The 51,853-nt window shown below is 50.3% G+C and carries 41 protein-coding genes, 2 tRNA genes and 2 rRNA genes; 16 read left to right on the top strand and 29 right to left on the bottom strand.

From position 1 onward, the window contains the following. The 10 genes from HGA34_05485 to HGA34_05440 form a co-directional block, all read right to left on the bottom strand. The coding region (locus HGA34_05485) for a hypothetical protein (GenBank protein ID NTW22956.1) at nt 1–4,771 on the bottom strand (4,771 nt) is incomplete at its 3' end. A gap of 129 nt (nt 4,772–4,900) precedes the next feature. Next, nucleotides 4,901–5,809 carry a hypothetical protein gene (locus HGA34_05480; GenBank protein ID NTW22955.1) on the bottom strand — a complete coding sequence of 303 codons (909 nt, stop codon included), beginning with the start codon at nt 5,807–5,809 and terminating at the stop codon, nt 4,901–4,903. Next, the gene (locus HGA34_05475) at nt 5,806–7,101 is read right to left on the bottom strand and encodes a hypothetical protein (protein NTW22954.1); all 1,296 of its coding nucleotides are present in this window, start codon (nt 7,099–7,101) and stop codon (nt 5,806–5,808) included. Before HGA34_05475 ends, HGA34_05480 begins: the two co-directional genes overlap by 4 nt. Before the next feature lie 8 nt (nt 7,102–7,109). Next, complete coding sequence (locus HGA34_05470; protein ID NTW22953.1) at nt 7,110–7,457, bottom strand: hypothetical protein; 348 nt, start codon at nt 7,455–7,457, stop codon at nt 7,110–7,112. A 97-nt stretch (nt 7,458–7,554) separates the two neighbouring features. After that, the gene (locus HGA34_05465) at nt 7,555–8,031 is read right to left on the bottom strand and encodes a hypothetical protein (protein NTW22952.1); all 477 of its coding nucleotides are present in this window, start codon (nt 8,029–8,031) and stop codon (nt 7,555–7,557) included. Between the two features lie 136 nt (nt 8,032–8,167). Beyond that, a complete protein-coding gene (hflB, locus tag HGA34_05460; GenBank protein ID NTW22951.1) occupies nt 8,168–9,985 on the bottom strand; it encodes an ATP-dependent zinc metalloprotease FtsH in 1,818 nt (605 codons plus the stop codon). Between the two features lie 79 nt (nt 9,986–10,064). Next, nucleotides 10,065–12,572, bottom strand: a complete 2,508-nt coding sequence (locus HGA34_05455) for a PKD domain-containing protein (GenBank protein NTW22950.1) — start codon at nt 12,570–12,572, stop codon at nt 10,065–10,067. A gap of 47 nt (nt 12,573–12,619) precedes the next feature. Continuing rightward, nucleotides 12,620–13,924, bottom strand: a complete 1,305-nt coding sequence (locus tag HGA34_05450; protein NTW22949.1) for an excinuclease ABC subunit UvrC — start codon at nt 13,922–13,924, stop codon at nt 12,620–12,622. A gap of 89 nt (nt 13,925–14,013) precedes the next feature. Continuing rightward, nucleotides 14,014–15,156, bottom strand: coding sequence for a hypothetical protein (locus tag HGA34_05445; protein NTW22948.1), 1,143 nt, complete (start codon nt 15,154–15,156; stop codon nt 14,014–14,016). 154 nt (nt 15,157–15,310) lie between these two features. Continuing rightward, nucleotides 15,311–15,484 carry a ferredoxin gene (locus tag HGA34_05440; protein NTW22947.1) on the bottom strand — a complete coding sequence of 58 codons (174 nt, stop codon included), beginning with the start codon at nt 15,482–15,484 and terminating at the stop codon, nt 15,311–15,313. 128 nt (nt 15,485–15,612) lie between these two features. On the opposite strand from HGA34_05440, the gene HGA34_05435 reads away from it, so the two are divergent. Then, nucleotides 15,613–15,945 carry a hypothetical protein gene (locus HGA34_05435; protein ID NTW22946.1) on the top strand — a complete coding sequence of 111 codons (333 nt, stop codon included), beginning with the start codon at nt 15,613–15,615 and terminating at the stop codon, nt 15,943–15,945. Between the two features lie 89 nt (nt 15,946–16,034). Here the strand turns inward: HGA34_05435 and HGA34_05430 are convergent, their stop codons facing one another. Then, on the bottom strand, nt 16,035–17,414 hold the full coding sequence (locus HGA34_05430; GenBank protein NTW22945.1) for a glycine--tRNA ligase: 1,380 nt from the start codon (nt 17,412–17,414) through the stop codon (nt 16,035–16,037). A 497-nt stretch (nt 17,415–17,911) separates the two neighbouring features. Between HGA34_05430 and HGA34_05425 the strand changes: the two genes are divergently transcribed. The 4 genes from HGA34_05425 (at nt 17,912) to HGA34_05410 (ending at nt 23,533) form a co-directional block, all read left to right on the top strand. Next, entirely contained in the window at nt 17,912–21,097 is a 3,186-nt protein-coding gene (locus HGA34_05425; protein ID NTW22944.1) for a hypothetical protein, read from the top strand. Nucleotides 21,098–21,195: 98 nt separating this feature from the next. Further along, nucleotides 21,196–21,876, top strand: a complete 681-nt coding sequence (locus HGA34_05420) for a fibronectin type III domain-containing protein (GenBank protein NTW22943.1) — start codon at nt 21,196–21,198, stop codon at nt 21,874–21,876. An 18-nt stretch (nt 21,877–21,894) separates the two neighbouring features. Then, nucleotides 21,895–22,578: a fibronectin type III domain-containing protein gene (locus HGA34_05415; GenBank protein NTW22942.1), complete on the top strand. Its 684-nt coding sequence runs from the start codon at nt 21,895–21,897 to the stop codon at nt 22,576–22,578. Between the two features lie 22 nt (nt 22,579–22,600). After that, nucleotides 22,601–23,533: a hypothetical protein gene (locus HGA34_05410; GenBank protein NTW22941.1), complete on the top strand. Its 933-nt coding sequence runs from the start codon at nt 22,601–22,603 to the stop codon at nt 23,531–23,533. A gap of 65 nt (nt 23,534–23,598) precedes the next feature. Here the strand turns inward: HGA34_05410 and HGA34_05405 are convergent, their stop codons facing one another. The 6 genes from HGA34_05405 to nagB all read right to left on the bottom strand — a co-directional run bounded on the left by HGA34_05405 (nt 23,599) and on the right by nagB (nt 29,096). Then, nucleotides 23,599–23,829 (bottom strand): hypothetical protein, encoded by a 231-nt coding sequence (locus tag HGA34_05405; protein ID NTW22940.1) that lies wholly within the window; start codon nt 23,827–23,829, stop codon nt 23,599–23,601. A gap of 27 nt (nt 23,830–23,856) precedes the next feature. After that, nucleotides 23,857–25,581 (bottom strand): arginine--tRNA ligase, encoded by a 1,725-nt coding sequence (gene argS, locus HGA34_05400; protein ID NTW22939.1) that lies wholly within the window; start codon nt 25,579–25,581, stop codon nt 23,857–23,859. Then, nucleotides 25,578–26,195, bottom strand: coding sequence for a DUF2238 domain-containing protein (locus tag HGA34_05395; GenBank protein NTW22938.1), 618 nt, complete (start codon nt 26,193–26,195; stop codon nt 25,578–25,580). The genes argS and HGA34_05395 overlap by 4 nt, the downstream gene beginning before the upstream one ends. A 1-nt stretch (nt 26,196) precedes the next feature. Then, a complete protein-coding gene (gene murI, locus HGA34_05390) occupies nt 26,197–27,003 on the bottom strand; it encodes a glutamate racemase (protein ID NTW22937.1) in 807 nt (268 codons plus the stop codon). A 1-nt stretch (nt 27,004) separates the two neighbouring features. Beyond that, the gene (locus tag HGA34_05385; GenBank protein NTW22936.1) at nt 27,005–28,219 is read right to left on the bottom strand and encodes a tyrosine--tRNA ligase; all 1,215 of its coding nucleotides are present in this window, start codon (nt 28,217–28,219) and stop codon (nt 27,005–27,007) included. Between the two features lie 148 nt (nt 28,220–28,367). After that, nucleotides 28,368–29,096 carry a glucosamine-6-phosphate deaminase gene (nagB, locus tag HGA34_05380; protein NTW22935.1) on the bottom strand — a complete coding sequence of 243 codons (729 nt, stop codon included), beginning with the start codon at nt 29,094–29,096 and terminating at the stop codon, nt 28,368–28,370. A 127-nt stretch (nt 29,097–29,223) separates the two neighbouring features. Between nagB and HGA34_05375 the strand changes: the two genes are divergently transcribed. The 4 genes from HGA34_05375 to HGA34_05360 all read left to right on the top strand — a co-directional run bounded on the left by HGA34_05375 (nt 29,224) and on the right by HGA34_05360 (nt 31,861). Then, nucleotides 29,224–29,838 carry a PIG-L family deacetylase gene (locus HGA34_05375; GenBank protein ID NTW22934.1) on the top strand — a complete coding sequence of 205 codons (615 nt, stop codon included), beginning with the start codon at nt 29,224–29,226 and terminating at the stop codon, nt 29,836–29,838. A gap of 200 nt (nt 29,839–30,038) precedes the next feature. Further along, on the top strand, nt 30,039–31,184 hold the full coding sequence (locus tag HGA34_05370) for a glycosyltransferase family 4 protein (protein ID NTW22933.1): 1,146 nt from the start codon (nt 30,039–30,041) through the stop codon (nt 31,182–31,184). Nucleotides 31,185–31,308: 124 nt separating this feature from the next. Continuing rightward, a complete protein-coding gene (locus tag HGA34_05365; protein NTW22932.1) occupies nt 31,309–31,506 on the top strand; it encodes a hypothetical protein in 198 nt (65 codons plus the stop codon). 136 nt (nt 31,507–31,642) lie between these two features. Further along, nucleotides 31,643–31,861: a hypothetical protein gene (locus HGA34_05360; GenBank protein NTW22931.1), complete on the top strand. Its 219-nt coding sequence runs from the start codon at nt 31,643–31,645 to the stop codon at nt 31,859–31,861. Nucleotides 31,862–31,928: 67 nt separating this feature from the next. On the opposite strand, the gene HGA34_05355 is transcribed toward HGA34_05360, so the two are convergent. From HGA34_05355 to HGA34_05320, 8 genes are all read right to left on the bottom strand, one after another. Next, nucleotides 31,929–32,378 (bottom strand): hypothetical protein, encoded by a 450-nt coding sequence (locus HGA34_05355; protein NTW22930.1) that lies wholly within the window; start codon nt 32,376–32,378, stop codon nt 31,929–31,931. 53 nt (nt 32,379–32,431) lie between these two features. Next, entirely contained in the window at nt 32,432–33,586 is a 1,155-nt protein-coding gene (locus HGA34_05350; GenBank protein ID NTW22929.1) for a hypothetical protein, read from the bottom strand. 9 nt (nt 33,587–33,595) lie between these two features. Then, nucleotides 33,596–34,174, bottom strand: a complete 579-nt coding sequence (locus tag HGA34_05345) for a class I SAM-dependent methyltransferase (protein ID NTW22928.1) — start codon at nt 34,172–34,174, stop codon at nt 33,596–33,598. Between the two features lie 16 nt (nt 34,175–34,190). Then, entirely contained in the window at nt 34,191–34,622 is a 432-nt protein-coding gene (locus HGA34_05340) for a hypothetical protein (GenBank protein ID NTW22927.1), read from the bottom strand. Between the two features lie 17 nt (nt 34,623–34,639). Continuing rightward, on the bottom strand, nt 34,640–36,898 hold the full coding sequence (locus HGA34_05335; protein NTW22926.1) for a glycosyltransferase: 2,259 nt from the start codon (nt 36,896–36,898) through the stop codon (nt 34,640–34,642). A 238-nt stretch (nt 36,899–37,136) separates the two neighbouring features. Further along, the gene (locus HGA34_05330; protein NTW22925.1) at nt 37,137–38,168 is read right to left on the bottom strand and encodes a pesticidal protein Cry7Aa; all 1,032 of its coding nucleotides are present in this window, start codon (nt 38,166–38,168) and stop codon (nt 37,137–37,139) included. Between the two features lie 67 nt (nt 38,169–38,235). Beyond that, nucleotides 38,236–40,503 carry a tetratricopeptide repeat protein gene (locus HGA34_05325; protein NTW22924.1) on the bottom strand — a complete coding sequence of 756 codons (2,268 nt, stop codon included), beginning with the start codon at nt 40,501–40,503 and terminating at the stop codon, nt 38,236–38,238. 19 nt (nt 40,504–40,522) lie between these two features. Further along, complete coding sequence (locus tag HGA34_05320; protein NTW22923.1) at nt 40,523–43,198, bottom strand: valine--tRNA ligase; 2,676 nt, start codon at nt 43,196–43,198, stop codon at nt 40,523–40,525. Between the two features lie 155 nt (nt 43,199–43,353). Between HGA34_05320 and HGA34_05315 the strand changes: the two genes are divergently transcribed. From HGA34_05315 to HGA34_05285, 7 genes are all read left to right on the top strand, one after another. Then, complete coding sequence (locus HGA34_05315) at nt 43,354–44,505, top strand: hypothetical protein (protein NTW22922.1); 1,152 nt, start codon at nt 43,354–43,356, stop codon at nt 44,503–44,505. Nucleotides 44,506–44,582: 77 nt separating this feature from the next. Next, nucleotides 44,583–44,656, top strand: a tRNA-Val gene (locus tag HGA34_05310). Nucleotides 44,657–44,861: 205 nt separating this feature from the next. Then, nucleotides 44,862–44,934, top strand: a tRNA-Ile gene (locus tag HGA34_05305). 279 nt (nt 44,935–45,213) lie between these two features. Continuing rightward, nucleotides 45,214–45,651 (top strand): Hsp20/alpha crystallin family protein, encoded by a 438-nt coding sequence (locus HGA34_05300; GenBank protein ID NTW22921.1) that lies wholly within the window; start codon nt 45,214–45,216, stop codon nt 45,649–45,651. Nucleotides 45,652–45,653: 2 nt separating this feature from the next. Next, nucleotides 45,654–45,875, top strand: coding sequence for a hypothetical protein (locus HGA34_05295; protein ID NTW22920.1), 222 nt, complete (start codon nt 45,654–45,656; stop codon nt 45,873–45,875). Between the two features lie 2 nt (nt 45,876–45,877). Then, on the top strand, nt 45,878–47,791 hold the full coding sequence (locus HGA34_05290) for a hypothetical protein (GenBank protein NTW22919.1): 1,914 nt from the start codon (nt 45,878–45,880) through the stop codon (nt 47,789–47,791). Between the two features lie 596 nt (nt 47,792–48,387). Then, complete coding sequence (locus HGA34_05285) at nt 48,388–48,621, top strand: histone H1 (GenBank protein ID NTW22918.1); 234 nt, start codon at nt 48,388–48,390, stop codon at nt 48,619–48,621. A 117-nt stretch (nt 48,622–48,738) separates the two neighbouring features. On the opposite strand, the gene HGA34_05280 is transcribed toward HGA34_05285, so the two are convergent. The 4 genes from HGA34_05280 to HGA34_05265 form a co-directional block, all read right to left on the bottom strand. Then, entirely contained in the window at nt 48,739–49,989 is a 1,251-nt protein-coding gene (locus HGA34_05280; GenBank protein NTW22917.1) for a DNA helicase UvrD, read from the bottom strand. Nucleotides 49,990–49,991: 2 nt separating this feature from the next. Next, on the bottom strand, nt 49,992–50,960 hold the full coding sequence (locus HGA34_05275; GenBank protein ID NTW22916.1) for a YvcK family protein: 969 nt from the start codon (nt 50,958–50,960) through the stop codon (nt 49,992–49,994). A 169-nt stretch (nt 50,961–51,129) separates the two neighbouring features. Further along, nucleotides 51,130–51,244 (bottom strand): 5S ribosomal RNA (gene rrf / locus HGA34_05270). A 67-nt stretch (nt 51,245–51,311) separates the two neighbouring features. Beyond that, nucleotides 51,312–51,853, bottom strand: a 23S ribosomal RNA gene (locus tag HGA34_05265); the annotation flags it as partial.

Raw genomic sequence — 51,853 nt, 5'->3', positions numbered from 1 at the left:
CGACGTAGGAGTCGGCCGCCTGGTCGGTGTCCCAGGCGATGTCGATGGTGGTGTTGCCCACGTTGGCGGTCGAGACCGAACCCGGGATGATGGCTGGGCCGGCTTGGGTGGTGAATGAGTAGCCGTCGCTGCCGCTGGTCGAGGTAGAGACGGCGCCTTGGACGTTGATCGATTGGACTATGAAATAATATGTGGTAGCCGGGGTCAAGCCGGAAATGACAACTTGGTGCCGTCCATATGGAGTTGTGGTGGCGCGCAAGGTGGCCACTCCAGTTGAGGTGGCTGAGGAAAAATCACCACCGGTTATTTCCTGGTAATAAACCAGGGAGTCTGCAAGCATATCAGTATCCCAAACGATGCTTGCCTGGGTAGTATAGATGGAACTGGTACCGACACCGGAAATGGTAGCCGGGGTCAGCGCGGCCACCATCCCGCCTCCGCCCTCGCCGGCATCCTGGATGCCGTTAGCTTTGCCGTTAACGGTCTCTGAGACATAAGAAACATTGCCCTTGGCGTCTTCAACCGTGACACGGTAGTAGGTGACCGTGTCAAAGGACATCGTGTTGTCACCGTAATAGTTAGTATCAATATCGTCGATAGTATCCAACAAATTGAAATTGACGTTATCAGTCGAACGCCAGATGCCATAACTTCCGAAACCGACAGCCGGAGCGGCTGGTTTCTGCCAGGCCAAAAAGAGACGGTACTCATCCGGTTCGGCCAGCATATTCGAAGTGTCCTGAACCATGAAGGCTATCGGGGTCGGTGGCAAAACAACGTTGATGATACCCGTAACATTTTGAAAACTATCTTTGAACTGGGTATAAATGCTTGATGGTTTGCCAGCCAGATTGAAGGTTGTCTCAGGAGTGTACGTAGCCCAGGCGCCATCGGCAACATCAGACTGAAGTCCCAGACGCATCATGATGTCATTATCGTCGGTGACGTCCAACGCAACCTGGTTAGTCGTAGTGGCGGCATTAACAATGACCGGGTTGACGCCAAAGGTAGGGGCAGCCGCATCAAGAGCAAAGGCATTAGAGCTGGTGGCAGCCGTGGCATTAGCTGCTTCATGGTCAGAAATAGTCAGCCTGATCCTGGCCTGGGCGGACGAGGTGGACAGATAGCCGGGACTCCAAACCGCAACGTATGGTTGTTGATCGATCGGATTGCCAAAGATGGCGGTACCCGAAGCGATACGCCCTGGATCGATATCCACCGCCTTGGAGGTTGTGGCATCTTCCGGCAAGCCGCTTGAAATGAGCTGCCAGCTGGCCCCATTATCGAGAGAATATTCGAAAGAGGGCCAGACCTTTCCCTGGTTCTCTGCTGAGCCGGAGGTTGTGTCTGGGTCGCGCGGCTTATAGCTGATCGCGACTGTCCCGTCATTGTTCTGTATCGCCTGGACGCCATAGACCGGGTCCAGTTCTGGCGGAGCATTAACGACGTATTGGACTTGGACTTGATCCATGACCGGAGCATAGGCGCCATCCGAGTTTAAAGTCACCTTATACTGGAACCAGCGATCACTGAGCCCGTCCGACAACGAATTTCCTGAAACTGTTTCAAGAGCAGCTGAGGGGCAACTTACGATCAGTCCCGATTTCTCACATCCCTCGGCCTGATTAGCCGGATAGGAAAAATTATACCACTGGGCGGAATCAAGCGAATTGGATGTCGAAGCAGTGCGAATGGACAGGACAATGCTCGTCCCCGTAGCTAATGTGCTCTCTCGCCAAGACAGTGACCCCATGACATTGCCAGCGCTAGTCGTATCATATTTATTCGAAGTCAGCGTGCCCGCTGAAGCATAGCCGCCATAGGCGATATTAATATCCTCAACAGTAGCCGTGCCAGCAATCTGGACCTTCCATCGCAAATCAACACCGGGTCCAGGAAAATAAAATATGACGTCTGGAGTTACCTGATGCCAATCCGTACCCCCGTTATTAGACAAGTAATACGCTACATTGCCGGTTCCTGGCGTGTCGTTCTTGGTCAAAGTCGCCCAACCGATACTAGTTACTGACGAATTTAATTTGAGCGACTGAGCGGTCGTGGTCGCCGGGGTATCTTTGAAAAAACTAGTTAGATTTTTGTCACCGGCGATATACAGTTTGCGACTGACCGTATCGTAAGACAAGTCATAAAACCCCTTGGCGGACCAGGATGGCATCGCATCCAGATAGGAGGTGCGGTATTTGATAACGCCTGCCTGATAATCGACTATGGCATGTAAAGAACCTCCGCCGCCGAAATACAAGTTATTGATATCACCGACAATCCTCGAATAAGAAAAGTTGCCAGTCGTGGGCACACTGGTCGCAGTCGCTCCGCTGACTATGTCGTATTTCTTTATCCCGTTATACCGGTTGCCATAAGCAGAGTAGAGGAAATTACTGGAATCAACCAGCAAGTCGGAAAATTCATCACCCGTAACACCGAATTTCGCTACCAAGTCAGTGGCTATACCATTGTCATAGCTGCCTATTTTGCCGCTCGTGCCAGCGAAATAAACAACGCCGCTATTATCCACTGCCAAAGCCCTGATTTCGCTCCCTGACATCACCGCACTTATCGCCGCCGACAGATCGGTCGTAGTGCCGGCGCCGCCGTAGCTATATTTAACTAAACGGCCCGAGGCGCCACCTAAATAAACTGCCCCCTGCGCCGGAGCGAAAAAAATGGCTCTAATGGGCTCTTGCCCATAACACTCCTGGGGCCAGCCTTCGTCATCGGTGCAATATTCACCCCAAACCGATGAAAAAATGCCGCTAGTAAAAGAGGTCAAATTTGTGACTGTGTTATTACTTACGTTGAATTTAATAAATTTACCGGATTCATCTGCCATATAAATAACATCCGGATTTTCACTTAAAGACATGATCACATAGTAAAAACTAATACTAATCTGACCGGAGAGTACGCTGGTCAAGTCGGTCACCGTATCAGTGGTAAAATTGTACTTGATGAATTTATTTTCAAGCGTGGCTAGATAAATTTCATTGCGTGGCTGATTAAAAAGAGTCCGTTTCACAGTCTGGCTGAAACCGACAATTCCCGCAGCGCCAAGTTTGCTCGCCAAGTTGGTCCCGGTGCCGGCAGCATATTTAAAAAATTTGCCAGCGCCGCCGCCGATATATAACTCACCCGAAGGATTGTTAGCTAAAAAATATGTGGAATTATTATTCCAAAAAGAACTCATCCCCGAACTGACAAAAAGATTTGTCACAACCCCATTCTGATAGCTGCCGAATCCGCTAGGCGTGGCCAAAAACACTGCACCGCCGTCGTAAACCATTGCGCCGAAGTAGCCAGTGCCGAATGCGGCGGCAAAACCTGTAGAGGTCGCTAAATTTTGCACCGTGCCGCTCGCAATCTTTGCAAATCTGGCATTGCCGCCAGCAACGTAAACATCTCCTGCCGGATTGATTTCAATCTCCTTGACTTCATTGTTACTCCAAGAGGCACCGCTGGCCAAAGTTGCTGTCAAATCAACCACGCTGTTGTCTGCCGGCTTATATTTTAAAAATTTTCCGGAAGAACCGCCTATATATAAATAAGCGTCGGTAGGATTATATTCGATTTCAAGAGAATTATTCCCAGTAGTGATTATCGTATTTATGTAAGAAGATAGGTTTGAGATAGTTCCCGGGTTCCCGGCAGTATATTTAGCGAACCGCCCAGGATTCGCTCCAGTCAAATAAACATCCAACCCGACGAAAGCGATGCTATAGATATCGTAAGAACCCCAACCTGTGGTTAAGTTCGTGAAATTGGGCACCGTACCAGCCAGATTGACTGCTGTGCCGCCCTGATATTTGGCAAATCGGCCACCTTTGCCAGCGATATAAAGAACGCCGTCACCATCGAATTTCATGGCTTGGATACTATTATTTCCGCTCGCATTTTCCGGCCAAAAAGATGAAAATCCAGAAGACAAGGAAAGGTTGGTGACCGTATTAGTTATTCGATTATACTTGGCGAACTTGCCGTTAGCGGTTCCGAAAAACAGATCATCACCAGAGGCCACCCCGGCAGTCACTCCATCGTCTTGTCCCGGGAACAGCTCGGCGAATTTCGGAGCCAAATTTTCAATCGTGACAGTCTCGCCCGGCGCCTCGATTCTGCCAGTCGTCGTGCTCCAATTCGAAACGGTATTAACCGAATCCTTATAAACAGTTGAGGTGAAGGTCTCGCTGATAGAGGAAGTGGCAAACGCCAAGCTCAAGCCGGCCCCGCTTATGGAAACACTATTATCAACAGAATAATACTTATCCCAGCCGGCGTTCTGCTGACCGCTTGAGCCGCTATGCTCCAAACTCGTAGTAGTGGCCGCTCCCCCCACCCAACTTTCCTGGAGCCAACCGTAAGTAGCGGCAAAGGTCGGCTGCTTGCCTCCGAATAACAAATTGGTTATCAAGGAGGAGACAACTGCCACGACAACCATGGCAGTTATACCCAGAAGACTGAACATCCTGATTTTGGTTTGTACCCGCTTGTAGCCAGCATAAGAAAAAGGACAGCTCCTAAGCTCCCGCTGTCGGAAAAACAGATTGAAAGACTCGCCCGGATCGACAAAGTTGATGATAAGGAACTTATACAAGTCCATAACCATCTGCCAAAAAACCAGATACAGGTTAAGGCCGATGATGCTGAAATAAAAAATGCTCGAACTATACGGCTGTTCGAGCCGCTGTTCGAGCCTGTTCGCTAATTTGAGTTCAGTGCGATTAACCTCCCCTTGAAGAAGATAAAAAATTCGTAGCATGAAAGAAAATATTTTCTAATCTGTAATTAATATTATAACACAAATAATCTTTTTGTAACAAATAAACAACGCCCTCTTCGAAGGGCGTTGTTTATTTGTTGTTTGGTGATCTAAACTGAATGGGGAAACCTAATCATCTTCGAATTCTTCTTCATCGTCGCCTCCCGCTGGCGCCTGTTGTGCGGCAGTTTGCGCTTGCTGCGCGGCCTGTTCCACAGCTGAGGCCGTAGACTGCTGTCCGACGGTTCCGACATAAAACTTGCCAAGCAATGTCCAGGCATAACTTGAGTGGACATGCCCGCCGTTAGTCCCACTAAAGGCGGCCGTGGCCTCTTTGCCACAATAAGGAGTTATAGCTCTAGCGCCGGCCGGATGCTTATTCAAATAGCTGGAAACGTCGTAAATCTTTCCGGAAACTACCAGCCAACAACTGCTGATGCTGTTGTGCTTTGAAATTTCCGCCGAAGTGAGAGCAACGCCATTGCTGGTGGGGGCGGACGCTTTACTGACTAATGGCGCGGTCTCAACCTTTGCTGCGGCCAAAGGCGCTGCTCCTTGGCCCGAGACCTGTTCCTTGCTCTGAGTTGCTACGACCGAGGAGGCGATTTTTTGGTCAAGACTGCCCACCAGATACTTATTCAAAAGATTCCAGGCAAAATCGGAATGGTTGCTACCCTGATTTCCCTTGCTCGAAAAAGCGGACGTTGCTTCTTTGCCGCAATATGGAATAATCGTTCCGACGCCGCCCGGATGTTGGTTCATATACGAGGTGAAATTGTAAACCTTGCCGTCGACTATCTGCCAACAATCTTTAGGATTGTTATGCTTGGCCACCTCCGAAACCGAGAGTGTGGTCTCAGTCGGCGCAATCTGCCCTGCCGATGCAGTGCCCGTGGCTGACATCAGCCCGTCATTTCCTACGCTAGCGAAACTCGGAGTATCGCACTTCTGTCGGGACACCAGAAATCCGGCAATCAAGATGCCAGTTACTGCTGACACGAAAACAAACAGGCTGAAGGTAACAATTTTTTTGATCATATCATTGCAAATTCCTCTGAATGCAAGAGCTCGCTAGGAATATCATAATTTTTTAATTGTGTCTTGATCGCACCCATCATGCCTGGCGGGCCGCATAGGAAAAAATCGCGTTCTTTCAAGCCGCCGGTAATCTTACTAATGATATCGGCTGAAATTTTTCCCTGCTCATCGGAAAAGAAGCCATGGACCCGGAACCAACTCCTGGTCTCAGCCAGCGACTTGAGTTCATCGATGAATACCGCCTCTCCCGCGTTGTTAGAGCAGTAAATCAGATCGATGTCATAATCCGACGAATCGCCCAGACTGCGTGCCATGCTCAAAAAAGGAGTAATGCCGATGCCGCCAGCCAGCCAGACCTGCTTTTTGTTGACCGAGTGGTGATAAGAAAACTGGCCGTAAGGGCCTTCGATCGAGGCGGACGTTCCTATTTTTAAATCCGGTAATTTTGAGGTGTAATCGCCCAGACCCTTAACCGCGACTGACAGGCCGTTGCCGGCCGAACTGATGGTAAAAGGGTGTCGCTCCCTGAATCCATCCTGGTCGAAAGCGATAAAAACGAATTGCCCAGGATTATAAGACATCTCGCCCCCCGCGGGCTTCATGATAATTTCAACAACCGCCCCGCTAATTCGATTTACCGCTTCAACCCTGTACTGGCAGGACTTGACCAATGCTTTGCTGTCAACCACTCTGTAAAAAACAGCAGCCAGCGCCAGCAAAGAGATCAGAAGCAAATAGCCCTTGAGCACTAGGCTCTGGCTAGTGTCACTGGAGATGAAAAGCAGGTGCAGTATGGCTAAAAAATATGCCAGCCCTAAAAACTTGTGCGATAATTTCCAAATTTGATAAGGCAATCTGACATAGAAGGTCAGGAGCAGAAGCAAGATCATCAAGACAAGCGATGCCTTACCGTAGTTCAATGGTAAATTAGCGCTCGGCAAAAAAAACTGGGCCGCCAAATGCCATGAAGTCTGCCCATATTTGACCGCCAACAGGAGGGGATGGAGCAAAAGCAGGACAAAACTGATCGCGCCGACCTGATGATGCTTGATATAAACGATATTTAGGCCAGCGAAATGCTTATCAAGCCACTTGGTGCGGGCACTCAAAATGATGGCTAGGCCGAACATGGCCATACCGACCAGCCCGGCCAGTTGGCCCAGACTCGTGGCTGTCGTCCAGCCGTCGGCGAAGCGTTCGGATAGCGGTCTTAACGTCAGCCACGGCAGAAAAGGAAAAAGCGAAAGCGCCAGAATCACCAGCCAGCCATTTTTTGCCTTTGATTTTTGCATAGGCTCAGCTATTTCAGCAATGCAACCAACTTGGCAATCTCACCATAATGCTTGGCGACGATTTTCTGATTCCTGAAATTAACCGCGAATTTCTTGATTTCCTCCAAGGCAGCGAGAATCGCCTCCTTGCTCGGATTATCGAAATCACCTCCAGCCTGGCTGAACATGCTGCGCATCAGCTGGCGGACATTTATCCGCTTCATCTCTTCAAAATTATCCTTGGATTCATCGTCCACATAATCTTTCAACTCGTCGAGCTGCTCCTGATGGGCGGCGACGAAACACTCCACGATCGCATCGCGGACATCTTCGGGAGAAATCGATTTTTCGGTATCAACACCGTAAATTGTTGGCATAAATTTCACTTAATTATCTTATTTAAAGAGTAGCACTGTACGGGGATTAGTCAATAAAAAAGCAGCCCTCGATTTCTCGAAGGCTTGGCTTGAGCCGTTAAGGCTCTACGGGTTCGCAATCCCAGATTACCGTATGATAACAGGTTTGCCACCCAGGGATGGTCATCGACAGAAGCTGGCTGAGATTGCTGCTCAGAAATAGCTCCGTGGTCGCATGGTTGATGTTGGTAACAAGAATGATGAATTCATATTCCCTGCTATAACTCTTGATGACTTCTGCGAGCGCCGTTTCGTCACTGCAATACATGTCGTGGGGCTTGTTCGGCAGAAGTTCAGATGTTTCAGCTAATTTAGCGTGAAACAACTGAGCCAAGAGCGTACCCGTGGCGATGCCGCACTGCGTCGGAGGATATAAGACGATACGCTTTTTAAGCGGGGTCTTCATATTCCTGGCCATTTCCGCCAGCTTGATTGCCGATCGGATCATGTTCGGATATGCCTCAGCGTCACGTTCAAACGACTGGCCAAGCTCGTGCCTGATAGGATTAAAGATGGCTAGCTTCCTTATTTTCATGCTTTGACTACCTCCCTCAGTTAAAATGAACCAAATAATGGCTAATTATGAAACAAATAACCAAGAAAGTCAACCCGCTGGCCCAAAAACAAAACGGCCGAGCGGCCGTTTTGTTTTATATTTGCTTTTCGTCTTATTACTTTTTCGGGCCAACCACCGCCTCGAATTCCTCTTTTTCCATAGTCTCCTTTTCCAAAAGATGGGCTACGACCTTTTCCAAAAGTTTGTGCTGTTCATGGATCACTCCCTGGGCTTGGTGAGCCGCCTGGTCGATGAAATCGGAAATTTCACGATCAATCTGTTCGGCTGTCCGTTCGCTGTAGTCCCTATTCTCATGTATTTCCTTGCCCAAGAAAATCATATCCTCTTTTTCTCCATAAGTGCGGAGACCTAGCGTATTACTCATGCCATAATCGGTAATCAGCTGGCGGGCGATCTGGGTGGCACGACGCAGATCAGAGCTCGCTCCAGTCGTAACTTCGCCGAAAGTCTCGCGCTCGGCGATCTGTCCGGCCAGCAAAACGGCAATCTCTTCGATGAATTCCGTCTTGGAGCGAAGATGCTTGTCAGCTACTGGCAATTTCAAAGTATAGCCGCCGGCACGTCCGCGAGCGATGATTGAGATCTTGTGGACCGGGTCGGTGTGCGGCAGGAAATGGGCTACCAAAGCATGTCCTGCCTCATGGTAGGCTGTAACCTTTTTCTCATGGTCGCTCAGGATGCGGCTGCGGCGTTCCGGTCCGAGCAGAACCTTTTCGATACTCTCGAGCAATTCAGACATTTCGATCGTCTTGCGGTTGCGCCGCGCCGTCAAGATAGCCGCTTCATTCAATAGATTGGCCAAGTCAGCGCCAGAAAATCCTGGCGTACGCTCAGCGACACGGCGCAAGCTCACCTCTTTAGACAAAGGCTTCTTACGTGCGTGCACCTTAAGTATGGCTTCACGGTCAGCCATGTCCGGCTCATCCAAAACGACCTGCCGATCAAAGCGTCCAGGGCGGAGCAAGGCCGCATCCAAAACATCCGGGCGATTAGTCGCCGCCATGATGATGATATTGGTATTCTGGTCGAAGCCATCCATCTCGACCAATATCTGGTTTAGGGTCTGTTCGCGCTCATCATGAGAGCCGCCCAATCCGGAACCGCGGCGACGTCCGACAGCATCGATTTCGTCGATAAAGATGATGCAAGGCGACATCTTTTTGGCGCGCTTGAACAGGTCCCGGACGCGCGAAGCGCCGACGCCGACGAACATCTCGACGAACTCCGAACCGGAAATCGACAAGAAAGGCACGCCAGCCTCGCCAGCCGTAGCGCGAGCCAGCAAGGTCTTGCCGGTTCCCGGACTGCCAAGGAGCAGGACGCCGCGCGGGATACGCGCTCCTAAATCCAAAAATTTCTTAGGGTGCTTCAAGAATTCTACCACTTCCTTCAACTCCTCTTTCGCTTCCTTAACGCCAGCCACATCCTTGAAAGTCGTTTTCTGCTTGTTCTCTTTCGAAAATTCACGAGCTTGCGACTGCCCGAACATCATGGCCTTATTGTTGGCACCTTGCACTTGGCGAAGCATGAAATAAATGAATGCGGCGATCAGTAAGAATGGCAAAATTATCGGCAAGATGAAGCCGGTCCAGAAGGTCGTGCCTGAGTCGTCTTTGATGTCGACGGCGACTCCTGCTAATTTATCCGGGGTAACGCCGAAGTCCTTAAGCATCTCCGCCAGGCTCTGACCGGACTCTTTTTTGACCGTTTCTTTCTTGTCATCTTTGAGCGTGACTACGACATCGCTACCCTGCACTTGCAAGCTCTTTACCTGCTGTTCGTTCAGCTGGGTTATAAGCTTATCTATACTGACATTTTCAGGCTTGGTATTTGAGCCGAAGCTGCTCAAGGCCAAGGATATAAGCAAGAAGATGCCGAAAAATATAAGGAAATTACGTAATAAATTTTTCATGATTATATGATGATTATTTATTTAACTGCTCATGTTTGTTTCCTGATTATACAATAATCATCCTCATTTTTCAAGCCAGCTAAAAGGCATATCGTTTGCGCAGCCACCAGCCGGAAATTGCCAGAATGACACCTAACCCGATCAATTCCAGATACTGTTTCAGCTCTAGAGTCGAGTCGCGTGACGGTATCGCCGACGGCGCCTCCGGATATTCTTTTGCCGCAGCCGCCTGCGTCAAGACAATATCAGCCATGCTTCTGGGGGTGATCCTGACCCCGGTTGCGGCCGGTGTTATCACGCCGGTCACAGCCAAACGCTCACCCTCTTCAATTTTAGAAAAGCTGTCAGCGATCGCTTTAGGTAAGTAAACCGCCACCTCGCCGCTGCCGTCATCGATGTGCCAAAGCGTGGCCGTCTTCTTGGTCAACTCGCCCCTTACCGCGACCAACTGGCTCAGCTTGGTGGCGCCGACCTGCATGCAACTAAGCTGCTCCGGTTCAACCGCCGCTCCGGACGCCAACACTTTCATGTCAGAAAGCTTACTGGTCTTCAGCCGCTTTTCACCCTTCACTTCATCGGGCAAACCGCTAACCTGCACCCGATCACCGAGATTGAGCTTCGGAAAATCTCGGCGATAATTATACACTTGCCAACAGTCATCCCCAGTTATATAGAATGTCTGTTTCGCGATATGCCCCGGCAAAGCCGTAACTATGCCGCTGACCGTCAGGCGGGCTGCTTTAGCTGTAGCCGACACCTTCTTTGCGGCCGTGACTGCTTTCTTTTTTTGAATAGCCGCCTTAGGGCTGATTACTACCCGTGTAGTTCGATTGGTTTTGCCCGCTGTCGGGGCAGACCATTGCCAGTGGCCTTTCTCGTCCCGAGAATAACTTTGACCCTCCTTGGCTCCGCTGTAGCTGACGGAGTCAACTATCTTTCCGAAGATATCGAATATCCTGACTTCGTCAGACCCATTATTCAAAGCCAAGTTGCTATCTTCGCGATTGACCAGGTAAAACGACAACGGCTTGATGATGACGTTATCGTCGAACCGGTAGGGCTTGCTGCCGCCGGCCGCGTCATCGATCTGCCAGCCGAAAAGATCAACCTCTTGCTGCCCGGCATTGCGCAGCTCTATCCACTCCCCGTCCGCGTCTTCGCCGATCGGGTTGGGTAATAATTCACTGACGATTACCGGAACTTGCTTGGTAACGGCGACGGCGATTATTTTTCCTGTCGACGTCGCTTTAGGCGCTTCCACCGCTATGGTGCGGCTCTTGGTCGACTTGGCCTTACCGTCAGTCACCGACAACTCAACTTTAAAGCGCCCCGGCTTCGCGAATGAATGCATCGGACTCGGCTCAGTCGAGCTGGCGCCGTCACCGAACTCCCACCAGAAATAAAGCTTGTCATCTTCAGGATCGGTCGTGTCGGAACTATCGAATAACACTGCCTCGCCCGCTTCAATCAGAGGCTTTACCGACCAGTCGACTTCCGGAGCCTGGTTCTCCGCCTTGATGATATTATTTTCTCCAGGCGTCGGCTGTTCGCTCCAGCGCCACTCACTCATTTCATTCTTGGCATAGCTCTTGCCCTCAGGGGCGCGTTCGTAGCTGACAACTTGTCGCGGCACCGATTTTTCTGGAGAATATAACAAGACCTGTCCCTGATCGTTGGGCAACACCAGCCGGCTCTCGGAACGCCAGATCGTCAAATAGGCTCTAGCTCCTACGACATTCGATCGTGATGAGCTTGAAATTATTACATACTGGCGCTCACCGCTAACGAGTTTCCAACCCGTCAAGTCAGCCGGAAAACTTCCGGCATTATACAGCTCGATAAACTCTCCCGCAGAGTCGCTGCCTTTTGGACTGGGCAAAATTTCGGTAATCTCTATTTCCGGTTCGATGATCGGAGGCGGGGCAATAGCGCTGGGTGGCTGTGAAACCGTCTCGCCCGCGACTTGTTGGGTAGATGTCGCGTCAGTGGAACTTGCCGCAATATCCGGCGGCAAGGCGTCTGGAGTCGAAGATGCCGGAATGCTGTTCATCGCCTTGGGTGTGCCGCCTGGCAGGACGCTCGAATGCCAATATCCGTCGACGTCACGTTCCATCGTCTGCTTCGTGGCGTTATCGCCAGCTGGCCAGATCGACGCATCTGACGAGCGGTCTATCAGCGTGCTCGAAGCGTCATAAAGTTCTAACAATTCGCCTCCGTTGCCCAGGGCCCCGGTATAAATCTGGCTCGATGTGACGCTCGCTACCGCCTGCTCGTTGGTGCGCTCGAGCAGAAAGAACCCGTCTGGTTCAATTACACCTTTGAGCGCGATATCTGGCGTGCCATCAGCGGCCTTAAGCCGCCAGCCAGAGAGATCGATCATCTCAAAAGAATTACTCCTCAGCTCGATCCATTCCTGATTCTCGTTTGACGCGTTGCCCATCCAGGCGATTTCATTCAACACGACCAGCGGCGTCGACGTAGCTGAAATCATGTTGGCGCTAAAAGCCAAGCGAATCGAAACCGCGCAATAAAAAAATCCTGACAAAGCAAAAATGCCGATCAGAATCTTACCTCCTCCTTTAGCCATAAAGTAAATAACAATACTTATTTACTTTGATTATAGCAAACGTCTTTTTACTTGTGCAACCACGATTTGCTGCGCAAATCACGATGATAAGTGATGGCGAAGCGATGCGCTTCGTCGCGCACCCGCTTGATCAAGTGCAAGGCCGGCGAAGCCAACGGCAATTCAAGGGCCTGTTTCTCTCCCGGAAAAAACAGCTTGTCCGGGGCGATGCCCGATCGCAGCCCCTCCCCTTTTGAGATGGCGATGACCGGGATATCGAGCTTGAACTTTTTCAACACGGCCGAGATGACATTCAGCTGGCCCTTGCCGCCATCGACGACTATCAGGTCCGGCAAGGCCCAATCATTATTGAACCGGCGCTCCAATACCTCTTTCAACATTCTGATATCGCTGGCCTGCCCCTGGCCGACTTTGATCTTGAATTTGCGATACTCGGCCTTGTCCGGCTCGCCTTCGGCGAAAACCACCATCGAACCGACGGCTTCCTGGCCGAAAATATTGGAGATGTCATAACCTTCGATGCGCTGCGGCGTCCGCGGCAGTCCAAGAACCTTGGCCAACTCGACCACATCGGTCGCGTATTTGTCTTCGAGCCCCAGGATGTGGGCATGCTCGAGCACGTTCCTCATGTTGGACTGTTGGAATTTCAGGAGTCTCAGCTCGGTCTCGAGTTCCGCGACCGTTTCTGGAGCCACGCCCTTCTTTGCCATTTTTTTCTCGATCTTATCGATGGCCGCTTGCTGCTCGCTGATCATCTTGTTCTTCTTGCCTTCAAAAAAAAGCATGATCGGACGTATTACTTTATCCATATATTCCTTTTTCGTGACTATGCCGCCGCAAATCCCGACACATCGTCCGACCTGGTAATAGAAGCAGGGTTTTTTCTGCGGCTTGCGCGTGGTGCAATAAGGCCAAATCTTGCGGATGGTCTTCAAGGTCTCTTTAACCGCGGTCAAGCTGACGAAGGGGCCATAATACTTGCCCGCCTTATCAATCGTCCGCGTCACGAATACTCCGGGAATCTCGTCGTCGAGCGAGACTTTGACATAAGCGAAACGCTTGTCGTCGCGCAGCATCACGTTGAAGGGCGGCTGATGCTTCTTGATCAGGTTCGATTCAAGCAGCAGCGCTTCGATTTCCGAGTCAGTCACGATCCATCTGATATCAGCCACCTCCTTGACCATGGCGGCTTTGGCCGGCGAGTGGTCGGTGCTCTTCTGCCAATACGACAAGGCTCGCGATTTCAGGTTGGCGGCTTTGCCGACATACAGCAAACTGCCAGCCGCATCATAAAATTGATAGCTGCCTGGCAATTTGGGAATATCGAATTGTTTAGCCTGCTCTAAAGTCATAATATCTGTATCTTATCACTATCATGATTAATGTCCATAAAAAAGATAGCCGCCATTCGCAAGGAATGGCGGCCGAGAAACTCGAAGAGCTATTTGGTAACCTGAAAGATTTCCAACTGCGGCTTGCCGTCAAAATCGAAGCCGTAGACACAAAGACTGTCACCGAATTGCTCCATGAAGGTCGGGTAAGTTATCCCCGTAGCAGTCGCTTGGAGCAGGCTGAAGCCGTTGCGAGTCATGCCGAACTGCTTGATGACCGGCCGGGACACGAATTGGCCTTGGCGCTCGTTCCAGAACCACTCCTGTTCCGCGATGTGGAACATCTGCCCGACATTGTCGCAGCTAGTCACAGCGACGACCATTTCTTTGCTGGAAGTTATCGGCGCCTGGATAGGCTTCAGTTTGCCATGGTCCCTGGTGATGGCGAAGGCATCAAAGTACGCCCTGACCTCGAGCTTCGGACGGGAAAACGGGTAGGTCTCGCTGATTTTTGGTTCTTCCGTCCCCATGGCCATGACATATCCATCATTGAACTCATCGAGCAAATAAAGCTCGGCGGCGAACGGACTGACCGGCACGGAATTGATCTTCTCCACACGGCTCGAGTCGGTCACGGAGTAGTTGATGATCCGCGACGGCTGCCCTGGCGGATGGCACAAGACATAGGCGTTGCGGCCGTTGATCTTGATAGCGGCGAAGCCGCCTGCCCGCTCGACATATTCGTCGACGACCGAGACTTTCCTCGGCTTATCGATGTCGAAAACTTTCAGCGTATCCTTGCCGATTACAGCCAAACACTTGCGGCTCAATGACATGGCAAAGGCATCGGACGGCACCGGGAAGGCGCTGTCAATCCTCGGCTGGGGGTCGCTGACATCGATGACATGCACATACCGTCCGCGATTGAAGTCGCCGAGGACATAAACCCAGTTGCGTCCCTGCAGGACTTCGTAAACTGCGGTCATCTGCAGGCACACCTTGCCCATGACATACGGTCTTGCAGGATCCATCAGGTTGATGGAATACAGGTCGTATGTTCCATTGGACGACTTAGCAGCCTGATGGACCTTGTTGCCCTGCACTGCCAATAGCTTTTGACCAGAGCCGCCGATCGGTACTGGCGGTTCGTAGAGCTTCTGGCTGCCAAGCAGGCCGGCGAACGAATTGGCGGTAAAGCCGATGATAATGACCATTGCCGCCATAACCACCATAACCCTCTCATACGTTTTCATATTCAGCTCCTTTCTGTACGCTGTTTTTTTTGCGGCTTGACGCCGAAGGTGGAATCCAATCAATTAATCAATGAGCAAATTGTCTTATTTTTAGCACAAAAAAGTAAAAAAATCAACACCCCTAAGGGTGTTGATTTGAAGTTTCTCAAAAGGATTATTCTACGGAAATCGCCTGGACCGGGCAGCTGGCTGCAGCATTCTTGGCACACTCGGCATCATCCTGGCTGATTACTTGCGATTTGCCTTCGGCGTTAATCGTGAAAACCTTCGGACACAAGGCGACGCAGGTGCCGCAACCGATACAAGTAACTTGGTCTACTTTGATCATAGTCTTGAGCAATAATGAATTAAGTCAATTAATTTATATCACAAAACACATCTTCATACAATCGTAACCGGGTGATATACTGTACATAGCTTCGGAGCGAACAAATAAACGGTTAAAGGAGGCCCCTCATGACTGCTCCCGCCCTTTCTCTTTCAGTGGAATTGAATTCGACCCAAACTGCCAAACTCGCCGCCATCGGCGACGAGCAGGTGTTCTACAGCCAGGCCAGAGACTATTTCGACTTTTGGCGTCTTTTGCTCAAGCAAGGACATGACACTTTCGGCGAAACGCTTGACCCTGACTGGGTGATCACCACTCTGGGTTATTGCAACTTCGGCCGGGATGCGGTCGCACGCAAAGCTCCTCAAGAAGTCCTGGTCTTCGCCAAGCAGCTGGAATGCTGCGTCATGCTCGGACAGATGCGCGGAGTTTTCGCAAAGCCGATCGCCCATTCGGCCTGATGTTCTTTTCTCCCCCAGCCAAGCCCTCCAGTGCTTGGCTTTTTTTGTAAAAAAAGGCGGTATTGCTACCGCCTTTTCAAATCTTCCTCTTATATCAATTTTGCTGCCAAATAACTCTTCAAATCCTCAACCTTGACGGTCTCCTGTTGCATGGTGTCGCGATCACGTACCGTCACTACGCCCTTCTCCAAAGTATCGAAGTCGATAGTAACGCAATACGGGGTGCCGATCTCATCCTGGCGGCGATACCGCTTGCCCACGTTGCCGTTATCATCGAATTCGCACATCCAGACTTGGCGCAATCCGGAAAAGACTTCGCGCGCCTTGGCTACCAGCTCCGGTTTGTTCTTGAGCAACGGGAACACCGCCACCTTGATCGGCGCGATCGCCGGCTTGAACTTCAGGACCGTGCGCACATCGCCCTCTTTCACCTCTTCTTCATTATAGGCTTCGAGCAAAACGGCCAGCAACGTGCGGGTCAAACCGAAAGACGGCTCGATGCAGTGCGGCACGAATTTGTTGCCTTCATCGTCGGTGTATGACAGGTCAATGCCGGAATACTTGATATGCTGCTGCAGATCATAATCGGTACGGTAAGCGAAGCCATGCAGCTCGCCCCAACCCAAGGTCGGATAATTGTATTCGACGTCGTAAGTATCCTTGGAATAGAACGAGCGCTCGTTCTCGTCGTGGCGGCGCCAGCGCATGTTCTCGTCAGACAGGCCCAAATCTTCGGCGAAGAACTTCTTGATCTGGTTCTGCCACTCTTCGAACGGCTTGCGCCACTCGTCTTCAGTCTGCGGCGGCTTGATGAAATATTCGATCTCCATCTGTTCAAACTCGCGGGTGCGGAAGATGAAATTGCCTGGCGTGATCTCGTTGCGGAAGGCTTTGCCGACCTGGGCGATGCCGAACGGCAGCTTCTTGCGCATGGTGTTCACCACGTTCTTGAAGTTGATGAAGATGCCCTGGGCGGTCTCACCGCGCAGATAGGCCTTGTTCTTAGCGTCTTGCAGCACGCCGACATTGGTCTCGAACAACAGGTTAAAGCGGCGTGCGTCGGTCCAGTCGGACTTGCCGCAATCAGGACACTTGATCTTTAGCTCGTTCAGTTTCTGGCCGACCTGTTCGAACGGAATGGCAGCCGTCTCATCGACGCCGATCACCGCCTCGAGCAGCTTGTCGCCACGATGGCGGGTCTTGCAAGCCTTGCAATCGACCAATGGGTCATTGAAGTTGGCCACATGGCCGGAGGCCTCCCAGACTTTGGGGTTGGTAATGATGGCCGAATCCAAACCGACCACGTCATCGCGCAGCTGCACGAAGGTCTTCCACCAAGCCTTGGCGATATTATTCTTCAATTCGGTGCCGTAAGGGCCGTAATCCCAAGAATTGGCCATGCCGCCGTAAATTTCCGAACCGGGAAAGACGAAACCGCGTCGTTTGCACAAAGAAACGACTTTTTCCATTGATTTCTGTTCCATAGATTTATAATTAATTGATTATTATTGCTGTTTATGGCTGTTTAAAGCTGTCCATCATCACTCCTGACGGAGCTGATGATGAACCGACGGCTCGCCCGCCGTCGTCCTTACGGAGTCGGCGAGAGCTCAACGGCTCGCCCGCCGTTGAAAAAAAGGCTCGTCCCGAACATCCAATCGATTGAATGTTCGGGACGAGCCTCGGGCCCGCGGTTCCACCCGCTTTCTCCAAAGTAACTTTAGAGCTCTTTTGATGTATATGCTATTGTAACAAAGGGTGCCAATCTCCCTTTGGTTTTTTGAGTAAGTTCATAATACTTAATTATCCACCTTCTGTCAACACCCGTTAATTCTGGGTATTTTTTGTTTAATATAAGCATAAAATACATTATACCTATTGACATTTTAAAATATTTGTTATATAATATAAGGTTAAATAATTTTACTATCACATGTTCAACACTAATTTTCTAAATAAAAAAGGTATGGCAAAAACTAAGCTTCTAGCGAAATGCCTGATATTAGCCATTTTCGCTTCAACTTTATCAATCCGGCCAGCCTTAGCTGCCCAGGATATCTGGGAAGCAGTTACTCCGGCCGGTGCCGGCGGAACCTTCACCACGGTCGCCTCGATGGATAACTATATATATCTTGGAACTTCCCAAGGCGTGTACCTGAGCTCGAACCAAGGCACCAGCTGGAGCGCAGCCGCTTTAGGCGGCTCGACCATCAACGCCATCGCCATCGGCTGGAATTATGACGGTATTGCCTACACCGCCGACGGTTCGACTCCGATTTTCGTTGCGACCAACAACGGCGTTTATCGCACGACCCTAGGGTCAAACAGCTGGACCGCCACCTCGATCTCGGACAATACTTCTGATGTAAAATTCGACTTGTACCAAACCATATTCAACGCCGCCGCTACCTCGATCTATGCCGCCGGTCCGACTGGCGTCTACCGCAGCGACGACTTGGGCGATACCAATATCCAAGTTTCGGCTAGTTCCACAAAAAGGATTATGACAGATTTTACGGGGCTGACTCCTGGTGGCAACATTTTTGCCATAACTCAAAACAACGAAATTTTCTCAAGCGAGGTCTTCTCTGTTAATAATAACCCCGAAACCTGGACTTTTAAATACGCAACCTCAACTCCAATAAATGACCTGGCACCAATAAATGGCTTGGACGGGTCCGGGTTCATGGCAACCGACAATGGGGTATTAAAAACTATGGATGGCGGCATTAACTGGGATGCCTCCAACCTTAACCTGCCAACCCTTAATACGAAATCAATTCAAAATGACTTCATCGACACAAACATCGTCTTCGTAGCTGCCAGCAGCTCCGGCGTCTACCGCAGCACCAACGGCGGCGTCGGCGGTGAAGATTGGCAAGCCGCCAACAACGGTCTGGCTGCCACACCGATAAAGATGGTCAACACCAACCCGGCAAGCTCGACTTTACTCTACGCCATGGGCAACGCCACTCTTTTCCGCTTAAACCTTTCCGGCACTGCCGCCTTGGTCGGCCCTGATACAATAGCACCGGAACAGATCGTTTCCTTGTCATCCTTCCCCGACACCCCGACCAGCGTTATACTGAACTGGCTGGCCCCAGGCGATGACGGCGCTTTTGGAACAGCCTCATCCTACGACCTGCGCTACGCCACCACTACGATCGATGACGCTAACTGGAACAACGCTGACGTCTTTCACTCGACTGGCGAACCGACGCCTGCTCCGGCAGCCACTGACGAGGCCATGATACAGGGAGGTTTGCTGCCGAACACTACCTATTATTTCGCCATAAAGACGACCGACAACGCTGGCAATATTTCAGCGCTTTCGACGGTCAGTTTCGTCACGACTGACGGAACCGCCCCGTCCGTTCCCCAGAGTTTGGCAACCGCCCCTATTTCTGCCTCGCAGATCGATCTGAGCTGGGCCACTTCCACCGACAACGTCTCGGTCGAGGGCTACAAGATCTATCGCGATAGCGTCCTGATCGCCACCACTTCTTCGACTACTTTCAGCAACACCGGACTGACCAACGGCACGACTTATAATTACCAAGTATTGGCTTATGACACTTCCGGTAACGAGTCGGCCAAATCGGCTACTTCCTCGGCTGCAACCACTGATACTCAGGCACCGACCGTGCCAGCCAGCCTGGTTGCCAGCCCGATATCATCTAGCCAGATCAACCTGAGCTGGGCGACTTCGACCGATAACGTTGCTGTCACCGGTTACAAGGTCTTCCGCAACAACTCCCAGATCGCTACTACTACGGCCACAACCTACAACAGCACCGGCCTGGCCGCCAGTACTACCTATAATTACCAGATTTCGGCTTTCGATGCGGCCGGCAACACCTCTGCCAAATCTGCAACTTCTACGGCCACTACTACAGCTGCCGACGTGCAAGCGCCTTCAGTTCCAAGCAGCCTGGCAGCAACAGTTATCTCATCGAGCCAGATCAACCTGAGCTGGGCGACTTCGACCGATAACGTCGCCGTCACCGGTTACAATGTCTACCGCAATAGCACTCTGATCGCCTCGACCACCGGCTCGACTTACTCAAGTACCGGTTTGGCCGCCAGCTCGCTTTATACCTATCAGGTATCAGCCTATGATGCAGCCGGCAACGAGTCCGCAAAGTCAACCTCGACAGCAGCCACCACCCAGGCTGCCCCTTCAGTCGGAGGCGGCGGTGGCGGCGGGGGAGCTGTGACCGACACGATCGCTCCAGCCGCGCCTCGATACGTCTCTACAGAAAGAAAGGACGGCAATATCAAGCTGTCTTGGTCGAACCCCGCCGATGCCGACTTGGGAGAAATCGTCGTAATCAAAAGAGAGACTGAAGCCACATCCTCTGCCTACAGCATTGCATTAACTGGCGGCAAAATAACCATCGTCGCCACTTCAACCGCCTACTCAGAAACAGACAACGACCCGACAAAAAAATTGTTCTACTACATCTACGCCAAAGACAAGACCGGCAACATCTCCGCTGCCCTGACCATGGTCGTCGTGCCCCAAAACACTTCGGCTTCCGGTACAACCGCTCCAGCCAGCGCATCCAGCACCTCCGCTCCGGCCGTCACTCCCGCTTCATACGAAGCCAGCGTACAATCAGAGGCTGCAATAGTCTATGGCCAAACCAGTCCTTCGAAATTAAGCGATATCGAAATCAGCATCTACAACCGCATTACTAAGGGCGAGAGCCTGACGGCCAATGCACGCTATTCGATCGCTTACTTCATCAACAAAGGCACAGCCAGCACTATTAAACTTGGTGCAGGCGAACGGGCTGGAGCGGTCTCATCTTACCGCAAGGCCTTCGGCCATTTGCCAAGAACCACAGAAGACTGGATGGATGCGATCAAGATCGGCAACGGCCGCTGGACCAAAGAGATTAGCGCCAAGGCCGAAAAGGATGCTACCCAGATATTCAAAAAGATTTATGGCCGCACCCCCGACCTGAAGAACGCCCGCGACGACGCGGCCGTCAAAGTCATGGCCTACGGCTTGCGCCCGAGCACCCGCAATCAGAATAGCGAGAAATCGGCCATCAAGAGCTTCAAGGCCATTTTCAAGAAAGCGCCGACCCTGGCCGCAGATTGGGATATCGTCCGAGCCATCGCCTACAGCGGCGCCAAAAGATAGTCTGATATAGTTTCACATATCACGCACCTTAGAACCTTGATAACTTAATCTGGGAAACCAAAACCATTCTTCATAGCCTGACTGAAAAGGAGCTTGTCATGAAAAAGATGACCGCCATATTCACCGTAGCACTTGTTTTAGCCACCGCTTTATCCGCACCGCTGGTTGAAGCCGCCTGCGTCGCCAACTCAACACCGACCAGGATTAATAACCTAAGGGTCGTAACCTACAGCGATTCAGCCATCGGCCTGGCCTTCACTGTCCCGGCCGATGCCAGCACTCTGACCGGCTACGACATCCGTTACCGCACCGATGTGCCGCTGAACAGCCTCAATTGGTCATCGGCCACGCAAGTGTCCGGAGAACCGATTCCCTTGCCGACAGGAGAAAGCCAAGTGCACATCATCACGAATCTTAAACCAGCGACCACCCATTATATCGGGGTTCGTGCCACCAACGAATGCGGCAAAAGCAACGCGTTGTCTAACGTCCCTCAGATAAAAACCTTATCCACTCCGCCGGACAAGCAGATCGTCATCTTTGCCATGATTTACCCCAAAGACAAAGAAGCCAACATCGACGGTTTCAAGATTCGCTACGGCAACGTATCACGCCACGCCCCTGGCTTTTCAGGGTATCCTTCCGTCACTGAGATGGCAAAAAGCGACCGCGTCGTTACTTTGGTCTTTGAAATCGGCCAGACTTACTACGTCAGCTTCTCCTCTTACAAGAACGATATCGACGGCCCCTACAGCAATGAAATGACCATACCCCAATAAATCCAGAAGGAGATGACCATGAAAAAGATGACCGCAATACTGACCGTATTATTCGCCCTGACAGCCGCCCTGTTTGCCAACCAAGCCCAAGCCGTTTGCGTCGCCGGGGCAGCGCCCAGCAAAATCAATGACGTAAAAGTCGTGGTCCAGACCGAGAAGTCGATTATTATCTCTTTTACCGTACCGGCAGCAGCCAACACCATTGTCAGCTACGACATCCGCTACCGCACCGACGTGCCGCTGAACAGCCTTAACTGGAGCTCGGCCACGAAAGTAACCGAGGATTCAACACAACGACGAATTCCTGGCGAGACGGATGTTGCAGTTCTGCGCAACCTCTGGTCATCAACGAACCACTACGTTGGTGTCCGAGTTACTGACGAATGCGGCAAAATGAGCCCCCTATCGAATATCCCCCAGATATCAACCCTCGCCTTCTCACCCGACAAGGCCATATTGGTTCTATCCTGGGGCTATTCCGAGGCCGACGAAGCGACTATCGATGGCTTCAGAGTCTACTACGGCAATATCTCCCGACTCAGTCCGGACTTCACCGAATACCCCTCGAAAACCGAGGTCAACAAGAATGAGCGGGTCGTGCCGATGGTCTTCGAAAAGGGCCCTCAATTCTACATGAGCCTGACCGCTCACAAGAACGGCGTCAATAGCCCTTACAGTAATGAAATCCAGCTACTGGACTAACCAGCCCGACAGGAGATGACCGATGAAAAAGATAATCACCGCCACACTTATTCTGGCCACACTTATTCTGGCTAACCTGGCGCTGGCTGACGGCTGCCAACCCGGTGACACAATTGCCCCAAAACCCATTGTGGATTTCAAGGTCCGCCCGCTCGGCCTTAACAAGGCCGAACTCACCTGGTCGGTTCCGGAAGATCAATCCGACATCGCCAGCTACGAAGTGCGCTACCGCACCAACGTTCCCCTGAACTCCCTCAACTGGGCAACCGCCACCAAGATGACCGGCACACCAACGCCTCGCAAAGTCCAACTACCAGATTCGCCTGTTGCGAAGACGATTACAGGTTATGCTGAAAACATGGTCATCAATATCCCGGCTGGCACTTCTATTTACTTCGGCATCAGAGCGACTGATTCCTGCGGAAAAGCCAGCAACTTATCCAACGTCCCGCAGCTAAACAACCCGTTCACTGTGCCAGCAACCAACGTCATAACCATGGACCCGGTCAACCTGGCCGCTCTAACCACCGTCACCTCGACAGTTTACCTCAACAACGCCAGTAATCTGGCCGGCTACTCGATGCTCGTGGTCTACGACCCGGCCAAGTTGGCAATCGCCAACATCCAGTCGACCTCCAAGCCGAACGCTTTGCCTGGATTGTTCGATTCGAACCTCGACTTCACTGGTCCGAACATGCAGGAACATCTGGCCAAGCTGGTTTCAGCCTACGAAGCAGCCGGAAAAAGGGTCGCCATCGTCGTGGCCGCTACCACTGAAAACAGCACCGGCAAAATTCCGTTATTCGACATCACCCTGGCTGGCATCTCGCCCGGCACGACCAGCCTCATGTTCATTCCAGAAAACGCCTCTTGGCTCAACTGGAGCGCTCAAACCTTTCCGGCGGACCTTTCGCCCTACCCCGCACCTTTCATTTCCCAGATTACAGTCCAATGAGCTCACGCTCGTTACCGGCCCCGTTGCATCCAGCAACGGGGCTTTTTTCATAAAAAAGAGAGGCTCTAAAGCCTCTTTTTCCAAAACCATTCTTCCCACACCTTGCCGGTGCCGAGAAAATAAACCCAGGTGCCGACCAACAGACCGACAGCGACCGAAAAGCCGATTTCGAAAAACACGTTCAACATGTTCTTGGTCACGACTAGCGTAAACAGCAGCAATGCCGCTACCAACAACAAGCTGATCAGCTTCACTTCAAGCAAACGCTGGCAATTAACCTTCGATGACGGGTGCATGACGGACCTCCTCCTTATTAGAATGAGCTACATTTCTTCTATGGTTTCGATACCAAGAAGACCAAGTCCATTAGCTAAAACCTGATTGACTGAGCGTAGCAGAGACAAACGCGACTCCCTGATCGACTCGTCCTCTTCTTTCAGTACCGGCACTTCGTGATAATAATCATTCAACTGCTGGGCCAACTCAAAAAGATATTTGGCGATTTCTGACGGCTCATACTGCTCGCCGGCTAAGATAACTATTTCGGTATATTTCATGAGCTTGGTCACCAGTTCCTGTTCCTTGCGATGTCCCAATGACAAAGCTTTCTTCGCCTTCGCAGTGGCCGCTTTGCGCAGAATGCTCTGGACCCTGGCGTATGTATATTGTAAGTATGCCGCCGTATAGCCGTCAAAACGCATCGCCTTTTCCAGCTCGAAGGTAATCGTCTTGTCACGGCCGACTTTGATCATCTCGAATTTCATCGCCCCAAGAGCGATCTTCTTGGCCACCGTCTCGATCTGCTCGGCAGTCCAATCAGAGTGCTTCTCTTCGGTCGATTTACGGGCATTCTCGACCATCTTCTGCTTCAGGTCGTCATAGGTGACGACGTTGCCGGTACGCGAAGCCATCATTCCTTCAGGCAGCTTGACGAAGTCGTATCCCAGATGGATCATCTCCTGCTTGTAGCCCATCAGTTCGAGCACTTTGAACAGCTGCTTGAAATAAAGACCTTGGCGGATATCGACGACATATATCGATTTCTTGAGCTTGTATTTTTCAAATTTAGCCATGGCCAAGGGCAAATCCGCAACCGGATAAAGCGCGGTGCCATCCGAACGCAGGAACATCAGCACGTTCAAGCCGAACTTGTCCAAGTCGGCGATGATTGCGCCCTCGCTTCTGGTCAGGAAATGCTTTTCATAAAGCTCCGACACTTTTTTCATGCCAGCAGCGATGAATTCGTTTTCGTAAAAAGTATCCTTGAATCCGACACCTAGCTCCTCATATATCTTGGCGAACTGATCGATGCTCCATTGACGCGTCTCGAGCCACAATTCATACATGTCGCCTTTGCGGCTCTCGATCTGCTGCATCACCCGGCTTACATCGTCCTTGGCGTCAGGATTGTCAGCCATGGCCGTCGTCGAACCAGCATAGGCCTTGGCCAGATAGCCGCCCTTGCTCGCCAGTTGCTCGACATCGGTATTCTTTAGATTTTCATGATTTTCCGGATTGACCAACCACCACAAGGTCTTGGCCACGTGGATGCCGAAGTCGTTGATATAGGAAACCGGTATCGCCTCAAAGCCATTGGCTGCGATCAGGCGATTGACGGCATCACCATAAGCGATGTTCCGCAGATGCCCGATGTGATATTCCTTGTGCGTATTGGCGTTCGAATATTCGATCATCACTCCTTGCTTCTTTCCGGATTTATTGGTACCGAAAGCGCCCTTCTCTTTGGAAATTTCTTTGAAGATCTCTTTGGTGACCTCTTCCTTGTTCAAAGTTATGTTCAGGTATGGCCCAGCGGTGCGCACTCCCTGGATGAAGCCGCCAACTTTGATTTTGCTTACCAGGGAACTAGCCACTTCGTTCGGCGACTGCTTCAGATTCTTGGATAGTCCGAAACACGGCAGACTCAAGTCGCCCATCTCGGTATTCGGCGGAAAGACGAAGTCAGCCGCGCTGACAGTGCCCTGTTTTTTAAGGCCGGCGTTGATCTCGCTGGCTAACCCGTTTTTTATCTTGATCAAAAGGCTCATAACTTCTCTAATTTATTCAAAGATTTATCATGCAGCTTAGTAAAGATGGCTATCGCTGCCAGCGAACCTAAAAGGGCCATGAACATGTCCCATTGTGTGTCCCAAACGTCGCCCTGCGTTCCAAGAAAAGCTTCAGCTGCAGTGCCGGTACCGACGGCCACCCACCACTCTATGAACTCGTAAAAAACGCTGACCGTCAGAGCCGATGCGACCATGAAAAAACCCAGCCAAGCCCCAGGCTTGACCACCTGGCGACGCAAGAAAATCTCGCGGGCGATCAAGGCCGGCACTAGGCCCTGCATCAGGTGGCCCAAGCGGTCGTAGTAGTTTCTTGCCAAGCCGAGCGTATCGCGCAGCCAGTTGAACAGCGGCATTTCGGCATAAGTATAATGGCCGCCGATTGCCAAAACCATAATATGCAAGGCTATCAAAGAGTAAAGCAGGTTACTAAGCCTCAATTTGCGGTAAAGCCCCAACAGGATTGCAATGCCGATAATCCCCGGAAAGACTTCCAAAATCCAAGTAAAATAATCATGCGGCCTGATACCCGACCAAAACATGACCGCCATGGTGGCGGATAATAAGAAAATATGATATTTAGAGTTCTTTTCCATGTTATAACTTGATTTGCTTGACGACGCCGATCTTGCTGCCCAAAAACTTGACTCCCCGCTCGCCGAACTCCTTGGCCGATCCGGTAGTGAAATATTGGACCATGCCAAGACGGGTCAGGCTATCTCGTATCTCCGGATGCCGCCCCAGATATTTCAAGAAGCTTTCGGCGATCAATTTCGGCGGATTGATGATTTCGATGTTTGCAGGCAGAATATTCCTGATTTCAGCCGCCACCAATGGATAATGGGTACACCCGAGAATCAGGCTCTCTGCTCCTCCGGATATGACCGGCTCCAGACAGCGTCTCAATTCAGCATCGATTTCTGCGCCATCAACTTTTCCCGCTTCTATCAACCCGGCTAACCCGGGGCAAGCAGAGGCGATCACTTCCGTCTCCGGGGCAACCTTGACGATTTCCCGCTCATAAGCGCCTGAAGTCGCCGTGCCGACAGTTCCGATGACCCCGACCTTCTTATGCCCCTTATCGCGAACCGCTTCGGCTGACGGTATCAAAACTCCCAATACTTTCAACCCGGGAAAACGCTCCGGAACGATCTTTTGCTGGATCGCCCGCAAAGCTTCGCTTGAAGCCGTATTGCAGGCGATGATAATCACGCCGCAGCGTTGCGCTGCCAAGAACTCGACCGCTTGAGCGGTGAACTTTTCTATCTCTTCATGGGGACGATTGCCATAAGGCGCTCGGGCGCTATCGCCCAGGTAAACGAAGTCGTGGCTTTGCAGGACTTTCAACAATTCACCCATAACCGTCAACCCGCCGAAGCCGGAATCGAATATGCCGATGCGCATACTACTCGCCGATTACCCTGACGAACTGGCGCTTGCCGCGCTGGACCAGCATCGGCGCATGCTCGATATTCACATCCTTATTCACATCAGTTATAGCTTGCTCATTGATCTTGACGCCGCCCTGCTCAATCAAGCGCCTAGCCTCGCCTTTGCTTGCGGCCAGCTTCAATTCAACCAGCAGATCAATCAGCTTGATGTTCTTGATCGGCATCCGCACCGTCTCGACTTCGTCGGGAACTTCCTTTTTCTGGACCATCTTCACGAAATGGGCCTCCGCTTGTTTAGCCTTCTTCTCTCCATGATTGATGCGCGTCACTTCCAAAGCCAGGCGCATCTTGGCGTCGCGCGGATTCTTGCCGGTCTTGAGTTCTGCCCGCATGGCCTCGACTTCGGCTAGAGGGATATTAGTGCACAATTCGAAACCGTTCATGATGGCGCCGTCAGGCCAGGACATGATCTTGCCGTACATGTTTTCCGGCGACTCGTCCAAGGCCACGATATTGCCCTCGCTCTTGCCCATCTTTTTGCCGGTGTCATCGACCAGCAGCTTGGTGGTCAAGACGAACTTCTCTTTCATGCCGAGCGATTTCATCAAGTCGCGGCCGCACAGCATATTGAAGGTCTGGTCGTTGCCGCCGATCTCCATATCGACGTCCATGGCCACGCTATCATATCCTTGGGCCAGGGGATAAAGGAATTCATGCAGATGGATCGGCTTTTCCTCCTTGATGCGCTGCTGGAACATGTCGCGCACGATCAACTGGCCGACAGTGAAATGGGCGGCCAGCTCGATCAGGTCAGCGAAACTGATCTTATCTAGCCATTTGCTGTTGCGCAGCACCTTGGCCGGATTGTCGCCGGTGAATTTAATATATGCGCTGGCCTGCTTCTTGAAGTTCTTGCTATTGGCCACCACTTCTTCGCGAGTCAGCTTCTTGCGGGTCGCCTTCTTGTCTGTCGGATCGCCGATCGTCGCCGTAAAATCACCAATCAAAAAAATAATCTCATGACCCAAGGCCTGAAGCTGCCCCAGCTTATTAATCTGGATGGCATTGCCGATGTGCAGGGCCGGGGCGGTCGGGTCGAAGCCGCAATAGATTCGCAGGCGCTTGCCCGAGGTCAATTCTTTGGCCAAGAATTCACGGTTGGGATAAATGTTCTCGACGCCGCGAGACATGACTTCATTGATTTTCGCTTGATCAGTGACTACGTTCATATTATTGGAAAATGGATAATTATCGTTCTTCGCCTTCTTGAATAAATATAATATACCTGAATAATCACATTTTTGCAAATTATTGGCTAACCTTGAAAGAAAAACCGCCGGCTTGCAGTCGGCGGTTCAAAAAATCCAGTTTTGGGGGCTACAAAGATGAAGCAGCGGCTTCGTCCAGTACGACTACCAGGTTGGGGTGGCGCTGCAAAACGGTGGCTGGCACTCGTTGCCTGACGCGTCCGCGCAACGCCTCGCGCACGATACTCGCCTTTTCTTTGCCATCGGCCAAGAGCACGAGCTGCTTTGCTTCCATGATCGTTCCGATACCCATAGTCAGGCCCTGCTTCGGCACATCCTTGATACTCTTGAAGTTTTCCGCCTGTGCCCGGCGCGACTTGATCGTCAGATTAAGCAGATGGGTGCGCGACTTGAAACTCGTTCCCGGTTCGTTCCAGCCGATATGACCGTTGGCGCCGATGCCCAAAAGCTGCCAATCAATGCCCCCAGCGCTCTTGATCGCCTGCTCGAAGCGGTGGCACTCGGCCCTGAGATTCTTGGCGCGTCCGTCCAGCATGTTAATGTTCTTCGGCTGCAGGTCGGCCGCCTTGTCGAACAGATGCTTGCGCATGTAGTAGAACAAGCTGCCGCGGTCGGTGTCGTCCAATCCGGCGAATTCATCGAGATTGAACGTCTTCACGCTCTTGAAGCTTATGTCGCCGCGATGATATACCTTCAATATTTCATGATAGAATCCGATCGGCGTGTTGCCGGTAGCCAAGCCGAGCACGCTCGTCTTCTTGCGCTTCAGTTGCTTGATCGCCAAATCGGCAGCAATAATCGACATTTCGCGGTAATTTTTCGCCACGATGATTTCCATATTTTCCGAAAGAATAATTAATACTTACAGTCTATCACAAAATCGGCAAATAGTCGCCACGAATCACCCGATTTTTATTGGCTAAATCATTGAAAAAAATCACAGCGCCTGATATAATGGATACAGCATGAATACGAGATTGAAATTCAAAGCCAAAGAGCGAGCCGTGGTGATCGTGGCTCATCCGGACGACGAGACGATCTGGATGGGCGGTTTTATTTTGAAACACCCAGAACTCGACTGGACGATCATGGCGCTTTGCCGCGCTTCGGACGCCGACCGCGCGCCCAAGTTCAAGCGCGTCTGCGAGCGCCTCGGCGCGACCGCGATCATCGAAGACATGGACGACGAAGGCAACCTAGATTACGAGCAAACCGTGGCCGAGGCCGAACGTATCGTCACCAAGTATTTTTTCAACCTGCCGATCGACTACCTGTTTACCCACGGTGCCAACGGAGAGTACGGCCACGAGTCGCACATCGCCACGAATGAAGCGGTTAAGCATCTGCTTTCGGGCGGACAAATCAAAGCTAAGCGCGCCTTCTGTTTCAGCTATGTCAAAAAAAGCCAGAAACTATACGCAGAGCTTCGTCCGGCTGCTGCAGCCGACCTGACACTGGCACTCAGCAAGCGAGAATTCGAAGACAAGAAATCCATCATGACCAGCATCTACGGCTTTCACCCCGACGGCATCGATACCAATTACTGCACCAATCCGGAAGCGTTCAAGGAATTAAAATAACGGCTCTTTAGGAACTTTTGCAGGTTATAATCCGGTTTTCGGAAAAGTTTTTATCGCGCATACGTAATCGTCTAAGCAGGAAAAACTTTTCCGAAAGCCGGATTCACCAAAATTGTTAGCCTGCATAATTTTACGAAGAACCAAAATAATTTAGAGATAATTTAGGCATTACCAAAAAAGGAGATTGGTAACTAAAAATTATGAAAATTGCAGTTCTGTACTCCCACCCCGTCGAATCTGACGGCTTAAGTATCCAAGGCAACCTGATGTACCGCGGCTTGAAAGAGCTTGGCGTCGAGACGATCGCTTGCCACTACAACCCGAGCTTCCAGAAACAGTGGGTCTATGACGCCTTCAAACCCGATGTCGCTCTCGGTGTCGGCTGTTGGACCTACGCCCCCAACATCGTCTTTTCCCCGATGAACAATGGCGTAATACCTGTACCATGGTTCGTCGCCAACGGTTGGGTCGCCAATTACCACAAACAGCTGTCGAATCTGCCGCTCGTCTTCACCACTTCGAACTGGGTGACTGATACCTACAAGCGTGACGGCGTCGATACTAAGAATTTCGAGACTATGCCGATCGGTTTCGACCCGAAAGAGATTTTTCCGATCGACAAGAATGATCACAAGATCCAGACTTTGCGCAAGATGCTCGGCATCGCCCCGGATGAAAAGATGATCCTGACTATCGGCGGCGATGTGACTAGCAAGGGGGCGCAGGAAATGCTCAAAGCTCTAGCTATGGTCGATGAGGAATTCCCGAAATGGCGCTACGTCATGAAGACCTGGGAAAGCGAATCGGCCGAAATCCACCGCCGCGAAGAAGATGAGCTGATCGAGACCCTGGGAATCGACCGCGGCAAGATCAGCTATCTCTCCGGCGCCTTCTCCCACGACTTCATGCCTTACCTTATCGGTGCAGCCGACATCTACGCCGCCCCTTCACGGCTAGAGGGCTTTGGCATGATCCAGATGGAAGCCGAAGCCTGCGGCCGTCCGGTTGTTTCAATCAACGTCGGCGGGCCAGCTGACACAGTCATCCATGGCAAGACGGGCTACTTGGCCAGCATCGGCGAGACAGTCAAATTGGAATCTGAATGGGCCTGGGAACATATGGGCTTCGATGCCGATCACCGGATCCATTTCGAGGAGCCGAAAGTCTTTGCTTATCGGGCCAGCGTACCGGACTTAGCTAAATATACTTTAGATTTATTATCCAACGACAAGCTACGCGAAGAAATGGGACGCAACGCCGCTGACCACGCCTTAAAAAACTACCACTACGTCAAAGTTGCCGAAAAAGCTTACAACTCCATCAAAGGCAAGCTGAACCTCTCTTAAGACAATTTTAAGCAAAAAACCCCTCCAAATGGAGGGGTTTTTGTTATTATTGACAAATTTATCAAAATATGCTATATTAATAATACATAACCTGATCTTTCTATCTTCCTTAAAGGAGCGAACCATGAACAAAGTTGCCGACAAAATCCTGCTTTGCTGCATCGCCTTGATTGCAGCCCCCATTTGCCTGATCCAGGTCCCCGAAGTCTTCCTCTGGCCCTACCTTGATCGCAAGCTTGGGCCCCGTTTCGAACGATTCTGCCACTGGATCAACAAGCAAATGGGCCCCACAGCCCGCCTTAACCCCGCTCGCCTCCCCTAAAGGAAGCACACTCGAATCGCAAGGGCCTTCTCAAGAAGGCCCTGATTTTTTATCTGCCTTCCCTGATTATTGACAGGCCAAATAAAAAGTACCATACTTAATTTTGTCGTCATCATCCCATTGAAGGAGAAAGGACATGCCCTTTGCGAACCTAGGCCCTCTACCGATCGTATTCGTTGTCTCACTTATCCTGTTATTGCTATTCCTTTCCGAAGCATATATCCACCCCTGGATCAATCGTGCTTTGAACAAGCTGCTGACCAAGTTCAGCACCCAAGACAAGCCTGAACCCAAAGGCTACCATCGGCTCGAAGCCAAAGCTCGTGAAATCGAACGCAACACCGCGGCCCGCTAGGACCGCGTTTTTTTATTCGCAAAAAAAGATGAACCCCAGCGGGTCCATCGAATAACAATCAAAGGTCTTACTTTTTCCGGGAACGGAACGACGACATGTCGCACACCTTGGGCCGTACGGATGATGGCGTGACAGCCTGGCACTCCTTAGAAGAATCTTCCTCACCTTTGGGTGCAGGGTTTTTAATAACCGCCGGCGCTTCAGAATTGATCTTTTTGCAGTCATCGCTGTCACCCCGCAAGTATTCGTCGATGACCAGATAAACCTTGGCCCGTTCTCCGATGCCGCGCGTGCACTCATAGCAATACAGCTCGCAATCATTCATAAACCCCTTAAGCTCGAAAAAGTCATCAGAGGCGCCCTCCGGTTCCATCTCGAGCTCGCAGCGATACTCGCCAGCCGCTTCCATCATCAACTGGTGCTTAGCCAGAGCAATCCGCTCTTTCAGCTCCAGCCTCTTCTTGGGTGACTTCTCTTGCGAACAAACCTTGCACAGCTCCATGATTATGAGCAGCATAAATCACCTCCTGTAACGTTTGGGAAAGATGGTCTTGGAAAGAGCCGTCTCGATTATTTGAAATACAAGATTTTCTTCTGTTTTACGCATTCGTAGGCGTAGAGGTACAGCCCAGCCGACCAAGCCTGGTACGGTTCGCCCTTGGGTTCGCCCGTCTTGCCGTCCAGCCATTCATTGAATTCGTAACCCTCCTTCATGTCACGGATCTGCAGCTTCTGCATGTTGCTTTCGGCCAATCTCTCCAACTCCTTTTCCGCACGCTTGATCTGCCCGACCTTGACTAGGGCCGCCACATAAAGACCGCCGGTCCAGGGCCAAACGCCGGCATTGATATAATTCAACGGCGTGCGGGCATCGCAACGGTCGAAATACGGCTTCCAGGCCGGAGTTCCCGGCTCGAGCGGCGGCCAGATATTCTTGCAGGCATAAGGCTGATCAATACCTTCTTTTTCGATATGTTTCAGGATGCTCTTAGCGATGGCGGGGGTTGCCAAGCCGGTGATTATCGCCAGCAGATTAGCGCCCGTATCGAACCAATCCTCAGTCTCGCGATCGCCGCCATGGTCTTTCCAGGCCCAAGGACGATAAAAGCCGAGCTTACTATCATAAAGCGACAAGTACTTCTGCGTCTCGCCGTTTATGATGTGCCGGATATACTCAGCTAACGTGCCCTCGCCCGAGAGATGCAATAGCGCATACTGCAATGCCTGCGTGTGCATCACGCGGCCGTACTTATGAGGAAAAGCATCCATCCAGTCGGCTGTCGGCTGCTGGACAATTATTTTGTCATTGTTCGGATCCTGATATTTAAGCCAAGCCAGCGCCGCTTTGATATTGCGCTCATATTTGCGCAACAATGATTTGTCATTATACGCCTCGGCATAGACATAATGGCCGATAATATACCACTGGGGCGCATCGACAGAGTTGAAGGTCACGTCAGACTGGCGCTCTTCATTGTATGAGCCGACACAGTTAGGAATCAGACCCAGCTCCGTCTGGTTATCTGATAGAGTCACTATGCTATTCCTGAAAACCTCCTTGAATTCGGTGCCGACCAGTGAGGCTCCCAGCGAACAGGTCATCGAATCGCGCGCCCAGGTTGCCTCATAGCCGCCCTTAAGCCCGGAGGCATAGAACCCTTGCGGCCGGATGCATGCTCGAAGCACATCTACGGCCTTGGCGTAAGCTTGATCGACAATAGGCATATGAGTATTTTATTTTTGATAAAAGCGGTAGGTGTGCTCTCCGTTGATACACTTGAAGCTTTCGCCCTTGAGCGGTTCGAAGTACAGGGGTTTCAGTTTCTTCAGATTCTCGATCGCTTCGACCTCCATCGGCTTGTTCGGCCAGTCATTATAGCCGAACACGAATACCCCGCCCGGCTTCAGGATGTCATAAATTGCGGCGAAAGTGGTTTCGATATTTTTCGGGTCATCAAGTCCCCAGCCGAAAACTCCGTTCATGATAATCAAGTCGAAGGTATTGTTTTTGAAATGTTCCTTAAGCGTAACGACGTCAGCCGAAATGTGCTGTTCGGCGCCGAATTCATGGCCGTCTTCACGACGATCAAGCGTCCAAAGTTCGCGGCCTTCGAAAAAAAGATTATAGAAAGACTGATAATCTTCGCGTCCGATATCCAGGATGGCTTGCGGTTCAAATTCAGCTAGGATGTTCGGAAAAATTATCCTTTCGAGAACGTTACGATCCTCGAATTCATCTCTTTTATAATCGGCATTTTCAGCTATTATCTCATCAGCCAGCTGCTGATATTCGGCTAATTTGTTATTTTTCATTGGATTGATTACTGGATTAATTGGCGGGGATCTCTTTTTTGATTCCTAATGCGCACTCTGAGACATAAGGCACGGCAATGTCGTCTTGAACCTTCGTCCCTTTTTTGCATCGCAGCAGGGTGATCAGATATCTGCTGCTGTATCCGTCGATAATTGCCGTCTGGCTGACTTTCAAGAATTGATGCTTAGTGGGGTCGCCCTGGAACAGTTTAGGGTTACCATCGTTGAAATCGATGTATATCTCCTCATTGTCAACTTTTACTTGGCTATTGCTCTGGCTAAGTACGCTCAGGCCGGACGAGACCGAGCTTGACCCTGCGGTTCTGGAATTAGCGGCGCCTTCAGGAGAGGCCTCATCAGCCGCAGGCGAACGGAGGCCCAGCCACAAGAATAGCGGCAATGCCACTAGCACCGATACCGAGATGGCGATGATTACATTCTTGTTCACAGGTCGAAGATCTATGCCTATTTTATTATTTTCTCGACAGTAAGCCGGGCCAAAAGATATGAGATTGTCGACTCGGCTCCTTGATTGAAATTGATCGATTCCTTGCCCATGCCGTCATAACAGCCGCCCGTGGCTTCGTCATAAATCATCTGATTAAGATGATTCTTGCCCAAGAACCAATCGAAGGCGAGACTGGCCTGATCGGCGTATTCCTGCCTCTTGGTGACTTCGTAGGCGGCTGCCAGCGCTTCGACGGCCGAAGATGCGTCCTCGGGCTGCTGGTCGAAATATGCGCGGTTGCCGTCACGATGATACCAGCCATCTTGGCCGATGGCCGAGAAATAGTTGAACTCGAAACTCACCTTGCCCAGAAAGCCTAGGGTCTCTTCAGCGATTTTCAGGTAGTCCTTGTTTCCAGTTACCTGATACGTGCGTAGCAGGGCTTCCGGGAGCTTGAAATTAGAATAAGTCAGAAAATCCTCGAACCAAAGCCACTGCTTTTCCTGATTGATCGGCTCGCTCATCTGCGCCCGATATTTGTCCTTGAGGACGTCGGCCAGCTTCTTGATGATAGAGATAATCTGGGCTTCTCCCTTGGCGCCAGCGCAATAATAATTCTGCTGGGCGTAATACAGGCCGATAATGGCGAATGAGATCGCCCTTAGCGATTTCAGGTCAGGCAGGAATTTCAGCGACTTGAGCAATATCTTGCAGGCCTTCTTCTTGACGTCATCCGGAAGATTTTTCGTGCTGACCAGATAGCCGAGAGACCAGACGGCGCGTCCGATAGAATCCTCGCTTTCTGATTTATCGATTATCGTCTTGTTGTAGGCGACGAAATTATAGAACTTGCCGCTCGGCTGCTGCACGAAGTCGATGAAATCCAGATAGCGGGTAATATAGTCCTGGCATTCGCGAGTCGGTTTCTGGCGATAAAGCATGAGGAATGATAGCATGGCTCGCGTATTGTCATCCAGGCAATAGCCCGAAGTCGTGTCCGGTTTGGTATGGGTGGCGAATTGTATCATGCCGAACTTGTCGGTCAAAGTCTTGATCTGTCCGAGGTTGATGGCCGGCAATTTGCCTTGCTCACGCGGCACGATTTTGGCCTGCTCGTTGAAAACCTTGAAATATGATAAGGCTACATTCTGCCAGGTCATGTGGCGGGAATAGAAATATGCATTCTTCTTCATCTCTTTGCGCATCTTCTTGTCTTCCAGCATCTCGAACAAGGCCTTTTCGATGCTTTTGGCGCTCTTGAACTTGACCAAGATGCCCCGCTCGCTATTGATGACATCTTTAGCGTATTGATTGGCCGTCGCGACGATAGGGCAAGCGCACGACAACGCATAAGAGATGGTTCCGGAAACGGCCTGCAGCGGGTTCAGGGTCGGTGAGACATAGATATCAGTCGCCTTGAGGAATTCAATCAACTCCTCGAGGGTCAGATATTTGTCATAAAATTTCACATGATCTTCAAGCTGCAGTTTCTTGACCAGATTAATGAGCTTGTTGCGATAGACTTCTCCTTCCTCTTTGCGCACGACCGGATGGGTAGCGCCAAGAACCAGATAGACCACACTGGGGTACTTAGCCACGATTTTAGGCAGGGCCTCAATGGCATATTCGATGCCTTTGTCACGATTGAGCATGCCGAAGGTCGAAAGAACTGTCCTGCCTTCGAGATTAAGCTTCTTCTTAGCCTTCGTTTTCGATGGGAAAGCGATATGGTGGACGCCATGGGGGATGACCACGATCTTGTCGGCTGGAATATCATAAAGCGTCTGCAATAACTTCGACGCGCTCACGGTCATAACCACGATCTTGTCAGCCTTTTCCGCTATTTTCTGAGTCACCTTGATCAGCTTCTCGCGCTCGTCCCAGTCATCTGGATTTGGCAGGACCGTGTGCATGGTCAGGACGATCGGCTTCTTGATCAATTCCATGAACGGCAGGATGAATTCGCCCCACTCACCGCCATAAATGCCGTATTCGTGTTGGATGTTGACCAGCTTGATATCCGAAGAATTGTTGATCTCATTGGCAGCCACGATATAATCCTCCAGATCGTCATCATTGATCTGGACTGCGGTCTTCGGCGGGTAGTTGTACAGAGAAGTGCCATTCTTGTTCATGGCCACCACCTTGCTCTTCAGCGCCGGAGCAAACTCCTTGTCGATGGCATTGGTGAGATCTTGAGTGAAGGTGGCGATGCCGCACTCCCGTGGAGGGAAGGTGCTGACATACAGGATGCAAGGTGCTTTAGCTTTAGTCATATAGGATGGCGGCGAAGTAATTAAGCCAACAAACTGTTACTGGCTTGAGACTGTGTCACTGGCGCCATAGTGTTTTAAAACCTTAGTTTCAGCGAGTCTAGCTCGCGATATATTTGAAATGTGAAAATGATATCCGCTCTCTAAACATTGTATGCTCTATGCTAGCGATGTCAACCTTTTTTCCGCGTAAATAACAATAAAACAGCCAAGAGAACCCTCCTTGACTGCCCTTATGGATCTATTCGCGGATGCGATTTTTCAAAAGCTCGCCGACCAGCGCATCGATCTTGACGCTGGCGACAGCGATGCGCGAATCAGCCGCGCCGTAATAGACATAAAGCTTATCACGAAAAACGCTGGTGCCAGTAGGAAAGACGACCTGGCTGACATGGCCCCGCAGCTCATAGTCCTTTTCCGGCGACAGGATCGGATAGGGCAAGCGGGCGATCATCCGGCTCGGATTTTCCAAGTCGAACAACGCTGCACCACCATGATAGACGCGGCGCTTATTGGATTCTTCGGTTCCGTGATAAATCATCAGCCAGCCATGCTTGGTCCTGATCGGCGGCGCTCCGCCGCCGACATGGCGCTCCTCGAAACCGTGGGCATTCTCCAAAACCACGTATTTCGACATATTCATCAGATACTCTATCCAATAATACTCATCCTTAAGATCGGAAAAATCATTGAAATACGCCACCTGCATGTCTGGCAAAATACGATGAACCAGCACGAATTTGTTATTGATCTTTTCCGGATACAGATAGCCGTCCTTGTCCCAAATCTTTATATTCTTGCCGCCATATTGCTGGTAATAGGCCTGATAAAAATAGTAATCATCCTTGAGCTTGGAATAGCGGAAAAGTTTTCCGGCCTTATTATAGGGGACCTTGGGGCTGATAATGCCCCCTCGCTTAAGTTTCAGGATGTCCTTGCCATAAGAATAAGCCAAAAGCGCGTTCTTGCCGTCGTGGACAATGTAAATCAAATAATAAGTATCATCGATCTTGGTTATGCGAGGGTCTTCGATGCCGCGGCTTTCGCATTTGTACTGCGGATAAAGGAAAGGCTTGTTCCAGCGCTCGACGACCTTGGTCGGACCTTCAAGCCTGGCATAACCGAGACAAGACATATATTCCTTATCTATGGCTCTATAGACTATATGCACGTTCTTGCCGTCCTGAACCACTCCCGGATTGAGGACCGATTTATTTTCGAACGAATTCCTGGTTTTTTCGAGGATTACCCCCTCGCGTCGTAATTTCAACATAGCTAAATTATAACAAATTTTACGCTGACGGGCAAAAAAAAACAGGCCTTTCGGCCTGTTTTTTATGCTACTTCAGAGATTGTATGAATTGTTCTGCGCTTGATTTGAGGCTGGGGTCGATCTGAGCTGCTTTGTTGGCGGCAGCAGCGGCGGCCTCTTTATTGCCTAGCTGCCTTTGCGCTTCAGCCAAGCCGGTCCAAACTTTGATGTTGTCAGGATCAAGAGCTGTCAGCTGGGTCAGAACCTTGACTGCCCGATCATACTGCTTGGCCTTGAAATAGCGATTAAGCAGATCGCTCAGCTGCTGGCCCGAATACAACGTATCCGCCCCGCCGGAATCGACGCACTTATCCAGCCATTCATCGGCCAGTTTGGCCTGTCCGGCATAACCATAAACCTTGGCTAGCTGGCAGACACTGTCAGGAAACTTGTCATTCATCTCAACGGCATATTTCAGGATTTCGATCGCCTTGTCCTTATTTCCTCTAGAAAGATAAATTTGGGCCTTGATGAAATAAACGGTCGGACGGCGTGGCGTGGCGGCAATACATTGGTCGATCGCCTCCTCAGCTCGCTGCGAATAATATGAGAACTGCTGGGGATTATCGCTATAAAAGCCGGAGGTCAGGTTGAGTATCTGAGCTAGGATCATCAGATTGAAACTGTCTTGGCGGTTGTGCGCGACATTCTTCTCTGACAATTCGATGGCATATTGCAGATACCCGAGCGCTTGCTCTTTAGGCATCTTTGAAAGCAGGTCTGTGCGTTGCAACATCAGCTGGACGAAAGTATTGCGGCTATCGCGATCAAGCACTGTATCATATTCATAGGCCTTCTTATAGGCGTCGACCGCGGCTGGCAGGTTTCCCGAGGCGGCTGCGGCCTGGCCAGCGATGGTCAGGTCAAGCATCTTGTAGACCTTGATATTATACTGGTAAGCGATCGAAACGACCACGATAAAGATTGCGGTCAAGGCAAAAAACTGTTTGTTAGTGATATCTCCCGAGGCGGTTTTGCCCGCTCCGGTTGCCACGATGGCAGACTCTTGCTCTTTATAACCGTCCGGCCGGGATAGCTTATAGATATATCCGAAAAGTATCATCAGGCACAAGTAGGTGATGAACGAATCGAAAAGCACGATATTCTGGATGAAATAGGCCGCCAAAAGACCCAGAAGAAGCGTAAACTCCATCAAGCCGATTTCCTTTCTACGGAAGAAGCGTATCAGATAATATACGATGGCGGCGAAGATGGAGAGATAGGCTGTTACGCCAAGGATGCCGGTCGTGGACAGGATATCGACCACGTTATTATGGGCGTGATCGAAGTAAGTCTCGCCGCGGGACCAGTTATAGAAAGAAGGGTCGAAGTACTTATCAAAACTGATGGCGTAGTTTCCGTACCCCGTACCGAGCAGCCAATGATTCGGCAGATCCTTGAAGCCGGAACGCCAGGAAATCAGGCGCGTCTGGAAAGTATTCGACTTCAAGTCGATATAAGCTATTCGATTGAACAGCTGATTGCTCTTGACCCAGTCGCTCTGGCTATTGGCAAAAATCAAGCCGATGCCCATGACGAAGAAAATCGCCAAACCGATGCTGCCGAACTTGATTTTCTTGCTCTGGTTATACATCGCTAACAGGAAAAGCATCAAGAGGATGCTGATTCCGAGTCCGACAAAAGCGCCACGGGTGCCGGCATTTTTCATCGAGATCAGCATTAATATCATCGAGATCGAATAACCGATCCGCAGAGCCCAGCTCTTCTGCCGGAAAAAGAGAATCAATGCGAAAAAGATGTTGAAAATCATCTGTCCGCTGACATATGAAGTATTGCCAAGCGTCCCAAAGGCCGCTTTGGCGTTGGCCGCTTGGGAAATCGTATAAAAGGACTGGATGGTGGCAGCGGCAACAGAGACCATCAGCAGATTGCGCCACTCAGGCCAGCCCTTGAAAACCGTAATGATTATCAGGTAAAGCGCGAGAAAGTGCAGGAGGTGGAAGACGCCCAGCATACGCTCGATATCGCCCCAAAAGCTCAAATTGAAATCTACTCCGCTGAAGCAAGACGCAGTCAAAATGGCAAAAAAGGCTAAAACGCTCAGGGTTAGCCAATCACGAGTCAGCTTGCGTTTGCCGGCGCCGAAAGGACGCCAAGCCGGGAATTTGACAATGAAAGCTATCCAAACCATGAACAACGCCTCGATCAGCAGGTTGAAAGGGATCTGCTTCGAGGTGATGTACGGGAAAAGCAGGTTGTCAAAAACGAAAAACGTGGTTAAAAAAGTCAGATAAACGCCGCCACGCAAGACGTTCAAGTAGATCTTTTCGGACATAATTATGCTTAATTTCTAATTAACTAAGATTTGCTAACTGCTCCTTGAGCTTTGCCGCTTCAGCCTCCCAGACCGCAAGTTTTTCCTTTTCCTTTTCGACAACCGCTGCCGGCGCCCGTTCAACAAACTCCTTATTGCTTAATTTGCCTTTAGTCGCGCCGATTATCTTATCAAGGTTGGCAATCTCCTTGCCGATACGCTCCTTCTCTTTAGCCTCATCGAGGGCGCCGATCAGATAAATTCCGATATCACCCACGGCCGCAAAAATTGCTTTGTCGATTTTTTCTCCGCTCGCCTTTATTTCCAATTCATCAATTCCGGTACGCAAGTTCTTGATCAAGGCCGACTGGCCTTCGATCATTTCTTTGGCCGCGCCCGCGTAAATAACCGCCTTTATCTTTTTAGCCGGTTCTATCCTGTTTTCGCTCCTCGCATTACGGATGGCAATGACCGTGTTCTTCGCATATTTTTCAAACAGGTGTGCCTCAGCGTCGTTCGTGCCTACTGCAGCCTCATATGCTGCCGCAGATGGCCACTCTTTCACTATTAGCGCCTCTAAGCCGAAGATGTCACGCCAGACAACCTCTGTCACGAACGGGATGAATGGGTGCCACAACTTTACCAGATCTTTCAATACTAAGTCTAATATATATTGCTTGTTATCATGTTTCTCAAACTTGCTGACTTCAAGATACCAATCAGCCAGGTCGTCCCAGGTGAAAGTACGCAGTTTTTCACTGGCTTGGGCAAACTGAAAGTTTTCAAAATCCTCAGTCACCTCGACAATCAGGCTGCGCATCTTTTCCAGTATCCACTTGTCAGCAAGTGTCAGGCTATCCGTGTCCAACACAGCAGATGAAGACTGCGTCTGCTTGATATACCGCGAAATATTCCATAACTTGTTCACAAGATTCCTAGCTCCCTCAACCTTCTCTTCATAATAGCGCGCGTCATTTCCGGGGGTGACGCCGGAAAGCAGGCTCAGGCGCAAGGCGTCGGTTCCGAATTTGCCGATGACTTCGAGCGGATCGACATTGTTACCGGAAGACTTGGAAAATTTCCTGCCTTTGTCGTCGCGCAATATCCCGTGGATATAAACATCTTTGAACGGTATCTCGTCGAGAGTATAGGTCGTCATCAAAATCATTCGAGCCATCCAGAAGAACAGGATTTCATAACCCATCTGCATCCAACTGGTGGGGTGAAAGGTCTTGAGCGAATCAGTCTTATCAGGCCAGCCGAGCGTGGAAAAGGTCCACAACCCGGAAGAGAACCAAGTGTCGAGAGTGTCTTCATCCTGAACCCAGCCCTCACCGGCCGGAGCGGTCAAGCCGCAGTATGTCTCATGGCCATTATACCAGACCGGGATGCGGTGCCCCCACCAGATCTGACGGCTGATGCACCAATCTCGCAGGTTATCGATCCAGTTCATATACACCTTCTCGAACCGCTCGGGCCTGATGGTTATCTTCTGCTCGGCCTTGCCCTGATGTCCGACAGTTACCGCTTCGCGCATCAGATCCTTAAGGCTTTTGCCGCGCCCAGGGATAGGCTTATTGACGTCAACGAACCATTGGGTCATGGGCAGGGCCTCGACAATATCGCCGAAACGGTCCGATGTACCGACATTCTGAGTTATATCTTCTTCCTTCTCCATCAACCCATTATCATTGAGCCAAGCGACTACTTCCTGCCTAGCCTGCTCCGCCGTTTTGCCAGCATAGCCGTCGGCGCTTCGCATCATCAAGCCGTCATGGCCAATAACCTGCACGAGCTCTATCGGCTGCCCCTTGGCTTTCTGCTTCTCATACATCTCGAAATCGATCGCGCTGTGGGCTGGCGTTACACCCAGCGCCCCGGTGCCGAATTTCGGGTCGACGTTTTCGTCGGCAATTATCATTATTTTCAAATCGACCGCCCCGCCGAAGCCTTTGACATCAAAGACTTGGCCGATGTATTGCTTGTATCGCTCATCTTCCGGATGGACTGCTACTGCCGTATCGCCCAATTTCGTTTCCGGTCTGGTCGAGGCGATGGTTATCGGAAAATCCTTGCTATATTTGAAAGTATAGAACTTGGCCGTTCTTTCGACATGAACTAGCTCGTCGTCGGAGCAGGTCGACTGCCCCTTCACCGACCAATTGACTACCCGGTATCCGCGGTAAATCAAACCGTCGTGGTACATGCGCACAAAGACCTCGTTCACCGACCGGTTACGCTTTTCGTCGAATGTATATGAAAGCCTCGACCAGTCGCAACTAGTCCCCATCTTCCTGATCTGCGAAAGGATTGTCGTCTTTGACCCTTCGGCATATTCCCTGATTTTTTCCAGCAAGCCTTCGCGGCCAAGCGCTTCACGCGGATTCGCGACTCCCTGGTCCATCAGTATCTTCTCGACCTTGGCTTGCGTCGCAACAGCCGCATGGTCGGTACCAGGCAAAAGCAGGACCTTCTTGCCGCGCATCCTTTGATAACGGGCCATAACATCCATCAAAGAGTTTTCCAAGGCATGGCCGAGGTGCAGAACGCCGGTGACGTTGGGTGGCGGCATCATGATGGAATAAGGATCGCCAGCAAGATTATCAGGATTAAAGAAACCCGATTCTTCCCATTTTTTATAAACACCATCTTCATACAAAGATGGTTCGAATGATTTGGCGATTTCGCCGTTGATTTGCGTTTCTTCTTGGGTCATGTTTTCCTTATTTATACATGAACCATAACAAAATAAGCCTAATTTTGCAAGAAAAAACCGTATTTTGAGCCGGTTCTGACTCCTTGACACCACCTCATTCATCAGGTATATTGATTTACTAATCAAAAAACATCCGCCATCCGGTGGGTTTTATTATGTTGAACCAATCCCAGCAATTCCTTGAAAGGATACGCAAATCTGAAAAAATACTAATCGTCTTCAATAAGAACTGGAGTGGTGACGCCGTCGCCTCAGCTTTGGCTCTTTATCATTTCCTTAAAAAAACCGGAAAACAGGCGGAAATTCTGGCCGAAGCCAACCAGGCCGGCCAAGTTTACCGCTTTCTCCCCGGATTCGACCAAATACAGAACCGCCCAGCCGATGGACGCGACCTAGTCGTTTCAGTCAAGTTAGAAGACTCGGAAATCGCCCAAGTAAGACACCAACTCTTGGCAGATAAGCTGGAGCTCCGCATTACCCCGGTTCGAGGTTCCATAAAACCCGAGGACGTATCGGCTAAAATCGGCGCGTTCCCTTATGACCTCATCATCTCCGTTGATAGCCGCGACCTCGAATCTCTCGGCCAAGTATATGAAGACAATCCGGAGCTGTTTTACCACGCTCCAATCATCAATATCGACAACCACCCAGCCAATGAAGAATTCGGCCAGATCAATTTGATCGAGCTGACGGCCGTATCGACCACAGAAATCCTTTTCAATCTTTTTAACGAACTCGACCGCCAGATGATCGATGAAGACCTGGCAACCTGTTTGCTGACCGGTATCATCGCCAAAACCCGCAGTTTCAAAACATCGAATGTGACGCCCGCCGCCCTAACCACTGTGGCTCAGCTCATTTCCCTGGGCGGAAGGCGCGATGAGATCATCAATCAGCTCTACCGTTCGCGCAACCTTTCAGTGCTGAAACTATGGGGAGTGACCTTGGCACGGCTAAAAAGCACGCTTGAACACAGTTTGGTCTGGTCCCTGGTAACGGCTGAGGATTTCAAAAAAACAGGCACCACCCCAACCGACTTGGCTGAAGTGGTTGAAGAACTGATAGTTAATATCCCCCAGGCTAAGGCCATCGCCCTGCTATACGAGGAACCTGGGGCTGAAAAAATGGCAAGCTCGATCCAGCTTTATGCGATAAAGAACTTGAACGCTTTGGCCCTGCTTAAGGAATTTTCCCCGAACGGCAATAAATATCTAGCTCACTGCCGAATGGAGCAAAGTTTGCAAAAACTTGAAGAAATAACCATTGCCAACCTGACAGAAAAACTGAAAGCCCTGCCCCTTGATTAGTCTTTACATATATATTTTTTTCGGCTATATTATATTTGCCGAATCAGTCGGCTTTTTGTTTACAATTTGCCATAAATGGACGATTAGCTCAGTTGGTTAGAGCGCTACATTGACATTGTAGAGGTCAGAGGTTCGAATCCTCTATCGTCCACAGATTTTATAGCCGGCTTCATGCCGGCTTTAAAATATGTTGAAGATAGAGTAACGAGAAGCTCTTTTTGGCGTGGGGCTTCCGCCCCGCAGTTTATGCCCCGTAGGGGTAAATCCTCTATCGTCCACAGATTTATTATGAAACCGCCCCACTGGCGGTTTTTGCTTGTTTTTTTTGCCGGTTACCTTACAATATATAAGAATACGCTCCCATAGCTCAGGGGTTAGAGCACCGCTCTTATAAAGCGGGGGTCGATGGTTCAAATCCATCTGGGAGCACAATTATTTCTACTTCTCTGCGAGCATAAAAAAATTCAGTCAGAATTCAAGCGGAGGCCAAGGAGAATGCGGCACTGTTTGAGCGCTAGCGAGTTTGCCGCATTCCCTATGGCCGGAGTGCGGAATTCTGGTGAATTTTTTTCCTGCTCGCGATTTTTGGTCACTTTTTTTAAAAAAGTGACCCCCGCCGGGGAGGCGCCGCCGGAGGCAAAGTATTGCCCTTGCTTGAATGAGGTAAAAAATACTATAATATAGACATAAAAAAACAAAACTAAACCTATGCCCATCTTCAATAAGAAGGCAACTCAACCAGCCGACTGGTCCGAGGAGATCAATCTGCTGAATAAACAAGACGAAGAGGACCAATGGATGGATGGCGACTTTGAGGAAGGCCAACTGTCGATTGACGTTTACCAGACTCCGGACAGCCTTATCGTCAAATCGACAATCGCCGGCGTTAAGCCTGAAGATATTGATATTTCGGTAAACAACGACCTCCTGACCATCCGTGGGAAAAGAGACATGGATGAAAGCATCATGGACGAAGATTATCTTTTTCGCGAATGCTATTGGGGCGCTTTTTCCCGCTCAATCATCTTGCCAGTCGAAGTAAAGGCTGATAAGATTGAAGCCTACCTGGAAAGCGGTGTCCTGACCGTGACTTTGCCTAAATTAAAGAAGGTCAAGCAGGTAACTGTCAAAGTAAAAGAACGCTAATTATGATACACCGACTCATATTGGAGCGGATTGAAGATGATAGGGTCATCCTCCTTACGGAAGACCACCAGATGATTACCCTGCCAGCATCAATTATGCCGACCAATATTACAACGGGTCAGCAAATTTACTGCGAACTCAAAACTAGCTTGATTGAGGGTCCGGCAGACGAGCATTTGGCAAAAGCCGTACTGAACGAGCTATTAAAAACCGACGAACAATAACCATGTTTCACAAAGAAGGCCAGCTATCCATCCCGCCATGGTTGCTAACGACAGCAATCATTTTTTTTACTTTGCTGGTAGGCACCGCCGGGACGTACGGCTGGTATGATTGGCGCTACTCCGACCAGGTATTCAACGGCGTGCGCCTAGGCAAGACCGATGTTAGTGGCAAGACTGCGGATGAAATCAACCAGTTGCTCAAGCAAACGATAAATACGCTCGAAGAATCGGGAATCCAGATTAAATACGGCAGCCAATCTGCGACCCTGCTGCCAACCGCTGCTTCGACCGACGCTGAGATCGCTTACGCCCTGATTGACATTGATGGCGAGGCCACCACCGACCAGCTATTAAGCTACGGACGCAGCGGCAGCTTTTTCAAGCAGCTCAACGATCGATTCTCGGCAATAGTTTCGGGCGTGTCAGTCGAACCCAAATATGCCATAAACCAGACCGAAGTCAGAAAGTTTCTAGAAAAAAACTTTTCAGGCTTCGTTAAGACTGGACAGGATGCTCAATTGGTATTCGATCCGCTTGCCAAAGATGATAATTTCTTCACTATTTCCCCTGAAAAATCCGGACAGACCTTCAATTATGAACAGGCTATTACGCAACTAGGATTCCATGTCGCCTGGCTGGATTTCAGCCCGATAGAGCTCGGCATCATCGAGCAGCAGCCCGCAATCCGTAAAAACGACATTGCCAACGCCAACCTATTGGCCACGGAATATCTGAACCTTGCGCCATTGAAGCTTAAGGCGGCCAGTTCGACCTGGACCGTCAGTAAGACTCAACTCGGCTCCTGGCTTGGCTTAAATAGAGCGGCTGGAATATCTGGTCAACCTGGTCCGATTGTTGTCGGATTGAACAAAGAAAATGTCAGCAAATACCTAATGGACAAGGTCGCCGCAAGTTTCGACCAACCTGCCGCTTCTGCCAAGTTCCAAATCACTAACGGTCGCGTCACCGCCTTTCAATCAAATAAAGACGGCCGGCAGATTGATCAGGAGGCGAGCTTGAACGCCATAGAAACTGAATTTATTGAAAAACGATCCCAACAGATTGAGCTTATAACAAAGAAGCTTGTCAGTGAAGCAACCGCCTCGAGTTCGGACAACTTGGGTATTACTGAAATCATCGGCACCGGCTATTCTAATTTTTCCGGTTCGCCTCAGAATCGCCGACACAATATCCGCACCGGCGCCAATGCTCTGAACGGTCTCTTGATCAAGCCCGGTGATACTTTTTCCGTCATGAAGAATTTGGGAGAAATCGACGCCTCAACGGGGTATCTGCCCGAGCTGGTCATAAAGGGCAACAAAACAACGCCCGAATTCGGGGGCGGCCTTTGCCAGGTCGGGACTACAATGTTCCGCGCCGCCCTCGCTTCGGGATTGCCGATCAATGAAAGGCGCAACCACTCATACCGGGTAAGCTACTACGAACCCGCCGGCACCGATGCTACCCTATATGACCCCGCTCCGGATCTTAAATTCACCAACGACACCGGCAACTACGTGTTAATCCAATCACGCATCGAGGGTAACAGTCTGTACTTCGATATGTGGGGCACATCGGATGGCCGCGTAGCCACTCGGACATATCCGACGATTTACAATATCGTAAAACCCAAAGCGACCAAGATAATCGAGACGACCGACTTGGCTCCAGGCAAGAAGAAGTGCACTGAAAAAGCCCACAACGGCGCCGATGCTTATTTTGATTACAAAGTAATCTACCCCAACGGCGAGGAAAAGAAAAAAAGATTCTCATCACATTATGTGCCGTGGCAAGAAGTATGCTTGGTCGGCGTCAAATCTCTAAGCAAAGCTACGAGTACGCCCAGCTCCGCCGCCAGCAGCACTCCGATAAAAACAGACGGCATAAAATCATCATCGACTGCGCCATCGATTTAGAGAACTGTTGATAACTTGTATAATAAAAACTCCGCACATGGCGGAGTTTTTATTATACAAAAAAAGATCATCTTAAGCGGGTAGGCAAGAAAATTTCCTTCAGGAGACACCCAGTAAAAAACCAAGCGAAACCTGAAAAGAAAATCCCCATGCTTGTCGTGCCTAGCCCGCTCAAAACGACCTTTAATATTCTGTTTTCAAACTGATTTGTTATCTTAGCACAAGCCTGCAACTTTGTCAAGGGTCTTGGGTGTATTTTACTACAATTTAGCTAATATTAAACAAAATATATTTTAATGCCTCGCATCCTTCCCCCTATTTAATGTTACACTTTTAACTCACTTTTGTTTCCTAAAAATCTGCTATGAACTCACCGCCCAATACATCCTGGAATCATATCTATTCTTACGCTATTGAAATTTAGCATCTATAGATTAAAAAATAATTAAGAAACTTGCCGTGCGGCTGATCGCACGCGACAACTTTTTGATCGCTCTTTTTCCATTGAGAGTTTGGCGATTTTTCTCTATAATATAATTAAGATGATAATCGTGCGACGTGCATCATGCCGCACGCAAGGAAAGGAGGTGAAAAAAATGGCAACCAAGAAAAAACCAGCTGCCAAGAAAGTAGTCAAGAAGGCAGTAAAAAAGCCGGCCGCCAAGAAGGCAGTCGTCAAAAAAGCTGTTAAGAAGGCTCCGGCAAAAAAGAAAGTCGCGACCAAAAAAGTCGCTGCCAAAAAGCCGGCCGCAAAAAAACCAGCTGCCAAGAAAGTAGTCAAGAAGGCAGTAAAAAAGCCGGCCAAAAAGGTAGCAAAGAAAAAGAAATAAAATTTCTTTTCTCCTCGCCAATCATTTGGCGGGCGAAATAATTACGATCGCCAGCTGCTTGGCGAGAGGAGGAAACAAAAACCCCGATAAAATCGGGGTTTTTGTTATGCAATGTTCTTAAAACAATCTCTTCTGTCCTTTGCCGGGTGTTTCGTCTTCATTAAAAATCGACACTTCTCCGTATTGCCCGTCGAAGCCGGGCTTGATGATCAACTCTCCCGAGCGTACTCGACGGACGCCTTCGGCGATCACATCATTAGCTACGGCAGCAATCTGATCTATCGGCTTTTCCAACAAAATCTCCAGCTCGCTACCCAGACTGCCGATCATCAGAGCATACATCTCCTGAACCTTCCTGGAAGAACGGCTCTTCACTCCGCTCGCTGCAGCGATAATCTTATCCAATTCGATCAGCTTCTTAAACCCTGGAGCACCTGGCAGCACGAAGCCTTCAGGCCGCTCCGCCAAATCTCCGACACGGGACAAAACACCGATAACTAAAGGCTTTTTACAGACAGGGCAAATGCCTCCGTGCTTCGCAGTTTCGATCGGATGTGAGCTGAAAGCGCAATCCCTGTGCCCATCGAAATGATACATTCCTTCTTCGGGATAAAACTCGAGGGTAAAGTCCATACCGGTCTTGTTCCTTATCGCCTGATACAGGGCCTCGTATGATACCTCGGGTAAATCAAAAATGTTGCATTCTCTTCCCAGATTCGGCAAGGAATGTGCATCTGAATTTGATAGCAAAGTCAGGCTGTCCAGCTGGCTGACGCGCCAATTCATCTCCGGGTCAGATGACAGGCCGGTTTCGTATGCGAAGATGTGCTCAGCCTGATCTTTGAAACAATCAGCTAACGAATCATAGCCCGATTTTGAACCGAAAACGGAAAACCACGGCGTCCATATATGGGCTGGGTACACCAGAAAATGCGGATGGATAGAAAGGCAGAGCTTTACCAAGTCATTCGCCGGTAGTCCTAGAATCGGGCGGCCGTCAGACTTAAGATTAAAACGCCTGCCCAGCTGGTCGTTCAATGTTTTGGCGCTCGCCAAATCAGGTGCTTGAACCATGATATGCAGCCGCCGAGTCCGGTCGCCATCCTTATAAATCAACGCCAATTCCGTGGACAAGACGAACCTGATATCTTGAATGCCGCCAGAGCACAGCCGATAAAGCCCCGAGGACCCATCTTCCTCCAGTTCTTTTTCTATCGCAGCGAACCAGGCCGGGTGAGTAAAATCTCCGGTCGCAACCAGGTCGATGCCTTTGGTCGCGCAGGTTCCGGCAATCTTAGGCAGCTCCAAATCACGCGAACATGCGCGCGAGTACTTGGAGTGGATATGCAGATCAGCGACTATTCTCATGGTTATAAGGCGAAGATTATTTTGGCTATCTTATCGCTGTCATGACGTATCAGCGTACGGTGGACCTTGTCGCCGTTAGGGCGCCGATAGACTCTCCGAGCTATAAGATTATCACCCACTAGCTTCAAACGGCTATTTTTCGGCAATTCGCCCAGTTCAACCATGTGTTCGCCTTCACGGCTATACTTCCTTAGTTGTTCGGCGCTTGGCCGCTGGGTGTTATAGACGATCGCATCGATGGTATTGCGTCCGAGATATTGGTCCAGAACCTCGACATGATCCATAACCGTGAAGTTATCAGTCAAACCGAGTGAACTCATCAGGTTAGCCACATATATTTTCTGACCGCGAGATTCGCGGATCGCTTTGGCTACGCCGGAAACCAGCAGGTTGGGGATGATTGATAGAAACAAGTTACCTGGGTTGATGACAATCTTATCGGCTCGGCGGATGGCCTTGATGGCTTCAGCATTGGCCTTGGCTCGAGGGCTAAGCCACAATTTCTTTATATCGTTTGGATGAGCCTGTTCTATCTTGTACTGTCCCGCGATAACCTTGCCGCCTTTCAGTTCAGCCACCAGCTTGGTATCGGCGAGCGTGACGGGAATAACCTGGCCCTGGATACGCAGAATCATGCCAGCTTCCTTGACTGCCTTGCCGAAGTCGCCAGTCATCTTTTCCAAAGTGGAGAGGAAGATATTGCCGAAGCTGTGTCCGGACAAACCGCCATGGGAATAGCGATAGTTAAAAAGCTCAAGCAGGGTCTTGCGCGATTCAGACAGGGCCACCAGGCACTGCCGCACGTCGCCAGGTGGCAGCACCCCTAATTCATCGCGCAATACGCCAGTGGAGCCACCGTCGTCGGCCATACTGACAATTGCCGATAGTTCGACGGGATAATATTTCAACCCCGACAAGACCGTAAAGCTGCCCGTCCCTCCGCCGATTGTAACTATTTTCTGCTTTTTCACACGTTTGGAAATGATGTTTTATTGCTTTAAAGATATCATCTGTGAGCCGAATTTACAATAAAAAAACAGGGTCGGCTAAATGCCGACCCTTATGGGCGCTATTAATTTTCTTGTATTCACAAATAAAAGCCGCATAAAGCGGCTTTTATAGAATTGCTAGATAGCAAGGTCCTGGCGCTGGTCTACTTTTCCAGGGCTCAGGCCCAAGTATCATCGACGCTGAGAGGCTTAACTTCCGTGTTCGAGATGGGAACGGGTGTGACCCTCCCGCTTGAAGCACCAAGACTCTGTTATCTAGCGATGTTGCATACTGATCAAGACAATCAAATGTACTTTCAAAGTAAGAATGTGGGAAAATCTAATGGAATATTAGTAACGCTCGGCTGAATGTATTGCTACACTTGCACCTGCGTCCTATCAACGTCATAGTCTCTAACGTTCCTATGAAATCTAATCTTGAGAACGGCTTCACGCTTATATGCTTTCAGCGTTTATCCAAACCGGAGAGTAGCTACCCAGCAATGCCCTTGGTAGAACAGCTGGTACACCAGAGCTCCGTCCCCCCTGGTCCTCTCGTACTAAGGAGGGGCTCTCTCAAATTTCCACGACTGTAGCAGATAGGAGACCAACCTGTCTTACGACGGTCTGAACCCAGCTCGCGTGCCGCTTTAATTGGCGAACAGCCAAACCCTTGGGAGCTTCTTCACCCCCAGGATGCGACGAGCCGACATCGAGGTGCCGAACCACGCCGTCGCTGTGGACGCTTGGGCGTGACTAGCCTGTTATCCCCGGAGTAGCTTTTATCCGATGAGCTTCCACCATCCTATATTGAATGGTCGGATCACTAAGTTCTGCTTTCGCAACTGCTCGACTCGTGGGTCTCGCAGTAAAGC

This window comes from Candidatus Falkowbacteria bacterium (assembly GCA_013336275.1).
GTDB lineage: Bacteria > Patescibacteriota > Patescibacteriia > Patescibacteriales > GWE2-39-37 > JAAXUA01.
Note: the sequence above shows the minus strand (reverse complement) of the source record. Positions and strands in the feature narration are given on the sequence as shown.

Bases quoted from the DNA above. Each gene is read 5' to 3' on its own strand.
- HGA34_05480 (NTW22955.1), bottom strand. From the start codon at position 5,809: ATGATCAAAAAAATTGTTACCTTCAGCCTGTTTGTTTTCGTGTCAGCA.
- HGA34_05475 (NTW22954.1), bottom strand. From the start codon at position 7,101: ATGCAAAAATCAAAGGCAAAAAATGGCTGGCTGGTGATTCTGGCGCTT.
- HGA34_05470 (NTW22953.1), bottom strand. From the start codon at position 7,457: ATGCCAACAATTTACGGTGTTGATACCGAAAAATCGATTTCTCCCGAA.
- HGA34_05465 (NTW22952.1), bottom strand. From the start codon at position 8,031: ATGAAAATAAGGAAGCTAGCCATCTTTAATCCTATCAGGCACGAGCTT.
- hflB (NTW22951.1), bottom strand. From the start codon at position 9,985: ATGAAAAATTTATTACGTAATTTCCTTATATTTTTCGGCATCTTCTTG.
- HGA34_05455 (NTW22950.1), bottom strand. From the start codon at position 12,572: ATGGCTAAAGGAGGAGGTAAGATTCTGATCGGCATTTTTGCTTTGTCA.
- HGA34_05450 (NTW22949.1), bottom strand. From the start codon at position 13,924: ATGACTTTAGAGCAGGCTAAACAATTCGATATTCCCAAATTGCCAGGC.
- HGA34_05445 (NTW22948.1), bottom strand. From the start codon at position 15,156: ATGAAAACGTATGAGAGGGTTATGGTGGTTATGGCGGCAATGGTCATT.
- HGA34_05440 (NTW22947.1), bottom strand. From the start codon at position 15,484: ATGATCAAAGTAGACCAAGTTACTTGTATCGGTTGCGGCACCTGCGTC.
- HGA34_05435 (NTW22946.1), top strand. From the start codon at position 15,613: ATGACTGCTCCCGCCCTTTCTCTTTCAGTGGAATTGAATTCGACCCAA.
- HGA34_05430 (NTW22945.1), bottom strand. From the start codon at position 17,414: ATGGAAAAAGTCGTTTCTTTGTGCAAACGACGCGGTTTCGTCTTTCCC.
- HGA34_05425 (NTW22944.1), top strand. From the start codon at position 17,912: ATGGCAAAAACTAAGCTTCTAGCGAAATGCCTGATATTAGCCATTTTC.
- HGA34_05420 (NTW22943.1), top strand. From the start codon at position 21,196: ATGAAAAAGATGACCGCCATATTCACCGTAGCACTTGTTTTAGCCACC.
- HGA34_05415 (NTW22942.1), top strand. From the start codon at position 21,895: ATGAAAAAGATGACCGCAATACTGACCGTATTATTCGCCCTGACAGCC.
- HGA34_05410 (NTW22941.1), top strand. From the start codon at position 22,601: ATGAAAAAGATAATCACCGCCACACTTATTCTGGCCACACTTATTCTG.
- HGA34_05405 (NTW22940.1), bottom strand. From the start codon at position 23,829: ATGCACCCGTCATCGAAGGTTAATTGCCAGCGTTTGCTTGAAGTGAAG.
- argS (NTW22939.1), bottom strand. From the start codon at position 25,581: ATGAGCCTTTTGATCAAGATAAAAAACGGGTTAGCCAGCGAGATCAAC.
- HGA34_05395 (NTW22938.1), bottom strand. From the start codon at position 26,195: ATGGAAAAGAACTCTAAATATCATATTTTCTTATTATCCGCCACCATG.
- murI (NTW22937.1), bottom strand. From the start codon at position 27,003: ATGCGCATCGGCATATTCGATTCCGGCTTCGGCGGGTTGACGGTTATG.
- HGA34_05385 (NTW22936.1), bottom strand. From the start codon at position 28,219: ATGAACGTAGTCACTGATCAAGCGAAAATCAATGAAGTCATGTCTCGC.
- nagB (NTW22935.1), bottom strand. From the start codon at position 29,096: ATGGAAATCATCGTGGCGAAAAATTACCGCGAAATGTCGATTATTGCT.
- HGA34_05375 (NTW22934.1), top strand. From the start codon at position 29,224: ATGAATACGAGATTGAAATTCAAAGCCAAAGAGCGAGCCGTGGTGATC.
- HGA34_05370 (NTW22933.1), top strand. From the start codon at position 30,039: ATGAAAATTGCAGTTCTGTACTCCCACCCCGTCGAATCTGACGGCTTA.
- HGA34_05365 (NTW22932.1), top strand. From the start codon at position 31,309: ATGAACAAAGTTGCCGACAAAATCCTGCTTTGCTGCATCGCCTTGATT.
- HGA34_05360 (NTW22931.1), top strand. From the start codon at position 31,643: ATGCCCTTTGCGAACCTAGGCCCTCTACCGATCGTATTCGTTGTCTCA.
- HGA34_05355 (NTW22930.1), bottom strand. From the start codon at position 32,378: ATGCTGCTCATAATCATGGAGCTGTGCAAGGTTTGTTCGCAAGAGAAG.
- HGA34_05350 (NTW22929.1), bottom strand. From the start codon at position 33,586: ATGCCTATTGTCGATCAAGCTTACGCCAAGGCCGTAGATGTGCTTCGA.
- HGA34_05345 (NTW22928.1), bottom strand. From the start codon at position 34,174: ATGAAAAATAACAAATTAGCCGAATATCAGCAGCTGGCTGATGAGATA.
- HGA34_05335 (NTW22926.1), bottom strand. From the start codon at position 36,898: ATGACTAAAGCTAAAGCACCTTGCATCCTGTATGTCAGCACCTTCCCT.
- HGA34_05330 (NTW22925.1), bottom strand. From the start codon at position 38,168: ATGTTGAAATTACGACGCGAGGGGGTAATCCTCGAAAAAACCAGGAAT.
- HGA34_05325 (NTW22924.1), bottom strand. From the start codon at position 40,503: ATGTCCGAAAAGATCTACTTGAACGTCTTGCGTGGCGGCGTTTATCTG.
- HGA34_05320 (NTW22923.1), bottom strand. From the start codon at position 43,198: ATGACCCAAGAAGAAACGCAAATCAACGGCGAAATCGCCAAATCATTC.
- HGA34_05315 (NTW22922.1), top strand. From the start codon at position 43,354: ATGTTGAACCAATCCCAGCAATTCCTTGAAAGGATACGCAAATCTGAA.
- HGA34_05300 (NTW22921.1), top strand. From the start codon at position 45,214: ATGCCCATCTTCAATAAGAAGGCAACTCAACCAGCCGACTGGTCCGAG.
- HGA34_05295 (NTW22920.1), top strand. From the start codon at position 45,654: ATGATACACCGACTCATATTGGAGCGGATTGAAGATGATAGGGTCATC.
- HGA34_05290 (NTW22919.1), top strand. From the start codon at position 45,878: ATGTTTCACAAAGAAGGCCAGCTATCCATCCCGCCATGGTTGCTAACG.
- HGA34_05285 (NTW22918.1), top strand. From the start codon at position 48,388: ATGGCAACCAAGAAAAAACCAGCTGCCAAGAAAGTAGTCAAGAAGGCA.
- HGA34_05280 (NTW22917.1), bottom strand. From the start codon at position 49,989: ATGAGAATAGTCGCTGATCTGCATATCCACTCCAAGTACTCGCGCGCA.